The following is a 43,733-nucleotide window of genomic DNA, read 5'->3' as shown; positions in this document are numbered from 1 at the left end:
TCGTCCACAGCGCCGCCCGCACCAAGCCTATGCCCTATCGGGTCCTCGTCGCTGGATGAGGGTCACGGCTAATCAGGATTTCCATTGCCATCAATAATTAGGTGATCAGCCATTAGTGTAATATCAGCAGCATTTCCTAGGCCGAAACTGGAACTGCTGATATAGCTTCCGTTTCTTATTCTTACTGTTCTAGCTCGAAGTTCTACCCGACCCGCATTTCCTATGCCCAAAACGTCCGAGGTAACAGCAGAGTCATTATTCAGATCCAAAGTGTCAGCGGTAACAGTGATCCCGCCCCTGGCGTTCGTCCCACCAACGTTATCGGCCAAGATGGACGAGCGGTCCTCGACCACGAGCCGCCCGGCCCGGATTCGGATCGTGCCGCCACCATCGCCGCTCGCAGTCACCACAGCTTCGCCGCTCAGGTGCACCGCCCCGGAAACCGCACCGGTGGCCCGGCCCGTCGCGACGGCAACCGCGCCGGGACCGCCCAGCGCCGCCAGCGTGACCCGGCCGGCCTCTGCCTGCAGGATGCCGGCCAAGTTCCCGCTGGCTGCACCTTGGTTCCGGGCCGTGACGGTGACATTGCCGCCCGTGAGCGAGAGCGCCTTGCCTTCTGGCACGGCGAGCACGCTCCGGTCGACCGTGACCGGCGCCGGCCTCGCACCCAGAAACCCGAACGCCTGTGGCGCCGCCACCGAGAGCACGCTCCCGCCCGGCGCACGCGCGCTGAACACCGCCCCGTCGGCAAAGCGCAGCTCGTCGGCGGTGCTGGCATGGAACGAGCCCTGCACCGCCAGCCGGGCATCGGGGCCGAACAGGATGCCCGCGGGATTGAGCAGCCAGAGATCGGCGCCGGGGACCTTCGAGCGCAGGGTGCCGTCGATGGTGGATGGCGCGCCGCCGGTGACCCGGCCGATGATGTTCCTGAGCCCCGAAGGCCCGGTGAAGGTGACCCGCTGCCCCTCTTCGACCCCGAAGCGGGCGAAGCTGTGGAACAGGTTTTTGCCGCGGGTCTGGCCGAGCCGGGCGGGGATCGTCACCTCCGGACCGGCAAGGCGCAGCCTGGGCCCGAGCGTGCCGTCGGTCGCCACCTCGGCATGACCCAGGGCCGGCCCCAGCAAAGCTATGCCCAGCGCCAGCCCAAGAGGCCTGCTGCAGTCTCTGCGCCGTGCCACGGTGCCCGTCCCTGCCGTCCCGACCGGTTGGGCATCTTCTTATACGCAGGCATGCACCGCAAGCCAGGAGGCTGGATCCCGAAGCTCGATGACCGCAGCGAACGAGAACGGTCAGCGCAGCGCCGCGAGTTCGAGGGATTGAACATAGCTTCTGTATCTCGTCATGACGCCCTCTCCGGTCCGGGGTCGGGCATCTTCCTTACTTTGATACGCCGGGACAGTTCTGGCATGGCCTATGAAGCGGTTAACAGCGGACGGTCCCAACCCACGGCTATATCTGAGGGCGCATCGCGCCGTCTTGGCGCCATAGACGAGAAACAGAAGATGAAGACAAGTGCACGGCTCGATCAGCGCAACTCCTGTCGTGGAGAAAAGGCAACCTATGCTTCTTAAGAAATCACCTGTACTGCTATCTAGATTAATCTTTTTGTTTGCCAGTATGAATAGTTCATGCTGATGATGCGACTGAAAATATGCAAATCAAGTAAAAGAAACACCATACATCCAATCAACATTTGAACAAAATAGTACTCAATTCTAAAGAATTGGATACAATCACTGCTGGATCAATCTGGACTTAGGCTGCAGGCAGAAATCTACCGATATGTATTACTATGATGGTCCTGTTTCTGGCAGCGGCAGGCTAGTTGGCAGGACCAATCCCGCGTGTCGCTGTTCATACCTGGTGCGCTAGTCGCGGTAGGGGCGAGTCGTAAGGCCCGCCCCACACGCAGATACCGGCGCGCCCGATTCGGGCACCGGGCTTCATTGTAGGCTCCTTTGCTTCTCCTTCATGGCGTGTATTGCTCGAACATGGCTTCCTTTTACGGGAATCGGCGGCGATCCTTGATCGCGGCCAGGGTCGTGGCCTCGTCCGCCCCGATCAGGCGCGCATGGCCGACGATGTCGACGGCCAGAATCGCCGCCAGCCGGCGCTCCACATGGACGGTCGCCATGGCGTTCTCCGAGCCGAAGCCGGGAGAATACCACAATAGTAAATCGACGGAACGGGCCAAGTGCCCGGCAGCAACTGCTGCCGCCGGGCCGCGGGAGCCGCTCCGGCCTCAGTGCGCCACCATGACGTGGCGTGCCACCGTGTAGTCCTCGAGCGCGTAAAGCGACATGTCCTTGCCGTAGCCCGAGCGCTTGAAGCCGCCGTGGGGCATCTCGTTGCAGAGCATGAAGTGGGTGTTGATCCAGGTGCAGCCATATTGCAACGCAGCGGCCACCTGCATGGCCTTGCTGACGTCCTTCGTCCAGACACTGGAAGCGAGGCCGTACTCGCTGTCGTTGGCGAACCGGATCGCCTCCTCCGCGTCCTTGAAGCGGGTGACGGAGACGACGGGGCCGAACACCTCCTTCCTGACGATCTCGTCCTCCTGCCGCGCGCCCGCGACCAGGGTCGGCTCGTAGAAAAAGCCGCTGCCCTGCCCGGCCCGGCCGCCGGTCACGATCTCCATGTGGCCGGCCTGCTTCGCGCGCTCGACGAAGCCCGCGACCCGCTCGCGCTGGCGGCTGCTGATGAGGGGGCCGATGTCCATGCCCTCGCCCGAGGGCTCGCCCCATTGGATCGAGGACACGGCCGCGGCGAGGTCGGCCACGAGCCGGTCGTGGATCTTGCCACCGGCATAGACCCGGCAGGCGGCGGTGCAGTCCTGGCCGGCATTGTAGTAGCCGAACACCTTGATGCCGTTCACCACGGCCTCGAGGTCGGCATCGTCGAAGACGATGACGGGCGCCTTGCCGCCGAGCTCGAGGTGGGTGCGCTTGGTGGTGGCGGCCGCCGCCTGCAGTACCTTGGTGCCGGCCTCGGGGCTGCCGGTGAGCGAGACCATGCGCACGCGCGGATGGGAGACGAGCGGAGCACCCACGCTGTCGCCGCGGCCGGTGACGACGTTGACGACCCCGGCGGGGTAGATGGCGGCCAGGATCTCGGCGAGCTTCAGGGTGGTGAGCGGAGTCTGCTCGGAGGGCTTGAGGACGACCGTGTTGCCGGCGGCAAGGGCGGGAGCGAGCTTCCAGGCCGCCATCATCAGGGGGTAGTTCCAGGGTGCGACCGAGGCCACGACGCCCACCGGATCGCGGCGAATCATGCTGGTGAGGCCCGGCAGGTACTCGCCGGCGGCAAGACCCGGCGCGCAGCGGGCGGCACCGGCAAAGAAACGGAAGCAGTCGATGATGGCGGGCAGCTCGTCGCCGAGTGCCTTCGCGGGCGGCTTGCCGCAGTTTCTGGATTCGAGCGCCGCGAACGCCTCGGCCTCGCGCTCGATCGCGTCCGCCACCTTGAGCAGCATGAGCGAGCGCTCCTGCGGTGTCGTGCGGGCGAAGCGCGGGAAGGCGGCGTCGGCCGCGGCCACGGCCTCCTCGATCTGGGAGAGCGAAGCCTCGGGCACCGTGGCGATGGTCTCGCCCGTGGCGGGATCGAGGATCGCCTCCTCCGCCCCCTCGCCCTTCACGAAGCTGCCGTTGATGAGCAGATCGGTCTGCATGGGTTGTCCTCTCCCTGATGTCGCTGGCACCGGTTTTGGGGCGGCGGCACCGAGCTGGCAAGCGGCGGCGCTCGCGGTATGCCGGTATCGGGGCCGAAGGAAGGAGACGGGCGAATCGCCGATCCGGCGGTTCGCCAGCCCGAGCGGCCGAGGACGCTCGACGCGTTCCTCGTCCGGGATGCGCAGCCGCGTGCGGACGACACGCTCTACGAGCTGTTCGATAGCCATCCGGTGGCCATGGCCGAAGCCGCTCTCGTTTCGCCCGCAGCCGGTGCGACCCGGGCCTGCTGGAATATCATTGTACCTCGGGGCGGCAGGAGAGACGGCGGCAAGGGAAAACAGGCATCCAGATCGAGACGGACGGCGAGCGGATCGGCCGAGACGCATGCAGCCGGCCGGGCCATCCGCACCCGCTCGTGGCTGTCCGGAGCATCTGCCTACCTCCCGCCGCCCGCCACGCTCTCCGTCCCACGGGTGAGCCAGTAGGCGCCGAGGATCGGGAGGAAGGTCACGGCGATGACGAAGACGGCGACCACGTTAGTCACGGGGCGCTGGCGCGGGCGGACGAGTTCGCTGAGCATCCAGATCGGCAGCGTGGTCTGCTGGCCGGCGGTGAAGGTGGTGACGATGACCTCGTCGAAGGAGAGGGCGAAGGCGAGCATGCCGCCGGCGAGGAGTGCCGTGGCGATGTTGGGAAGGATGACGTAGCGGAAGGTCTGGAAACCGTCGGCTCCCAGATCCATCGAGGCCTCGATCAGGGAGGGCGCGGTGCGGCGCAGCCGCGCGATGACGTTGTTGTAGACCACGACGATGCAGAAGGTCGCGTGGCCGACGACGATGGTCCAGAAGCCGAACGGCACGTCCAGCACGCCGATGGTGGAGCGGAGCGCGATGCCGGTGACGATACCCGGCAGGGCGATAGGCAGAACCAGGAGCAGGTTGACGGCGTCGCGGCCGAAGAAGCGGGAGCGCCACAAGGCGGCGGCCGCGAGCGTGCCCAGGATCAGGGCGAGGAGGGTCGCCATCAGGCCGACGCGGACCGAGAGCAGGAGCGCGTTCCAGATGTCCTGCCGCTCCCAGGCGACGGCGAACCAGCGCAGCGTGAGGCCCGGCGGCGGGAACTGGTAGCTCTTGTCCTCGGTGGTGAAGGCGTAGAGCAGGATGAAGGCCATGGGCACGTGAAGGAACAGGAGCCCGGCCGCGGCGGCGAGCTTCAAACCCAGGCCGGCTTCAGAGCGCATCGAACGCTCCCAGGCGCTTCGCGGCCCATAAATAGACGGCCATGATCGCGATCGGCACGATCGAGAAGGCGGCGGCGAGCGGGATGTTCCCGGCCGTGCCCTGCTGGATGTAGACGGCCTGGCCGATGAACAGGCTCGACGTGCCGACGATGTAGGGGACGATGTAGTCGCCGAGTGTCAGCGAGAAGGTGAAGATCGAGCCGGCGGCGATGCCGGGCAGGGCCAGAGGCAGGATCACGGTGCGGAAGGTCTGGCGGGGCTTGGCACCCAGGTCGGCCGAGGCCTCGATCAGGGAAGGCGGCACGCGCTCGAGTGCTGCCTGCACCGGCAGGATCATGTAGGGCAGCCAGATATAGGTGAAGACCAGGAACATGCCGAGATAGGAGACCGAGAGCGACGGGCCGCCGATGACGGGCAGGGCCAGGACGGCGTCGAGGAGCCAGGCGAGGCCGGTCGTCTGCGCCGCCCAGTTGACGATGCCCTCCTTGGCCAGGATCAGCTTCCAGGCATAGACGCGCACGAGATAGCTCGACCAGAGCGGCAGCATCACGGCGAGGTAGAACAGGGCCTTGAGCTTTTGGCCCGCGAAGCGGGCGGCCATGTAGGCGATCGGGAAGGCGATCACGGCGCAGGCGAGCGTCACGGCAGCCGCCATGGCGACCGTGCGCAGGATGATGTCGAGATTGGCGCGCTGGGTCAGAAGCTCGATATAGGCCGTCACACCGAGTTCGTGGACGACCTGGCCCGAGAATTCGTCGAGGCGGAAGAAGCTGTGGGCGAGAAGGGCGATGAGCGAGCCCAGATAGACCACGCCGAGCCACAGGAGCGGCGGGAGCAGGAGGAGGAGCGTGAGCCAGGCGCCGTGCCGCCAGAGCCAGGTGGACAGGCGGCGGCGGGCGAGGCCCCGGCGCTGCGGCGCCGGCAGGGCAGCGGAGGCGATGGCGCTCACGCCACGGGCCCTTCCCGAAGCGGCTGCATGGCGGCGGCAGACCAACCCAGACGCACGCGGCTGCCGCGCTCCGGGCGGCTCAGGGCGCCGTCGTTGCGGCGCTCGACGACGAGGACCGGGCCGCCGTCGAGCACCACGTCGAGGCGGGTGCTCGCACCGTGGTACTGGGTCTCGACCACGGTGCCTTCCACCGTGATCTCGGCCGCATCGGTGAGGGCTATCCGCTCGGGGCGGAGCGAGAAGGCCTGGCGGCGGCCGAACAGGCGCTCGGCCGTCGCCGGATCGAGGATGTTGGCGCTGCCGACGAAGCCGGCGACGAAGGCCGTGGCTGGACGCTCGTAGACCTCCTCCGGTGTTCCAACCTGCTCGATCCGGCCCCGGTTGAACACGGCGACGCGGTCGGCCATGCCGAGCGCCTCGCCCTGGTCGTGGGTGACGAAGACGAAGGTGATGCCCACCTTGCGCTGCAAGGCCTTGAGCTCGGTCTGCATCTGCTGGCGGAGCTTGAGGTCGAGCGCACCCAAGGGCTCGTCGAGCAGCAGGACCTCGGGCTCGAGCACGAGGGCGCGCGCCAGCGCCACGCGCTGGCGCTGGCCGCCCGAGAGCTGCGAGGGGCGACGCCGGCCGTGCTCGCCGAGCGCCACGACCTCGAGCATGGCCTGGGCGCGGCGGTAGCGTTCGGCCTTGGGCACGCCCTTGACCATGAGGCCGTAGGCGACGTTGTCGAGCACGTTCAGGTGCGGGAACAGGGCGTAATCCTGGAAGACCGTGTTCACCGGCCGCTCGTAGGGTGGGACGCCCTGCATCGGCTTGCCGTGGAGCAGGATCTCGCCGGCATCGGGCTGCTCGAAGCCGGCGATCAGGCGCAGGCACGTCGTCTTGCCGGAGCCCGAAGGCCCGAGCATGGCGAAGAACGTGCCGTCCTCGATCTCGAGGCTGACGCCGTCCACCGCGCGCACCTCGCCGAAGGTACGGCTCACCTGCCGGAGCTGAACCGCGACGGTCATGAAGCCGTGCGCTCCGTCAGCGGCCGCCCAGGATGGCGATGTAGTCGGTGACCCAGCGATAATAGGGGACGCAGCCCTCGCTCTGGGTGGCGCACTTCGCGACCGGCGTGCGCCAGAAGTGGATCTTGTCGAAATCCTCGATGCCGTTGGTCCTGCAGCCCTCGGGGCCCAAGAGTTCGTTGCCCTCGCAGGCGGCGGGCACGGCCGGGACCGAGCCGAACCAGGCGGCGAGGTCGCCCTGGAGCTTCTTCGAGAGCGAGTGCTCGAGCCACATATAGGCGCAATTCGGGTGCTCGGCCTCGGCATGCATCATGGTGGTGTCGGCCCAGCCCGTGGCACCCTCCATAGGAATCGTGCTGGCGACGGGCTGCCCCTTGCTCTTCAGCAGGTTGACCTGGAACGGCCAGGAGCCCGAGGCGACGACACCCTCGTTGGTGAAGTCGTCCACCTGCACCATCGCGTCGTGCCAGTAGCGCTGGACGAGGCCGTGCTGCTGGCGCAGGAGGTCCAAGGCCGCCTTGTACTGCGCCTCGGTGAGCTCGTAAGGGTCCTTGATGCCGAGCTCGGGCTTGCGGTGCATGAGGTAGAGGGCGGCATCGGCGATGTGGATCGGCCCGTCGAACGCCTGCACCCGGCCCTTGTTGGACTTGCCGTCGGGCAGCGTCTGCTCCTCGAACACCACGCTCCAGGACCTGGGCGGCTCCTTGAACACCTGCGTGCTGTACATCAGCACGTTCGGACCCCACTGGTAGGGCACGCCGTAGTGCCTGCCGTTCACCGTGTGCCAGGGGGCGTTCTGCAGGCGCGGATCGATCGTCTTCCAGGACGGGATCAGGTCGATGTTGATCTCCTGCACCTTCTTGCCGGCGACGAGCCGCAAGGAGGCGTCGCCCGAGGCGGTGACGAGGTCGAAGCCGCCCTCGTTCATGAGCGCCACCATCTCGTCCGAGGTGCCGGCGGTCTTGACGCTGACCTTGCAGCCGGTCGCCTTCTCGAAGCCCGTGACCCAGTCATAGGCCTTGTCGGTATCGCCCCGCTCGATGTAGCCGGGCCAGGCCACGATGTTGACCTGCCCCTCGCCTTTGCCGATCTCCTTCACCATCGCGAAGCCGGGGGTCGTCGCCAGGGCCACGCTGCCGGCGAGGCTCACGGCCGCCACGAGACGCCGCGTCATGCTTGTCCGCTCCCTGCGTTTGCTGCCGCCGCGCTCGAACGGCGCCGGCGTGCCGTCGCCGACAATGGCGCGCCAAAGAGCTGAAAGCAAACGGGAAGTGGAGCAGTCCCGCGCGCCTCGGGCTACCAGAGCGTCGCCACCCCATAGGCCTGGAACATGCCATCGTCGCTGATGATGGTAGCGCCCGGGCGCAGCGGCTGGGCGATGAGCATCCGATCCATCGGATCCTTATGGATCGGCGGCAGGGCATTGGCCGTTTCGGCATCCTGCCGGATGAGCGGCACCGGAACGAAGCCCCGTGCCTGCAGATAGCCGCCGAGGCTCCCGCCCGCCACGGGCAAGGGCAGCAGCTTGCCGAATGCTACCTTGCGCGTGAGCTCCCAAACGGTGATGGCAGAGACGGCGATGCTCTCGTCCCGCATCGCGGCCATCCCGCGGGGGGCGGGCCGGTGCCGGTGAAGAGCGCGACGAGCGCGCAGGCGTTGTAGCCCAGAGGGCGGCGGTTGACCGCCACCCGGCGCCGGCGCAGGCTCCGGCGTATCCGGGGCAAGAACGAGCGGGGACGATCATGCCGGTCCGCCTCACCTTTCACGGCGCCGCCTCGACGGTGACCGGCAGCTGCTGCCTCGTCGAGCACGCGGCCGGGCGGTTCCTCGTCGATTGCGGGCTGTTCCAGGGCACGAAGACGGTGCGCGAGCTGAACTACGGCAAGTTCCCGTTCGCACCGCCCGGCGTCGACTACGTGCTCCTCACCCACGCCCACATCGACCATGCCGGGCTGCTGCCGAAGCTGCGCAAGCACGGGTTCAAGGGGCCGATCATCGCGACCGAGCCCACGATCGATCTCTTGCGCTTCATGCTGCCGGACAGCGGCCACATCCAGGAGAGCGAGGTGGAGCGGCTCAACCAGCGCAACCGGCAGCGCGGGCGGCCCCTGGTCGAGCCGATCTACACCGAGCGCGACGCCGAGCGCTGCCTCGAGCAGACCCGCGCTTGCGACTACGATCGCTGGCTCGAGCCGGGACCGGGCGTGCGGGCGCGCTACCGGGATGCCGGCCATATCCTGGGCTCGGCCTCGATCGAAGTCGAGGTCGGGGACGACGACGGGACGCCCGTGCGGCTCCTGTTCTCGGGCGATCTCGGACCCGACGAGACCACGTTCCACACCGCCCCGCGCGGGGTCGCCGGCATGGACTTCGTCATCGTCGAGAGCACCTACGGCGATCGCGACCGCGAGGACGTCACGGTCGAGCAGCGGCGCGCCCGGCTGGCGCGCGAGATCCGGGACGCGCTGGCCGCGGGCGGCAATCTTCTGATCCCGGCCTTCGCCGTCGAGCGCAGCCAGGAGCTGATCTACACGATCCTGGAGCTGATGCGCGCAGGCGAGATCCCTGAAGCCAGGGTATTCCTCGATTCGCCGCTGGCCGTGCGGGCGAGCGAGGTGTTCGCGCGGCATCGCGATTCGCTGGCCGAAGGCCAGGACCTGCATATGGTGTTCGCCGATCCGCGGCTGACCTTCACCGAGACCACCGAGGCCAGCAAGGCGCTCAACGCGATCACCTCGGGCGCGATCATCCTCGCCGCGAGCGGCATGTGCGAGGCCGGGCGCATCCGCCACCACCTGAAGCACCATCTCTGGCGCGCGGAATCGACCGTCCTGTTCGTGGGCTACCAGGCGCCGGGGACGCTGGGCCAGCTCATCCTCGCGGGCGAGCCTTCGGTCCGGGTCGAGGGCGAGGAGGTGGTGGTGCGGGCACGCATCCGCGCCATCGATGCCTTCTCCGCCCATGCCGACCAGAAGGAACTCCGGCGCTGGGTGGAAAGCTGCCTGCCGGTGAAGGGCGGGCTGTTCCTGATCCATGGCGAGCCCGGGGCCATGACCGCGTTCAGGACGCAGCTCGCCGGGATCGGGGTCGATCCCACGCTCGTGCACCTGCCGGCCCTCGATGCCGCATTCGCGCTCGCAGCCGGCGCACCGCCGCGGCTCCTGCCGGGCCCGTCGCGCCTGCCACCGGAGGCGGCGGCGCTCCCGGCCGACTGGCACAACGCCTATGCCCGGCTGCTCCTCGATCTCGGCCGCCGGCTCAAGGGGCTCGGGGACGATGCGGCGCGCATGGCGCTGCTCGAGCGGCTGCGGCGCGAGCTGGACGCTTCCTGATGCTCAGGCAGCGGTGCGCAGGCCGATGCGGGAGGCGAGGAGGCCCATGAGACGGGCCGGATCGACGGGCTTGGCGAGGCAGTCGTCCATCCCGGCCTCGCTGCAGGCCGCGACCTCCTCGGCGAGGACGGCCGCCGTGAGCGCCACGATCGGCGTTGCGGCATTGGGACCGTCGCTCGCACGGATGGCGCGGGTCGCGGCGAGCCCGTCCTGGCGCGGCATGTGCACGTCCATGAGGATCAGGTCGAAGGACTCGCGCGCGGCGAGCTCGACCGCCTCGACTCCGTCCGCGGCCAGCACCACCTCCTGGCCCTGGCCACGCAGGAGAGCGTCGAGCAGCAGCCGGTTGGTGGCGATGTCGTCGACCACGAGGATGCGGCCACGGCGCAGGGGTGCGCCGCCGGCGGCCGGACGGACCGGCTCGGCCTCGGCACGCGCCGGCGCGAGCACACGCGCGAACGGCAGCTCGACCCAGAACGTGCTGCCCACGCCGGGCGTGCTCCGCGCCCCGATCCGTCCGCCCATGAGATCGGCGAGACGCTTGCAGATCGCGAGGCCGAGACCGGTGCCGCCGAAGCGCCGGGTGATCGACTGATCGGCCTGCTCGAACATGACGAACAGCTTGGGCAGGCGCTCGGGCGCTATGCCGATGCCGGTATCCTCGATCTCGAACCGGAGCCGCAGCTTGTCTTCCTCCTCGCCGATCAGGGTGGCGCGCAGCGTGATCCCGCCCCTCTCGGTGAACTTGGCGGCATTGCCCAAAAGGTTCGTCAGGATCTGCTTGAGGCGGATCGCATCGCCCGCGACCCGGTCCGGCACCCCGTCGCCGATCTCGAGGCGAAAGGCGAGCCCGCGCTCGGCGCCCAGGAGCCGTGCCGTCTCGAACGTGCCCGAGATCAGCTCGCGCAGCGCGAACGGCGCGATCTCGAGGCTGGCCTTGCCGGCCTCGAGCTTGGAGAAATCGAGAATGTCGTTGATGATGGCGAGCAGCATCCGGCCGGTGTCGCGGATGATCGCGACCTGGTGGCGCTGCCCCTCCCCGAGATCGGTATCCGCGAGCAGGTCGGCGAAGCCCAGGATGGCGGTGAGCGGGGTCCTGATCTCGTGGCTCATCGTGGCGAGGAAGGCCGATTTCGCCCGCTCGGCCGCCTCCGCCCGCTTGCGCTGGGTGACATCCTCGACGACGGCGCCTACGGCGATCGTGGTCCCGCTCGGGTCCTTGATGGGGAAATAGCTCGCGACGAACGTCTGCTGGACGCCGGGAGCCGCCGGGGTCTCGAACGTGAGCTCGAGCGCCCGGCTGGCGTTGCCGGTATCGAGAACCCGGCGCAGCAACGGCTCCAGGGCCGGCCACCCGTCCGGCAGGATTTCCTCGACCGTCCGGCCGATATGGTCCCGCGGCGCGCGACCGTTGATGCGGGCGAGGTGCGGGTTGATCCGCAGGTAGCGGAATTGCGGGTCCAGCACGGCCAGGCCGATCGGTGCCTGGTCGTAGAGGGCCTGCAGCTCGCTCAGCTGCAGCGTTGCCCGCGCCTCGCTCTCGCGCAGGCGCTGCTCGATGGCCTTGTGCTCGTCGATATCGACCACGGTGCCGGCCAGCCGCAGGGCCCTGCCCTCGCTGTCCTGTTCCAGGACGAGCGCATGATCCTCGACCCAGCGATAGTTGCCGTCCTTCGCCAGCATCCGGTATTGCAGGATGATGCGATCGTCGCCCGAGGCGATGAACCCGGCCATCGCCGCCTCGACCCAGGTGCGGCCGTCGGCATGGACGAAGGCGAGCCAGTCGGAGCCGGTGCCCTCGTCGAGCTCGGCTGCGGTCCAGCCCAGCCACGTCCCCTCGAGCCCCTCGATCCGGGTGCGGCCCCGGGGGACGTCGTATTCCCAGGCGATCTGGCGCCCCGCCGCGAGCGCCTGCACGAGCAGCCCCTGGCGCCGCTGCAGAACCGCCACCAGCGCCTGCAACGCGTGGGCCAGCCGGCCGACCTCGGGCGGGCACCTCGCCACAGGCAGCGCGGGCACGGAGCGTCCGGCCGCATAGGCCTCGGCCGCATCGACCAGAACGTCGATCGGCCGCGTGATGGCGGTCGCCACCGGCAGGGTGAACAGCAGCGTGATCAGGACGGCCAGCCCGCCGATCACGATCAGGAACGTCTCCAGCCGCCGGAGCGGCCCCGCGACCGCTGCGAGATCGCTCTCGAGGACGACGGTCCAGCCCAGATCGATGCCCTGGATGGCAGGTACCGGCACGCGCAGCACCGCATGATCACGGCCTGTGGGATCGCTGTCCACGGCATCGTCGTCCCGGCTGCCGGCCATCGTGCTCTGCAGCCAGGACGGGAGCGGCTCGCCGAAGCGGGTGCGGCCGCTCCGATCGATCACCGACAGCCTGGCTCCGACCTCGGTCTCGACCCGGGTCGTGAGATCCCGGACCAGATCCTCGAGGTGAGCGTCATCGAGATAGGCCAGAAGCACGCCGCGAAGGCGGCCCTGCGGGTCGAGAACGGGAGCGGACAATCTCAAGAGCTGCAGCGGCTTGCCATCTTGCGCCTTCGGCAGCGCATCGAGGATGGCGGCTTCCGGCACGTCGTCGATCTCGGGCGCCCGTACCGCGCGCTCGAACCAACCGCCCCCTTCGAGTCTGCGCCCTTCCATCAGTCCCGTGGTGTCGAGCCGGACCGTACCGTCCGGCCCGGCGACGCCCAGCCAGACATAGCCGTTCCGGCCGGCCATGAAGCTCGCGAGCCAACGGCGCTGGATCGTCCGGTCGTCCGCGGTCTCCAGCACCGGCGCGGATCGGGCGATGCGGACGATGTCGGCCAGTTTGTCCTCGACGCCGCGGGCGAGATCGAGGGCAGCGTAATGCATGGCGTCCCGCAGCCGCTGGTCCGCCTGACGGCGGACCTCTGGCAGGAGCCCGAGATGCACGAGCATGAGCAGCGCCATGGTCAGGCCGCATACGATCCCGGTCACGAGCAGCGCGATCCGGTTGCGGATGCAGAGGGAAGGCAGGCGCATCGGGCTTTTCTCAAGGCGTAGGCCGGCGGGCCGACCGCCGGTATAACGCCAAGCAAGGCAACCGTCGCAAGGCGAAAATTGCCTCACCTCTCGGCATGGAAGTCCGGGGCGCTCCGGTGCGAAGCGGCGGCTCTACTCCTTCACAGCGCCCGTGAGGCTCGAGACGTAGTACTCGACGAAGAAGGAATAGAAGACGGCGACCGGGATCGAGCCCAGGAGCGCGCCGGCCATGAGCGAGCCCCAGTGATAGACGTCGCCCTCGACGAGCTGGGTCAGCACGGCCACAGGGACCGTCTTCTTCTCGGCCGACTGGATGAAGGCGAGCGCATAGATGAACTCGTTCCAGGAGAGCGTGAAGGCGAAGATCCCGGCCGAGATCAGCCCCGGCACGGCCAGGGGCAGCGTGATCCGCCACAGGATCTGGAGCCGCGAGGCGCCGTCGATAAGGGCGCACTCCTCGAGCTCGTAGGGGATCGACTTGAAGTAGCCGATCAGAAGCCAGGTGCAGAACGGGATCAGGAAGGTGGGATAGGTCAGGATCAGGGCGATCGGGCTGTCGTAGAGGCCGAGCTTGAAGACGATCGTGGCGAGCGGAATGAACAGGATCGAAGGCGGGACGAGATAGGCGAGATAGATCGCGAGCCCCAGATAGTTGCTGCCCCTGAAGCGCAGGCGCTGGATGGCGTAGGCTGCGAGCACCGAGGCCGCGATGGAGAGCAGCGTGGCCACCACCGCCACGGTCATGGTGATCGTGAGCCAGCGCGGATAATCGGTCTCGAACAGGAGGCGGTTGATGTTGGCGAGTGTCGGCGAGTGGACCCAGAACGGGTTGTAATCCTTGTAGTTGTAGAGCTCCTCGTTCGACTTCAGCGCCGTGACCGCCATCCAGTAGAATGGGAACAGGAGCACGATCACGAAGCAGGAGAGCGGCAGCCAGATCGTGACGATTCGGCGCGGGATCGACTCCCACTGGATCACGCCGGTGCGCTCGGGGACAACGACGGCGGGCGACGCGTCGTCGGCGGGCATGGTGCGGTCAGTCATCGCGGGCTCCCTGCTGCCACTTCCGGTGCGCCAGCGCGAAGTAGCTGAAGACGGTGGCGGCGATCAGGAACGGGATCATGGCAACGGCAATGGCAGCCCCTTCGGCGAGCTGGCCACCCGGGATCGCGCGCTGGTAGGCGAGGGTCGCCATGAGGTGGGTCGCGTTGACGGGGCCACCGCGGGTGATGGCGTAGACGAGCTGGAAGTCGGTGAAGGTGAAGATCACCGAGAAGGTGAGCACCACGGCCAGGATCGGCATCAGCATCGGGAAGGTGACGTGCCGGAAGCGCTGCCAGGGCGAGGCGCCGTCGATCATCGCCGCCTCGTAGAGCGAGGGCGAGATGGTCTGGAGGCCCGCCAAGAGGCAGATCGCGACGAAGGGGATGCCGCGCCAGATGTTGGCGGCGATCAGCGAGAAGCGCGCATTCCAGGGCTCGCCCAGGAAGTTGATGTAGCTGTCGCGCCAGTGCAGCACATCCACGAGGATGTAGGAGATGATCGAGAACTGAGGGTCGTAGATCCACCAGAAGGCAATGGCCGAGAGCACGGTCGGCACGATCCAGGGGATCAGGAGGATCGCACGCAGGAACGACTTGAACGGCAGGTTGTGGTTGAGGATGAGCGCCAGCCATAAGCCCAGCGCGAACTTGCCGATGGTGGCGACCACCGTGTAGAGCAGCGTGTTGCCGACCGCGAGCCAGAAGACCGGGTCTTCCGCGAGATAGCGATAATTGTCGAGCCCGACGAACTCGCCGTCCGTGCCGATGGTGGTGTCGGTGAAGGCGAGCCACAAGCCCAGGCCCAGGGGATAGGTGAGGAACAGGATCAGGATGCCCAGGGCCGGGGTCAGGCACAGGACGATGAGGAACGTCTTGTTGTCGAACAGCCGGGCGAGCCAGCCGGCCTGCCGTCGAGGAATCAGGGTATCGGCGGTTGCCGCCATGGCCGCCTCCGGAATGCGAGGGTGAAACGATGGCCGCCGGCCGTCGGACCGGCCGGCGGCCTCATGGGCGGACGTTCAGGACTTATAATAGCGCTTGGCGCGGCGCTCGGCTTCCCTCGCAGCGTCCTCGGGTGTCGCCTGCCCGGTCGCCACCGCGGCCACCATCTGGACGATGACGAAGTCGGCGAGCACGGCGGCCGAGGCCTCGCCGAGGGTGCCCTTGTAGGAGTCCCACAAGGCGTCGGCGAGCACGTGCTTGTAGGGCTCGTGCTTGGGATCGACGCTCCAGATCGCGGCCCCGTCATAAGCCTTGAGCGGGTGGTTCCAGTAGCCGATCGAGGCCGTGAGCCAGGGCTCGTACTGCTCCTTCTCCATCATGAAGCGGAGATATTCCTTGGCCGCGTTCGGGTACTTGGTGTGCTGGAACACCATCGAGTTGACGATGAGCGCCCGCTCGGTCGGCCGGCCCACGGGGCCGATCGGCATGGCGGCGTGGTAGATGTCCTCGGCCATGGCCTTGACGGCCGGATCCTGCGAATTCTTGGCGGCATAGTAGATCGAGATGCCGTTGCCGGTACCCGAGATCTCGCCGGCGAGGAACGCCTTGTTGTTCGAGGGATCGAGCCAGGAGGCGGCACCGGCCACGAAGGTCTCGGCGAGTGCCTTGCCGTATTTCAAGGCCTCGATCGTCTCCTTGCTGTTGATCGTGACCTTGTTGTCCTCGTCGGTGAGCGCCCCGCCGAAGGTCCAGATCAGCCAGTGGCACCAGGAATTGGCATCCCCCACGGCGTTGCCGAGCGCGAAGCCGATCGGATGTCCCTTCGCCTTCAGCTTCCGGCACATGTCGAGGAAGCCGTCGAGATCGCGCGGCGGCTGCTCGTAGCCCGCCTCGTTGACCCACGACTTCCGGTAGACGAAGCGGTTGCCGGAGCCGCCGATCGGCATCGCGATCCATTTGCCGGTCTTCGGGTCCTGGCCGTATTTCTCGACGATCGGCCACCAGCCGCCGTACTTCTCGCCGAGATAGGTCGCAAGGTCGGTGAGGTCGAGGCAGCGGCTCGCGAACTTGTGCGGATCGTCCGACCAGGCCAGCACGATGTCGGGACCGCTGCCGATGGCGGCCGCGGTCGCGGTCTTGGGGCGAAGATCCTCCCAGCTCTCGCTGTCGACCTTCACCTCCACGCCGTATTGCTGGCTGAACTTCTTGGTGTTCTCGAGGAACAGCGTCTCGTCGCCCTGCACGAACTTGGCGGGGCGCAGCACCCGCAAGGAAGCGCCCTTCTCGACCGCGTATTGCGGGGCGGGCACGTCCTTCACCGCCACCTCGGCGCGCAAGTTCCCCGATCCGAGGAGCGTAGCGCCGGCCAGAGCGCCGAGGCTCGTCTGCAACGCGTCGCGGCGCGTGAACAACGTCATGTCGTGCTCCCTGATGGCGCGGCCCGGCAACAGGGCCGCCTGCTCTTGGTCTGGCGGCATCCTGCAACAGCCACAATGGTCGCGCAACCGCATGCGCTCCTTAGACGGCGTCTCGGCGAGGCCGTCGGATGGCAGCTCCGGCGCCTCTCAGCGCGGAGCCGTGAGGACGAAGGCGCCGGAGCTACCGGTGAAGAGGCCGGGACCAGGCTTCATGTCGCTGTTCGTGGGCACTTCCATCGGCCGCCAGCCGCTGCAGGCGGCGAGGCTCACGAGGAGGCCGGCGAGGAACGCCAGGCGACGCATCAGAACTTCACCCTGGTGCCGGCGGTACCGACATAGATCGTCTGCGTGCCGGGTCCACCACCGGGATCGAGATCGTAGAGGCGAAAGCCCGCGAACAGCTCCGTGCCGTACCGCTCGATGTTCTGCAGCGCGACGAGGCCGATCGTGGTGCCGTCGTCGCCGTTGCCGGGCGTGTCCTCGTCGAGACCGTAATCGATGCTGAAAGCGGTGGTACCGAAGTCGAAGAACCGGTGCTGCCAGCCGCCCTTGACGTAGTAGAGCCGGCCGGTGCCGTCGTCCTGGTCGCGCGAGGCCGAGGCGGCGGTGAGGTTGAGGCCGGTCGCCGCGTGCAGGATCGAGGCCGAGCCGGCATAGACGAGGTCGATGTCCTCGGCGCTCGGGTCCTGCACGCCGATGCCGGCCGCGGCCTCGACGCCGTGGCCCGTGCCCGCCCAGCGCACGGCCGCTCCCCAGCGCTGGTCGGAACCGTAGGAGAAGGCACCGGTGAGGCCGGCCAGAATCGGCGTGTCATAGCGGATGCGGTCCTGACGGCCGGAATCGAAGTCGGTGAAGACGTTGTTGACCGTGGTCCCGGTGAGATCGTCGTCGTTGTCGCGGAACAGAAGGCCGCCCACGATGTCGCCGGTGGCGGGGTAGGCGAGCACGTCGGTGCCGGAGAGATCGATGCGGGTGATGTCCTTGGTGGCGGGATCGCCCTTGCCGAAGAAGATCGTGCCGTAGTCGGTGTGCTTGAAGATGCCTTCGGTCTTGCGGAACTCGCTCCGCTGGCCGCCCGCCTCGTCGATCTGGCTGACCTCGGCCGAGTTGTTGGGCGAGATCGCGAGCTCGAGGTTGGTGCCGATGCTGGCCTTGTCGCTGAGCTCGGCCGTACCGGTGACGCGCAGGCGCGAGACCGAGACGTTGTTGTCGACGAAATAAGCCTTGGTCTGCTTGCCGTCGTCGGCGAGGTTCAAGAGCCGGTCGATCTGGCCGGTGACCGCGACCCTGACCCTGGGGCTGCCGGACTGGACGAGCGGCTGGTCGACGACGTTGCGGCGCGCCTGCTCGGCCCCCTCCTCCACCTTCGCCCTGGTCCGGGTCTGCTCGCCCTGCAGCTCCTCGAGCCGGCGCTGCAGCTCGCCGATCGTCTGCTGCTGGCGCAGGATCTGCTGGCGCAGCTCCTCGATCTGCCGCTGCACGTCCCGGCTCTGCTGTGCCGTGGCCGACCCGCCCGGAACGGCCGCCAAGGCCGCACCGGCCAGAAGAACGGTCGCGAGCCCCTTTCCCGCCATCCACACCTCTCCATCGCGACGATCATGGGCCCCGCTCCACGGAGCCGCATCCTCGAACGTGCAATGGAACGGTGAGGGTGTCATGACACGACGCCAGGTCGGCTGGCGCTGCCGGCGCCGGCGTTGCCGTCGTGCCACAGAAGGAGAAGGGAGGTCAGCCGCGCCGGCGGCGGCGCTCGGCGCGCGGCTCGGCCTCGCCGGCGGCGGCACCGGGCACCACCACGGGGCCGAGCGCTGCGGCGATGGTGGAGATGTCGGGTACTGGGCCGGCCTCGCCCTCGTCGAGGGCCTTGCGCATCGCCGCGACGTGAGCGGCGGTGGTGCCGCAGCAGCCGCCGACGATCCGCGCGCCGCAAGCGCGCGCGAGCCTGGCATAGTCGGCCATGATCTCGGGCGTGCCGCTGTAGTGGATGTGGCCGTCCTTGTATTCGGGGATGCCGCAGTTGCCCTTGGCGACCACGACGTCGTTCGGGCCGGCGGCGGCCTTGAGGCCGAGCACGGTGGCGAGGAGCTGGCCCGGCCCGGTGCCACAATTGGCGCCGAACGCGACCGGCTGCTGCGGCAGGCGATGCGCCAGCGCCACCGCCGCCTCGGGGGTGACGCCCATCATGGTGCGGCCGTTGGTGTCGAAGCTCAATGTCGTGACGATGGGCAGGCCCGTGCGCGCTGCCCCCTTGACCGCGGCCTCGACCTCTTCGGCGGAGGACATGGTCTCGATCCAGAGCACGTCCACCCCACCTTCGGCCAGGGCCCGTGCCTGCTCGGCAAAGGCCTCTTCCGCCTCGTCGGCGCCGAGGGAGCCAAGAGGCGCGATCAGCTCGCCCGTGGGTCCCATCGAACCCGCGACCACGACCGGCCGCCCGGCCACATCCGCGACCGCGCGCGCGACGCGCGCGGCGGCGCGGTTGAGCTCGCCCACCCGGTCCTGCAGCTCATGCAGCTTGAGGCGGAGGCGATTGCCACCGAAGCTGTTGGTGAGGATGATGTCCGAGCCGGCATCCACGAAGCCCTTGTGGACCGCGGCCACCCGCTCGGGGTGCTCGACGTTCCAGAGCTCCGGGCTGTCGCCGGTGGTGAGGCCCAGCGCGAACAGGCCCGTTCCCATGCCACCGTCGGCCAGAAGGACGGGGCGGGTCTCGAGCAGGGTCTTGAGGCGATCCGACATGCTTCAGGCAACGCTCGCTCTGGCACGGCGCCGCGGGCGGCTGTCCGCCTCGCTGGTCCGGCCGGCGGCACGGCGCCGCTCGCGCAGGCGCTGCACGATCTCGAGCCGCTCGGTCGTGTCGGCGGACGGCCAGCGCGCGATCTCGTGCGTGGTCCGCAGGCACCCTTCGCACATGGCGCGACTGGCGTCGAGGCGGCAAACCCCCACACAAGGCGACGGCACGTAAACGGCTGTCACGGGCGCAAGATCCTCGGGCTCGGGCAGGTCGGCATCCCATCCCTAGCCGAGGCCGGGATCAGGCGGCTGCGTATTTGCGACAGGGCCTGTCCGATCCCCGTCGCAAACGCGACAGGCTACGGCCGCAGCGGCAGTCGTTGACAGCCCGCACGAGCACCCTCAGTCTCTCGGCCACGAGAACCGGCGGGAACGCCGGCCGGGCGCCCGGCAACGCGCGGGCACCGCATCGCTGCTCGGAGGCTGAGCCAGTGCTGAAGTCGATCGATCCGCTCCTGAACGCGGACGTGCTCTATGCGCTTCGTGCCATGGGCCACGGCGACGACGTGGTCTTGTGCGACACCAACTTTCCCGCCGATTCGGTGGCGCGTCAGACCGTCCTGGGCCGCCTTTTGCGGATCGACAACGTGACGGCGGCACGGGCCGCGCGCGCCGTGCTCTCGGTCATGCCGCTCGACGCCTTCGTCGAGACGCCGGTCCTGCGGATGGAGATCGTCGGCCGCCCGGACGAGATCCCGGACGTGCAGCGCGAGGTGCAGGCCGAGATCGATGCCGCCGAGGGCAGGAGCTGGCCCATGGGCTCCATCGAACGGTTCGCGTTCTACGAGCGGGCCAGGAAGGCCTATGCGGTGATCGCCACCGGCGAGCGGCGCTTCTACGGCTGCTTCATCTTCAAGAAGGGCGTCATCGCCCCGGACTGACGACGGACAAGATCCTCCCTCCAGCCCTGCAGCCGGAACCGCATCGCCATGAGCCGCCAGCAAGGTGTGACCATCCTCGGGATCTTCGTCGTCGACCTCGCCTTCCGCGCCGGCCGCCTGCCGGTCATGGGCGAGACGATCTTGGGCGACGGCTTCAAGATGGGGCCGGGCGGCAAGGGCTCGAACCAGGCCGTGGCGGCGGCGCGCGCCGGGGCCGGGGTGACCTTCCTCACGCGTGTCGGGGCCGACGAGTTCGGATCGCTCGGGCGGCGGACCTGGGAGGCGGAAGGCATCGACACGAGCCGGTTGATCACGAGCGAGCGGGAGCCTACGGGTGCCGCCTTCATCTTCGTGAGCAGCGAGAGCGGCGACAACGCGATCATCGTCGAGCCGGGCGCTGCCGCCGAGCTGTCGGCCGCGGACGTCGAGGCCGCGGCGGATGCGATCCGACATGCCGCCGTGTTCGTGACCCAGCTCGAGCAGCCGGTCGCGACGGCCTCCCGGGCGCTCGGGATCGCGAGAGCGGCCGGTGTCGTGACGGTGCTGAACCCGGCCCCGGCCGCCCATCTTCCGGACGCGATCTTCGCGCTCTGCGACTACGTCACGCCCAACGAGACCGAGGCCGCAGCGCTCACCGGCATCACGGTGGCGAGCGTGGACGATGCCAGACGAGCCGCGGACGTGCTGCTCGCCAAGGGTGCGGGTGCCACGGTCCTCACGCTCGGCGAGCGCGGGGCGCTTTTTCATGATCGCGAGCGATCGGTGCTGGTGCCGGCCTTCGCGGCCGGGCCTGTGGTGGAGACCACGGGTGCGGGCGATGCCTTCAACGGCGCCTTCGCCGCCGCGCTCGCCGAGGGTATGGACCCGGTCTCGGCGGTGCGCTTCGGCTGCGCCGCCGCCGGGATCTCGGTGACACGGCCGGGCACGGCACCTTCCATGCCCACGCGGGCCGAGATCGAGGCCCTGCTCGAGCGCGGACCCGGACGATGAGTGACAGCCATCTCGAGTCCGCCCGCGCGCGTGATCCGATCAGGCACGTCTTCATATGGCCGGCGGTGCTGGTGGTGCTGATCGTCTCGATCTTCCCACTCGTCTACTCGCTCACCACGAGCTTCATGAGCTTCCGGCTGATCCCGCCCACACCGCCGCGCTTCGTGGGCTTCGACAATTATCTGAACCTCCTGCAGCAGCCCCGTTTCTGGCGCGTGATCGGCACGACCTCGCTGATCGCGTTCACGGCCGTGGCCCTGCAGTACGTGATCGGCTTCGCCGTGGCGCTGGCGCTCCATGCCAAGGTGCCGGGCGAGCGGCTGTTCCGCGTGGGCTTCCTTCTGCCGATGCTGCTCGCGCCCGTGGCGGTGGCGCTGGTGGCGCGGATGATCTTCAATCCCACCATGGGGCCGCTCAACCAGCTCATGACGCATCTGGGCTTCCCGAACCTGCCGTTCCTCACCGAGACGCGCTGGGCGCTCGGGGCCATCATCGCGGTCGAGGTCTGGCAGTGGACCCCCTTCGTGATCCTCCTGATGCTGGCCGGCCTGCAGACGCTTCCCGACGAGGTCTACGAGGCGGCCGAGATCGAGGGGGCGACCCCCTGGCAGCAGTTCAAGGACATCACTTTTCCGATGATGCTGCCGATCTCGGCCGCGGTCGTGTTCATCCGCCTGATCGAGAGCTACAAGATCATCGACACCGTGTTCGTCATGACCGGCGGCGGCCCCGGCATCTCGACCGAGACGCTGACGCTGTTCGCCTATCAGGAGGGCTTCAAGAAGTTCAACCTCGGCTACACCTCGGCCCTGAGCTTTCTCTTCCTCATCGTCATCACGGTGATCGGCACGGTCTATCTCGCCCTCCTGCGGCCGCACCTGGAGAAGCGGCGATGAGCCCTTCCCGCCCCGCCACCGGCCTCGGACCGATCGGCCGGGCCATCGTCACGGCCTTGTGCTTCTTCTGGGCCTTCCTCACGCTGTTCCCGCTCTACTGGGTCGTGGTGACGGCCTTCAAGACGCCTCCTGCGGTCGTGGGCGGACCGACCTACATCCCCTTCGTCGACTTCGAGCCGTCGCTGCAGGCTTGGTACGACATCGTGGCCGGCATTCGCGGCGAGTTCGTCGAGACCTTCTGGCACTCGACCGCGGTCGGCCTGACCTCGGCCTCGATCGCCACCCTGCTGGGTGCCATGGCGGCCTACGCGCTCGTGCGCTTCCCGTTCCGGGTGCGACTGCTCTCGGGCATCGTCTTCTTCGCCGCCGCCCTCGGCGGTTATCTCCTACTCACGGGCTGGCTCGGGCTGTCCCGTGCGCAGGCGCTGCTTGCGGCCTTTCCGGTGGCGCTCCTCGCCTCGCTCGTCGTGAACCGGCTGCCCGTGCCAGGGCCGGTGCTCGGCAACGAGGACATCATCTTCTGGTTCGTGAGCCAGCGCATGTTCCCGCCGATCGTGACGGCGTTCGCGCTCTACCTCATGTACACCGAGATCGGCCGCATGGGCTTCAAGCTCATCGACACGTTCTGGGGGCTGACACTCTGCTATACGGCGTTCTCGCTGCCGATCGTGGTCTGGCTCATGCGCGACTTCTTCCAGGCGCTGCCGGTCGAGGTCGAGGAGGCGGCCATGGTCGACAACGTGCCGAGCTGGCGGATCTTCGCCGAGATCGTGCTGCCGATGTCGCTGCCGGGACTGGTGGCCACCTTCCTGATCACGCTGAGCTTCGTCTGGAACGAGTTCCTGTTCGCGCTCTTCCTCACCACCTCGGACTGGCAGACCCTGCCGATCCTGGTCGCGGGCCAGAACAGCCAGCGCGGCGACGAGTGGTGGGCGATCTCGGCCGCGGCTCTCATCGCCATCGTGCCGATGATGGTGATGGCGGCGCTCCTCAGCCGGCTGATGCGGTCCGGCCTGCTGCTCGGAGCCATCAAGTAGCGACCGCGTGCATGAACGAACGACTTCAGGGAGACGATAGGATGAGAAAGCTTCTGCTCGCTGCCGCGAGCGCGCTGGCGCTGGCCGCGACGGTCACGGTTGCCGAGGCCGCGTGCAACCCCGACTACTCCAAGGTCAAGATCACGATCGGAACCCAGACCGGCCCCTACATCGCCTCGGCCTTGACCCAGGCGGCGGCGGTGTGGAAGGAGAAGACCTGCGGCACGGTGAATGTGGTCGAGTTCCCGTGGTCGGAGCTCTACCCCAAGATCGCGACGGCGCTCTCGGGCGGGGAGGCCACCTTCGACGCCATCACCTTCGCTCCGGCCTGGACGCCGGACTTCACGCCGTTCCTGACCGAGATGCCGGCCGCGATGCGGCAGGGCAAGGACTGGGAGGACATCCACCCGGTCTACCGCGAGCGGCTGATGGTGTGGGACGGCAAGGTGCTCTCCCAGACCATGGACGGTGACCTGCACGCCACCACCTACCGGATCGACCTGTTCGAGGATCCGAAAGAGAAGGCGAACTTCAAGGCCAAGTACGGCTACGATCTGGCGCCGCCCAAGACCTGGAAGCAGTATCTCGACATCGCCGAGTTCTTCACCCGGCCCGAGCAGAATCTGTGGGGCACGGCCGAGGCGTTCCGGCGTGGCGGGCAGCAGTTCTGGTTCTTCTTCAGCCACGCCGCGGCCTACACCAACCATCCCGACCATCCGGGCTCGATGTTCTTCGATCCCGAGACGATGGACGCGCAAATCAACAATCCGGGCTGGGTACGCGGCCTCGAGGAGTACATCCGCGCCTCGAAGCTCGCCCCACCCAACGCGCTCAACTTCTCGTTCGGCGAGGTGAACGCCGCCATGGCGGGTGGTCAGGTCGCGGAATCGATCGGCTGGGGCGATACGGGCGTGATCGCGGCCGATCCCAAGCAGTCGAAGATTCCGGGCAAGGTCGGCTCGTCGGTGCTGCCGAGCTCGGACGAGGTGTGGAACTACAAGGCCAAGAAGTGGGACAAGTTCCCGGAGCCCGTCCAGACTTCCTTCATGGCGTTCGGCGGCTGGCAGATCGCCGTGCCACAGGCCTCCAAGAACCAGGAGGCGGCCTGGAACTTCATCCAGACGCTGACGAGTCCCGAGGTCTCGGGCAAGGCGGCGGTCACGGGCGGTACCGGCGTCAATCCCTACCGCTACAGCCACGTGCAGAACCTGGACCGGTGGAAGGGGCTGTTCACCGAACGCGAGGCCAAGGAATATCTGGGCGCTCAGCTGGACTCCATGAATGCCAAGAACGTGGCGCTCGATATGCGCTTGCCCGGCTACTTCAGCTACACCGAGGTGCTCGAGATCGAGCTCTCGAAGGCTCTCGCCGGTGAGGTGACGCCGCAGCAGGCGCTCGACAACGTGGCCAAGGAGTGGAACCGGCTGACCGACGAGTTCGGCCGCAAGACCCAGCTCGCCGCCTATCGCGCGTCGATGGGCCTGCCGCCGCTCTGACGATGTCCTGCCGCCGGATGGTTCCCGCCCGGCGGTGCTCTTCTCACGATGAAAAGAACACCATGGCGCAGGTAAGCCTCTCGCGGGTCACGAAGCGGTTCGGCGAGATCACGGTCATTCCCGAGCTCGATCTCGAGATCGCGGACAAGGAGTTCGTGGTGCTGGTCGGGCCTTCGGGCTGCGGCAAGACTACGACCTTGCGGATGATCGCCGGGCTCGAGCTCGCGAGCTCGGGAACGATCCGGATCGGCGAGCGCGACGTCACGACCTTGCGGGCAGGCCTGCGCAACTGCGCCATGGTGTTCCAGAACTACGCGCTCTACCCGCACATGACCGTGCGCCAGAACATCGCCTACGGCATGAAGGTGCGCGGCGTGCCGAAGGAGGAGCGGGAGCGGGCGGTCGAGGAGGCGGCACGCATCCTGGGACTGCAGCCGCTGCTCGACCGCCGGCCGAAGCAGCTCTCGGGCGGGCAGCGCCAGCGGGTCGCGATCGGCCGCGCCATCGTGCGCCGGCCCGACGTGTTCCTGTTCGACGAGCCGCTCTCGAACCTCGATGCCAAGCTCCGGATCGAGATGCGCACCGAGATCAAGCAGCTTCACCGCCGGCTCGGCAACACCGTGGTCTACGTCACCCACGACCAGGTCGAGGCCATGACGCTGGCCGATCGGGTCGTGGTCATGCACCAGGGCCGGATCGAGCAGGCCGCCCGCCCGCTCGAGCTCTACGAGCGCCCGGCCAACACGTTCGTGGCGGGCTTCATCGGGGCCCCGTCGATGAACTTCCTGCCGGCCGAGATCGCGGACGGCGACCTCGTGCTCGGCGACGGCAGCCGCATGCCTCTGCCCGAGCCGTTCCTGCAGCGCCTGGGGCCGCCGAACGGTCGGCGGCAGGTGACGCTGGGGCTCCGGCCCGAGCACGTGACGGGCGGCGACGAGACGGCACCCCTGCGTCTCGTGGTGCGCGAGATCGAGCCTTTGGGCCCGACCCAGCTCGCCATCGGCGAGCTCGCCGGCCACCGCTTCATCGCCCAGCTCCCGCCGCACTGGCCGCTCGCGATCGACCGGCCGTGCGGGATCGTGCCCGATCCGGCCCGGCTCCATCTGTTCGATCCCCTGACCGGCCGGGCGCTCTGAAGCTCACCGCGCGCCGCGCGGCACGACGGTCTGGAGCACCTCGAAGCCCTCGAACATCGGGTGGCCGAGATAGAGCGGCTTGTTGTCGCCGGCATGGCGGTGCGCCAGGCGGAACGCCTCCGAGCGCGTCCAGGCCTCGAAGTCCTCGCGCGAGCGCCAGACCGTGTGCGAGGCGTAGAGCACGTGGTCCTCGCGTTCCGGCCCTTTCAGGAGATGGAACTCGACGAAGCCCGGCACGCCCTCGAGGTGGGTGTCGCGGCCGAGCCAGACCGCCTCGAAATCGGCCTCGCTGCCCTTTTTCACGGCAAAGCGGTTCATGGCGATGAACATGCGCGAAGATCTCCCGCAACGGTTCGGCCTTTCGAACATGCCCGCCGGAACGCCGCCGGCAAGGGAGCGAGAGGCTTTTTCGCGAGCACGGGCGGCCCGGCCCCACGAACGTCAGAGATGGAAGTCGCCGGATGTCGCGCTGTCCGGGGCCGGCCCCGTGTCGCCCGGACCGAACACGAACAGGTCGGCGCCCGCCTCGCCGTGGAGGCGGTCCCAGCCGGCATCGCCCCGGATCAGGTCGGCGCCGAAGCCGCCCCGAAGCACGCCATCGCCGCCGAGGCCGCGCAGCGTGTCGGTGCCGTCGGTGACACCCGGCGCGTACCGGGTGACGGCGAGGTCGTAGTCCTCGTCGGGCAGATCGTCCGGCATCGGCACGCGAGCCTGTCCGGTCGACGAATTTTCCTGCAACGGGCGATATCGGCGCGTCGCGTCAGGCAGCCGCGAGCGGCGCCTCGATCCGGCACACCAGTCCTTCCGGCCGCCATTCCATCCGCACCTCGCCCCCCGGCCGATGCCCGAACAGCTCGGCGAGCAGACGGGTGCCGAAGCCCTGGCGTCCGGGCGGCTCGACCGACGGCCCGCCCTCCTCGCGCCAGACCAGCCGCAGCGTGGAACGATCGTGCCCGACGATGCCGGCCCCGATCAGGACACGGCCCCGGGGAGCCGCGAGCGCTCCATGCTTGACGGCGTTCGTGGCGAGCTCGTGGAGGGCCAGCGCCAGGTCCTGGGCCAGCCTGGCGCTCACGACCACCTTCGGCGCCACATGCAGCACGAAGCGCTGCCCGCCATCGAGGCCGTGCGGCAGGAGAGCCCGCCGCACCAGCGCCTCGAGGCTCGCGGTCTCCCAATCGGCGCCGGTCAGGAGCTCGTTGGCGCTCGCGAGCGCCCGCAGCCGATGCTGGAAGGCCTCGCGGAACGCCTCGTAGCTTTCCGCCTGCCGGCCGGTGAGAAGGGCCATGTTCTGCACCACGGCGAGGATGTTCTTGACCCGGTGGCGGAGCTCGCGCACGAGCAGCGCCTGCCGGTCGTCGGCCCGCCACCTGCCCGTCGTGGCGCAGCTCGCGACATCGTCACCGTGCTCCTGGCGGTGATAGGCCGGCATCGGCGCGGGGACGTCGCGGGTCGCGAGCTCGTGTGGCGCATGGCCGAGCCCCCGCTCCACGGTCGGCTTCGCCGATGCGACGGTACCGGCCCTGCCGATGACGGGAGCGCCGTCGACCGCCGTATCGACGGTCCCGCGCCGCCGGGCCTCGCTCGCGGCGCGGTGGAGCTCCACCCGGCGGCGTGCGGCGCAGACGGCGTCGAGGCCGAGCCCGACCAGCCCGAAAAGGACGAGGCCGAGCAGACAGGCGGCGCCAAGAACGAGATCGAGCCGGTACCGGGCAGCGCGGGCACGCGCGGTCAGCTCGTCGATTCGTGCCCAGCTCTCCGTCTCGACGATGGTCGCGAGGGTGCGCAGCCGCGCTACGGGGTCCCCGCCTTTCGCGGGCGGAATGTCGCGGGGCTGCTCCGACAGTGCTTCTCGCCCGGACGCGCCCGGCTCCTCGAGTTCGGCCAGGCCGGCCCGCACGAGCTGCCGGAGCTCGACGGCCCTTCCCTGCAGCAGGCCGCTCGCCTCGGCAGCATCGAGGTAGGCGAGATCGGCCTCGACGCGCGCGGCGGCTGCCCGATAGCGTTCCAGAGCCGACGGCATGCGCGTGTGCAGGAACTCGTGCCGGGCGCTCTCGGCATCATCGAGATTGCCGAGGCTCGACTTGACGAGCCGCAGGAGCTCGAACGTGTGCCGCTGCCCGTCGACAACGGCGCTCAGATGCCCGATGTCGCGCTGGACGAGCGGCACGACGAGCAGAAAGAACACGAGGCCCGCGAGCAGAACCGCGGTGGGCCTCCGCTCCCGCGTCCACCACCGGATCGGGCCGGCGCACGCCGGCTCCCTGCCAGGAGCGCAGGCGCCGTCGACCCACATACCTGCCGACATGTCGATGGCCCCAAGCCGCCGGACACACCTCAAATCTGGTCCGGTCTGGTTTTATTCAACTATCGATAAGATACCGTGGCTGAGTGGCGCGATTATCAGCTCGGGATGCTCTAACGCAAGAGGCTAACAAAGGCTCTTTTGCCGCAGTGCAGCATGATCTGCGAAAGATCCCGCCTATCTACTCATGGTTGTTCAGCGCCTTTTATTGATATACATCGAAATATTATACCAGCGCCTTGTTGGCTTCTTGCCGGCGATGGCAATCACGACCTCGTCGAGGTGCCACGTGTCGCCGGGTCGAGATAGCCGGCGCGCGAGGGTCCGGGGGACGGGATCATGCCGAGCAGGCAGCTGCCTTCCCACTCGCCGGCAACCGGCCTCGTCCCGAGCTGACGGTGCCGTCCGAACGGAGTTCTCTGTGCTGCAGCGCCCGCTGCAGGCCAGAATGTCCGAGCAGGAGCTCGACCGCGTTGCCGAGCCGCTCGCTCTCCACCACGAGGAGCTGCACGAAGCAGCGCCGCTCGGCCTCGTCCAGATCGGGGTAGTCGCGCAGGATCTCGGCTGCCGAGCGGATCGAGGCCAGCGGTGTCCGCAGCTCGTGCTCGATCTGCTCGTAATGGAGCCCGCCAGCGGCAGTCCTGCCCAGCCCGATCATCGCCGCCCTCCGTCATCGGCCGCCCCCACCCGGGACGGCACCGGGCCGATCGCCTTCGGCATGGCGTCACTCGCCAGGAAACCGCGCCGCGACGTCCAGCGAGGAGCGCACGCCGATGGCATCTTTGTGGCGAGCGAGGAAGCCCTCGGCCTGCCCGCGACCAAGGGTGAACAGCTCGGCCAGGAACGCCGCATCGCCTACGGCAAGCTTGCTCGTCGCGTCCAGCCGCGCCAGCGCCGCCTCGGCCTCGATCAGGTGCAGGCGCACCGGCCGACGACCGATCCCGAGCCTGCCGGCAAGCCGGCGCAGCCGCGCCAGCGCCCCCTGCCCGCCACGATCGAGCGCTCGGCCGAGCGCGGCGATGGCGTGCATCTCGCGCAAGAAGCCGGCGTTGAACGCCAGCACCTGCAGACGCTCGCGGATCGCCCGCGCGCTGGTCGGCAGTGCCTCGATCCGGATCGGGTCGATCTGCACGATCAGTGTGTCGCCGCAATCCGTGCCGGTCACCAGCGGCAGCACCGGCGGGTTCGCGATGTAGCCGCCGTCCCAGTAGTGCTCACCGTCGATCTCGATGGCATGAAACAGCTGCGGCAAACATGCCGAGGCAAGCACCGCATCGAGGCTGATCGCCTCGGGCCCGAACACCTTGAGCTGGCCGGTGCGGGCGTTGGTGGCGCAGACGAACAGCTTCACCGGCGCCTGCCGCCGCAGCCGGGCGAAGTCGATCGTGTCCTCGAGCACGACCCGGAGCGGATTGTAGCCGGCAGGATTGAGGTCGTAGGGCGAGGCCACCTGCGAGATGCCGGCCAGCCAGAGCCGGCCCAGCGCCCGGCCGGTGACGCGCTCGAGCGGGCCGAACGCCAGCGGGCTGCTGCGCGCCATCACGGCGAGCCGGTCCCAGAACGCGGCGAGCGCGGCACGAGCCCCCTCGTGTCCGCCGACCGCGAGCCCGTGCGCCATGACGGTGGCGTTCATGGCACCGGCGCTCGCCCCGGAAACGCCGACGATCTCGAGATCGGGCTCCTCCAGGAGCCGGTCGAGCACGCCCCAGGTGAAGGCGCCATGCGCCCCGCCGCCCTGCAGCGCCAGGTTGATCCGTCGCCTGCCGCGAGGCGGCCCGGTGCGTACGGGCCGGCGTGCTGCCGCCATCCGATCCCGGAGGACCGGAGCCGATGGCACGGCAGCGGCGTCCCGCAGGGCCGCGATCGCGCCCATCGGGCGCGTCCGGTTCAGGACGTCAGCCATGCGGCCGGACGGGAAGCTTCGCCGCCGTCGTCTGCCGGCGCGCGAGCGCCACCGCGCGCCGTGCCGCCTCCTCGTAGGCGAGCTGCGGGAGGTCGGCGCGCGTGAGGCGCAGATCGCGCATCAGCTCGCGGTCCGAATGGCTCTCGAGCTGGGCGAGCATGGCCCGAAAGGCGCGTTGCCGGTACCAAAGGCGCTGGATGGTCTCGAGCAGGTCCATGGATCCGATCCCTATGAGACCGGCCCTGGCGGGATCGTGCCCGCGAAGGCCGGGAGATTGCGACCGACCGGGCTGGGCGGCCACGCTCCCTGACCTGCCGGGCCTCTCGACGGGCCCACAAGTCAAGAAATGCTATCGGACCGACGGCGGCACCAGCCGCAATGCTGCACTGCAGCATTGCAGGAGAGGGTGGATCAGGCGGCGATGCCATGGCCCGATGCACGGGCCCGGCGACCGGGAGCCCGGGCATCGTCGGCTCAGCCGGTGTTGCGCAGGCCGGCAGCGATCCCGTTGATCGTCAGCTGGATCCCGCGCAGCACCCGCTCGTCGCCGTCCGACGCGCGGTGCCGGCGCAGCAGCTCCACCTGCAAGTGGTTCAGCGGGTCGAGATAGGGCAGGCGATGCCGCAGCGAGCGCGCCAGCAGCGGATTGCCTTCGAGCAGCGAGCGATGGCCCATGATCGCCAGCAGAGCCTCGGTCGAGGCCTGCCATTCGGTCCGGATCCGCTGGAACACCGCCTCACGCAGCTCGGCGTCCGCCACCAGCGCAGCGTAGCGCGAGGCGATGGCGAGGCTGCTCTTGGCCAGCACCATGTCCATGTTCGACAACAGCATCTGGAAGAACGGCCACTCGGCATACATCGCCTGCAGCACCGACATTCCGTCCTCGGGGTGTGCCTCGAGCCACGCCCCGACCGCGGTCCCGAAGCCGTACCAGCCCGGCAGCATCAGCCGGCACTGCGCCCAGCTGAACACCCAGGGGATCGCCCGCAGGTCCTCGATGCTCCGTGTCCGCTTGCGCGAGGCCGGCCGGCTGCCGATGTTGAGCGTCGCGATCTCGCCGATGACCGTGGATTCCCAAAAATAGCGTTCGAAGCCCGCAGTCTCGTATACGAGGCCGCGATAGGCCCGGTAAGCATGGGCCGACAGCTCCTCCATCGCCGCCAGATACGCCTCGCGCGGTGCCGCCCGGTCCGGCTGCAGCAGACTCGCTTCCAGCGTCGCCGCGGCGAGGACCTCGAGGTTGCGCCGCCCGAGCTCGGGGTTGGCATACTTGCCGGCGATCGTCTCGCCCTGCTCGGTGATGCGGATCTGCCCCTGCACGGCGCCGCCGGGCTGGGCCAGGATCGCCTGGTAGCTCGGGCCGCCGCCCCGGCCCACCGAACCGCCCCGGCCGTGGAACAGCCGCAGCCGGATGCCGTGCCGGCGGAACACCTCGACCAGGCCGATCTCCGCCTTGTACAGCTCCCAGCCGGAGGTGACGAACCCGCCATCCTTGTTGCTGTCGGAATAGCCGAGCATGACCTCCTGCACCCGGCCGCGGCGCTCCAGCAGGCGCCGGTATCCGGGCAGGCTCAGGAGCTCGTCCATGACGCGCGGGCAGCGCTGCAGGTCCGGGATCGTCTCGAACAGCGGGACGATGTTCACGTCCAGAGCACCCTCGCCCGGCCGCAGCAGCCCGGCTTCCTTGAGCAGCAGCGCCACCTCGAGCACGTCCGAGATCCCCTCGGCCTTGGAGATGATGCAGCTCGTCACCGCGGCCGGGCCATAGAGCCGGCGCATCTCCGCGGCGGTCCTGAAGATCGCGAGCTCCGCGTTCGTCTCCTCGGAATAGGCCACGAAGGGGGAGGCCAGCAGCCGTGGCGTCGCGAGCTCCTCCAGCAGAAGGGCGATGCGCGCCGTCTCGGCGAGCCCGGCATAGAAGGTGCCGGGGCGGGCGACCTCGAGCAGCTCGCCGACCGTGCGCTCGTGGACCTCGGCATTCTGGCGCAGGTCCAGGCTGGCGAGGTGGAACCCGAACAGATCGACCGCCCGCCTGAGGTGACGCAGCCGCCCGCGCGCCAGGATGGCCGAGCCGTTCTCCTTGAGCGAGCGGTCGAGGATGTCGAGCTCGGCCCGCAGTTCGTCGGCGGATCCGTAGGGCGGGGCGTCGCCCACCGGATGGCGCTGCACCTCGGGCAGGCCGAGGGCGTGCGCCGTCGCAGCCAGGCGGGCATAGACGCCGGAGATGGCGCGCCGGTAAGGCTCGTCCCGACGGCGCTCGGAGCGGTCCGGCGAGCGGTCGGCCAGCGCTTGCAGCGGCTCGGAGACACAGACGTTCCGGCTGTTGAGCGAGAGCTCGCCGCCGAGCTCGTGCAGCTCCTCGAGGTAGAAGCCGAGCGCGCGGGTGCTCTGCAGCCGTATGGCCCGACGCAGCACGTCGGCGGTGACGAACGGGTTGCCGTCGCGGTCGCCCCCGATCCAGCTGCCCATGCGCAAGAAGGAGGGGACCTCCCTCTCGGCCCAGGTCGGATCGAGCACGGCGAGCCTGTCCTCGAGCGCGGTGTAGAGCCGTGGCAGCTCGTGCAGGAAGGTGGTGCCGTAATAGGAGAGGCCGTTCTCGACCTCGTCGAGGACGGTGAGCCTGGTCCAGCGCAGGATGCTGGTCTGCCACAGGATGAGCACGGCCCGCCGTAGGGCCTCGTCGCTCGTCGCCCGCTCCTCCGGCGTGAGCCGGACCCGCTCGCGCTCGGTCAGCAGCCGCGCGATCTCCATCTCGCGGTTCTGCGCGCTCTTGCGCCGGACCTCGGTGGGGTGAGCGGTGAGCACGGGGCTGACCACGGCATCGGCGAAGAAGGCCCGGAGCTGGTCGGGCGTGATGCCGGCCTGCTGCGCGCGGTCGAGGGCATGCGCCAAGGTGCCTTCGCGTGGCGGCGAGCCGGCCAGGTCGTGCGCGCGGGTGCGGCGGATGTGGTGCAGGTCCTCGGCGATGTTGGCGAGGTGGGAGAAGTAGCTGAAGGCGCGGATGATCCGGGTGGTCTGCTTGGGCGACAGGCCGTTCAGCAGGGTCTCGAGCTCGGCGCGCGCAACTTGATCCTCGTCGCGGTGGAAGCGGACGGAGGTCTGTCGGATGCCCTCGACCAGGCCGAACACGGTCTCGCCCTCCTGGGCACGCACCGTATCGCCGAGGATGGTGCCGAGCAGGCGGATGTCCTCGCGCAGCGGCAGGTCCTTGGCAACCGTCTCGCCTTGGTGCAGCTCGGCCAAGCTCATCGCGATCTGCTCCCGATGACCGTTGCCATGGAAAGACGGCCCGGCTCGGCGCCGCGGCCATATGCCATACGAAGGTACGCCGGGCCGAACAGGCAGAAGGGACGTGAAGGCTCGGGGCATCTCCCGGCATGAAGCCCGGTCGGCGAAGGCTACTCGGGGAATCGTCTGTCCTCAAGGTCCGGAGCGGAGCAGCAGGCATGCTCCGTTGCCCCGAGCGGGCATTGGCACATGGCTTGCTTGTGCCGCAGCGAGAACTCCCGTGGAGGTTCCGCCTTGAAGGTCCTGCTCGCCGACACCGACCCGGATCGGGCGCGCCTCGTCGAGGCCCGGCTCGTCGCGGCCGGTGCCACGGCGAGCGTACGGCCACGGGCGGGCGAAGCCTTGCGGGACGCGGTGGCGCGGGAACGGCCGGACCTCATCATCGTCGACATGGCCCGCCCCGACCGCGACGCCCTCGACGATATCCGCCACATCGCGAGGGACGATCCGCGACCGGTGGTGATGTTCGTCGACCACGACGATCCCGCGTTCATGGAGGCCGCGATCGAGGCCGGGGTCAGCTCCTACAACGTGGTGGGCGCTTCGCTGCCGGACGTGAAGCCGATCGTGGCCGCGGCGGTGGCGATGTTCCGGCGCTACCGCAGGATCGAGGACGAGCTGCGCCGGGCCGAAGCCGCGCTCGAGGAGCGGCGGCTCGTCGAGCGGGCGAAGGCGCTGCTCATGCGACGGCAGAGGCTGAGCGAGCCCGCAGCCTATCGCTGGCTGCGCCGACGGGCGATGGATCGGGGCCTGCGGATCGTAGACATCGCGGCCGAGCTCGTGGCGCGCGAGGAAACGGGAGAGGAGGATCGGGGCGATGCCGGATGATGCGTGGCCGGTCAGGCTGGGCCTTTTGCGCCTGACCGACGCCGCACCGGTGTTTCTGGCCGAAGCGCTCGGTCTCTTCGCGGCCGAGGGTGCCGCGGTTCAGCTCTCGGTCGAGCCGTCCTGGGCCAACATCGCCGACAAGCTCGCCTTCGGCCTGCTCGATGCGGCGATGATGCTGCCGCCCTTGGCGCTCGCCATGGAGTTCGGGCTGCGCGGACCAAAAGCGCCGCTCGTCGTGCCGATGGGCTTGAGCCTCAACGGCAACTCGATCGTTCTGACGCGGAAGCTGGCCGATGCCGTGCTCGAGGGCGACGAGCGCCTCTCCCCGCCCGAGGCCGGGCAGCGGCTCCGGCACCTCCTCCGCTCGCGCCCCCGGCGGCCGCGGCTCGCCGTGGTCCACACCTTCTCGACCCACGATCTGCTCTTGCGCTGCTGGCTCGCCGCGAGCGGCATCGACCCGGAGCAGGACGTCGAGCTGGTCGTGGTGCCGCCGGTGGAAACGGCCGCAGCGCTCGCATCGGGTCGGATCGACGGCTTCTGCGCCGGTGCGCCGTGGGGTGCGGTGGCGGCACGGTCCGGCATCGGACGGACCGTCTTGCTGTCGTCCGCCATCTGGCCGAACCATCCCGAGAAGTGCCTAGCGGCGCGGGCCGATTGGGCGGCGCGGCATCCGGCGGAGTTGCAGGGGCTGCTGCGGGCGCTGTTGCGGGCAAGCGCGATCTGCGGCGATCCGGTCGAGGCGGGAGCGCTGGCGGTGCTCCTAGCGGCGCGGGCGCGTGTCGGGGTGCCCGCCGAGTTGATCGCGCCTTCGCTCGGCAGTGGCGAAAGCGCCGACGTCGACCGTTCGCTGTTCGCGGCGCACGCGGCCACCTTTCCCTCTCGCGCGCACGCGCGATGGCTCACGCGCCAGATGGGGCGCTGGCGCGCGCTACCGGCGGATGCGGCAGCGAAGGCCGAGCGGCTCTACCGGCCCGACCTCTACGCCGAGGCGGCGCGGGCGATAGGCCTCCGCGAGCTGCCCGATCCGTCCTGACGCGGAACAAACACCGCGAGGGCCGGAAGGAGGAGACGAGCGAACGACACTGCCGGGCCACGAGTCCCTGTCATTCTCGTTCGCTCGTCCCGCGAGGACTTCGCTCGCTGCACCGGCCGGCTCGAACCTCGATCCGCCGCGCCACCTTCTCCGGCTGCCTTCTCCGGCTACCTCCTTCCGCATTCTCACCCCTTCGAACGCGAAGCTCGGACCGTGCTGGAAACGACGGCAGAACGGTGGAAGTGCCCAGGAATTGGGCACGATTGCGCTCAACCCTTGTGCACTGCAGCAGCAGCGATCACCGCGCGAGCCCTCGATCTGCGGGTCCGAATACCTGGCATCGGATTTGCTCTCGAGGTGATATGACCGCTCCTTCGCCGGCATCGTGCCGGCCGCGGTCCGGGCATCCGTCAACGGCGGCGGCGGCCCGCGAACCGGGGCGCTACAGGCGGCCTCCGACCCGTGACCGGCGAACCAACGGCGGTTCGCCCTCAGGGCTTCTCTCATGAACAAGGGCTTCCTCGAGGCAGGACATCTGCCCACCCTCGTCGCTGCGTTCCTCTACTTCGATCTCAGCTTCATGGCCTGGGTGATCCTGGGCCCGCTCGCGGTCCAGATCGCCCAGGATCTTGCGTTGAGTCCGGCCCAGAAGGGCCTGATGGTGGCGACACCGGTCCTGGCCGGTGCTTTCTTCCGCGTGGTGAACGGCATTCTCGTCGATCACCTGAAGCCGAAGCGCGCCGGCGCGATCGGCCAGCTCGTGGTCATCGCCGGACTCGTGGCCGCCTGGTGGCTCGGCGTACACAGCTTCGTCCAGTTGCTGCTCGTCGGGCTCGTCCTCGGTGTTGCCGGCGCTTCCTTCGCCGTGGCGCTGCCGCTGGTATCGCGCTGGTACCCGCCCGAGCATCAGGGCACGGCGCTCGGCATCGCAGGCGCCGGCAACTCGGGCACGGTGCTGGCAGCGCTGCTCGCACCGGGCCTGGCCGCGGCGTTCGGCTGGAACGACGTGCTGGGTCTCGTCTCGATCCCGCTGGCGGCGACGTTCCTGGTCTATCTCGTCCTTGCCAAGGACAGCCCCGACTGCCCGCCGCCCAAGAGCCTCGCCGAGCATCTCGAGGTGCTCCAGACCGGCGACGCCTGGTGGTTCATGTTCTTCTACAGCGTGACCTTCGGCGGCTTCGTCGGCCTCGCCTCCTCGCTCACGATCTACTTCAACGACCAGTACGGACTGAGCCCGGTCATCGCGGGCTACTTCACGGCCGCCTGCGTCTTCGCGGGCTCGCTCGTGCGGCCTCTGGGCGGTGCGGTCGCCGATCGGGTCGGCGGCGTGCGCTCGCTCAGCGTTCTCTACGCCGTGGCAGCGCTGGCGCTCGGCATCGTCAGTATCGGGCTGCCGCAAGCGTGGATGGCGCTTCTGGTCTTCGTCATCGCCATGCTGGCGCTCGGCATGGGCAACGGGGCCGTGTTCCAGCTCGTGCCGCAGCGCTTTCGCCGCGAGATCGGCGTGATGACCGGCCTCGTCGGCATGACGGGCGGTGTCGGCGGCTTCTATCTCGCCTCCAGCCTCGGCTACGCCAAAGAGCTCACCGGCGACTACCAGGCGGGCTTTCTTCTGTTCGCGCTCCTCGCCGCCATAGCGCTCGCGGGGCTCTCCAGGGTCAAGCGCCGCTGGCGCACGACCTGGGGCGCTGCCGCCCTGAGCGCGGCGCGGATCTGAGCCGACCCTCACGCGGAGCACGTCGCCATGAACATGCAGGCTTACGAGAGGAAGCGGCTCGTCGTCGTCGGCAACGGCATGGCCGGGATGCGCACGGTCGAGGAGGTGCTGGCGCGGGCACCCGACCGGTTCCGGATCACCGTCTTCGGTGCCGAGCCGCACCCGAACTACGACCGCATCATGCTCTCGCCACTGCTCGCGGGCGAGAAGCGGTTCGAGGACATCGTCATCAACAGGCTCGACTGGTACGAGGCCAACGGTATCGAGCTCGTGGCCGGCGAGCGGGTCGTCCACGTCGACCGCGAAGCCAGGCTCGTCGCCGGCGAGCACGGGACCGTCCGACCCTACGACGTCCTGCTGCTCGCTACCGGCTCCGACCCGTTCGTCATTCCTGTGCCGGGGACGGATCTTGCGGGCGTCGTCACCTTCCGCGACGTCGCCGACGTCGAGACGATGCTGGAGGCGGCCCACCGCGGTGGCCGGGCCATCGTCATCGGCGGCGGCCTCCTGGGCCTCGAGGCCGCGAATGGGCTCGCCCGGAACGGGATGGAGGTGACCGTCGTCCACCTCGTGCCCACGCTCATGGAGCGCCAGCTCGACCCCACCGCGGGTGCCATGCTCGCGGCCGATCTCGAGCGGCGCGGAATCCACGTGCTCACCGCGGCCGATACCGAAGCACTGCTCGGTGAGGATCGTGTGCGGGCCGTCCGGCTGAAGGACGGCCGCGAGCTTCCGGCCGATCTCGTCGTCATGGCCGTCGGCATCCGACCGAACGCGGCGCTCGCCCGCAGCATCGGCCTCGAGTGCCGCCGCGGCGTGGTGGTCGACGACGGCATGCGGACCTCCGATCCGCGGATCTTCGCCGTTGGCGAGTGCGTCGAGCACCGGGGCGTCACCTACGGGCTCGTGGCGCCGATCTGGGACATGACCAAGGTCTGCGCCGACCGGCTGACGGGCGCGGCCGAGAGCGTCTTCGCAGCCGCGGTAAGCGGCACGCGGCTCAAGGTGACCGGCATCGACATGTACTCGGCCGGCGACTTCGTGGGCGGCGCGGGCAGCGAGGAGGTCGTGTTCCGCGATCCCGCACGCGGCGTCTACAAGCGCCTCGTGCTCCGCGAGGAGCGCCTCGTAGGCGTCGTCCTCTACGGTGATGCGCGTGACGGCGGCTGGTACCTCGATCTCCTGCGCCGCGGCGAGCCTCTGGGCGAGCTGCGCGACCTCGCCATCTTCGGTGAGGCGGTCGCGACCGCAGCGCAAGGCAGCGGTGCCCCGGCCGATCCGGCGGCGGCGCTCGCGGCGCTCCCGGCCGAGGCCGAGATCTGCGGCTGCAACGGCGTGTGCAAGGGCAAGGTCCTGAACGCCATCGAGGCCCAGGGCCTCAAGACGCTCGATGCCGTGCGCGCGCACACCAAGGCCTCGGCTTCCTGCGGGAGCTGCACGCCCAAAGTCGAAGGGCTGCTGAAGCTGGCCCTCGGCACGGGCTACACGGCCCCCGAAGGCGAGAAGCCCATGTGCCGGTGCACAGGCCTCGGGCACGACCGGGTGCGGCGCGAGATCGTCGAGCGGGGTCTGAAATCGATCCCGGCGGTCATGGCCGAGCTCGGCTGGACCACGCCCGACGGCTGCCACATCTGCCGTCCGGCGCTCAACTTCTACCTGCTCTGCGCCTGGCCCGGCGAGTATCGGGACGACGCCCAGTCCCGCTTCGTCAACGAGCGGATGCACGCGAACATCCAGAAGGACGGCACCTACTCGGTGGTCCCGCGCATGTGGGGCGGGCTCACCAACGCGCACGAGCTGCGCGCCATCGCCGACGTGGTCGAGAAGCACCGGATCCCGACCGTCAAGGTCACGGGCGGGCAGCGGATCGACCTTCTCGGCGTGCGTCGCGAGCAGCTCCCGGAGGTCTGGCGCGATCTCAACGCGGCGGGCCTCGTCTCCGGCCACGCTTACGGCAAGGCGCTGCGCACCGTGAAGACCTGCGTGGGCTCGGAATGGTGCCGTTTCGGCACGCAGGATTCGACCGCCATGGGCATCGCCCTCGAGCGGATGGCCTGGGGCTCCTGGCACCCGCACAAGGTGAAACTCGCGGTCTCGGGCTGCCCGCGCAACTGCGCGGAAGCCACGATCAAGGACTTCGGCGTGGTCGCGGTCGAGAGCGGCTGGGAGCTGCACGTGGCCGGCAACGGCGGCATCAAGGTCCGGGTGACCGATCTCTTGTGCAAGGTGGCGACAAAGGAGGAGGTGCTCGAACATTGCGGCGCCTTCCTTCAGCTCTACCGCGAGGAGGCGCGCTACCTCGAGCGGACGGCGCACTGGGTCGAGCGGGTCGGGATCGATCATGTCCGCCGGCGCATCGTCGCGGACGAGGCGGGGCGGAAGGCGCTCCACGAGCGCTTCCTCCACGCCCAGCGCTTCGCCCAGACCGATCCCTGGGCCGAGCGGGCCAGCGCCGTCACGCGAAGAGCCGAAACTCCCGCGGCCGAGCCGTTCCGCACCCTGGTACCGGCGGAGTGAGGCCGATGACGACCGAAACCCTGACGAACTACTGGGTCGCCGTCGGCCAGGTCGAGGATATCCCGCGCCAGGGGGCCAGGGTGGTGGCGACACCCATGGGTGACGTCGCCCTGTTCCGCACCCTGCGCGACGAGGTGTTCGCCCTCGACGACCGCTGCCCGCACAAGGGCGGTCCGCTCTCAGCGGGCATCGTCCACGGCCGGTCCGTGACCTGCCCCCTGCACAACTGGGTCATCGACCTCGCGAGCGGCGAAGCTCTGGCGCCGGACCGCGGCTGTGTACGCCGCATCCCGGTACGCATCGAGCACGGCGGCGTGCTGCTCGACCTCAGTGGCCGGAGGCGGTCATGACCGAGGCCGGTGTGCGGACCACCTGTCCCTATTGCGGCGTGGGTTGCGGGGTGATCGCCCGCCCCGACGGCAGCATCGTGGGCGATCCGGAGCATCCTGCGAACCGCGGCCGGCTGTGCTCCAAGGGGTCGGCCCTGGCCGAGACGCTCGCGGACGAGGACCGGCTCACCCATCCGCTCCTTCACGGTCGGCGGGTGAGCTGGAACGAGGCGCTCGATCTCGTCGCCGAGCGCTTCGCGGCCGTGATCGCCGAGCACGGGCCGGACGCGGTCGCCTTCTATGTCTCGGGGCAGTGCCTGACCGAGGACTACTACGTCGCCAACAAGCTGATGAAGGGCTTCATCGGCAGCGCCAACATCGACACCAACTCGCGTCTGTGCATGGCCTCCACCGTCGCCGGCCATGGGCGCGCCTTCGGCGCCGACGTGGTGCCCGGCATCTACGACGACCTCGAGGAGGCCGATCTCGTCGTCCTCGTCGGCAGCAACGCCGCCTGGTGCCATCCGGTGCTGCATCGGCGCCTGCTCGCGGCGAAGGCCCGCCGCGGCACGCGGATCGTCACGATCGACCCGCGCCGCACCGCTGCCTGCGAGGAGGCCGACCTGCATCTGGCGCTGGCACCCGGCAGCGACGTGGCCTTGCTCGCGGGCCTCATCGTCCACCTCGCCGACCACGATGCCCTCGATCGGGCTTGGCTCGACGCGCACGCGAGCGGGCTCGAGGAGACGCTGGCGACGGCCCGGACCACGGCCGGCGACCTCGACCGGGTCGCCGCGATCACCGGGCTCGCGCGCAGCGACATCGCCCTTTTCTATGACTGGTTCGCCACGACGCCGCGGACCGTCACCGCCTTCTCGCAGGGCGTGAACCAGTCCTCGGCCGGGACCGACAAGGTCAATGCCATCATCAACTGCCATCTCGCCACCGGCCGGATCGGCAAGCCCGGTGCCGGCCCGTTCTCGCTCACGGGCCAGCCCAACGCCATGGGCGGGCGCGAGGTCGGCGGCCTCGCCAACCAGCTCGCCGCGCACGGCCGGTTCGATGATCCCATCGACGTCGAGCGCGTGCGGGCGTTCTGGCGCGCTCCCAATCTCGCCACCCGGCCGGGCCTGAAGGCGGTCGAGATGTTCGAGGCCGTCCGCGACGGTCGCATCAAGGCCCTTTGGATCGTCGCGACCAACCCGGCCGCGAGCCTGCCACGGGCGCAGCGGGTGCGCGAGGCGCTGGAAGCCTGCCCGTTCGTCGTCGTCTCGGACTGCTGGCCCACCGACACGACCGCTCTCGCCGACCTCGTTCTGCCTGCGGCGGGCTGGGGTGAGAAGGACGGCACCGTCACCAATTCCGAGCGGCGGCTCTCGCGCCAGCGTCCGTTCCGGAAACCGCCCGGCGAGGCGAAGGCCGACTGGTGGATTCTGGCCCAGGTCGCACGGCGCATGGGCTGGGACGAGGCCTTCGCCTGGAACGGGCCGGCCGCGATCTTCCGCGAGCATGCGACGCTTTCGGCCATGCTGAATGCTGGCCGTCGGCCGTTCGATCTGGGTGCCCTCGCGACGCTCGATTCCGCCGCCTACGATGCTCTCGAGCCCTGCCGCTGGCCGTTGCCGGCGGGCGCTGCGAGCGAGGGTGGGCGGCTGTTCGCGGCGGGCGGCTTTCCTACGCCCGACGGCCGCGCCCGGCTCGTGCCGACACCGTTCCGTCCGCCCGCGCAGCAGCCGGACGCCGAGCGGCCGCTCCTCCTCAACACCGGCCGGGTGCGCGACCAGTGGCACACCATGACCCGCACCGGTCGCGTGCCGAAGCTCCTCGCCCATATCGGTGCACCGACCGCGACGCTCGCCCCTGGCGATGCGGCCCGGCTCGGCATCGCCGACGGCGGCCTCGTCCGCCTGACGAGCGCCGACGGCAGCCTGGTCTTGCACGCCGCCGTGAGCGCGACCCAGCGCGAGGGCGAGGTCTTCGTGCCGATGCATTGGACCCATGCCTTCGCTTCGGCCGGACCGGTGGCGCGGCTGGTCGGCGCAGCGTGCGACCCGGTCTCGGGCCAGCCCGAGCTGAAGGCGACGCCGGTCGCGGCCGAGCCGGTCGCGATCCGCTGGCGCGGCCTCCTGCTGCATCGCCGGCCGGTCGCTCCGGCCGAGCCCGACATTCACTGGTCCCGCATTCCGCTCGCCCGGGGCCACGCGCTCGAGCTCGCCGGCTCGGGCGAGCTGCCGCAGGGGCAGGCGCTCACGGCGATGGCGTGGCGCCTTCTCGACGTGCCGGCCGCCGCCGACCATCTCGAGGTGGTCGATCCCGGCCGGCGGGTCTGGCGCTTTGCGACGCTGACGAGCGGCCGTCTCGAGGCCTGCCTGTTCCTCGCCGCTGCCGGCAGCGCCGCCCCGCTGCCCACCCGCGAGACGCTGGCCGGGCTTCTGGGCGGACCGGTCGCCGAGGGGGCACGAGCCGCCCTCCTCGCTGGCCGGAGCGCCGGCTGCACCGACGAAGGCGGCCGGACGGTCTGCGCCTGCTTCTCCGTCGGCCTCGCCACGCTGCGCGCGGCCATCGTCGCACGCCGGCTCACCAGCATCGCCGAGCTGGGCTCGGCGCTCCGCGCCGGCACCGGCTGCGGCTCCTGCATCCCCGAGCTCAGGGAGATCATCCGTGACGTCCATGCCGCAGCCGCCGCGTGAGCCGATGACATCCGCGGCCAAGCCCCGCCCGCTCGGCCGGGCGACCCTGATCGGCGCCGGGCCCGGCGATCCCGAGCTTCTGACCCTGAAGGCACTCAAGGCGCTGCAGCAGGCCGACGTGATCCTCTACGACAAGCTCGTCAATCCCGCGATCCTCGAGCTCGCCCGAGGCGGCGCGCGCCGGATCGACGTCGGCAAGCGCTGCGGCCGGCATCCTTTGAGTCAGACCGCGATCAACCGGCTGCTGCTCGAGCATGCGCGGGCCGGAGCGCACGTCGTCCGCCTCAAGGGCGGCGACCCGTCCCTTTTCGCCCGCGGCGGCGAGGAGATCGCGGCCCTGCGCGCTGCCGGGGTGGCGGTCGAGATCGTCCCCGGCATCAGCGCCGCCTTCGCCGCCGCCGCGAGCCTCGGCGTGCCGCTCACCCACCGCGGCATTGCCCGCAGCCTGCACCTCGTCGCCGGCCATGGTCAGGACGACGAGGGCCTGCCCGCGCATGACTGGCAAGCCCTCGCCCGCTCCGGCGGCACGCTCGCGGTCTACATGGGAACCCGGACCCTGCCAGAGCTGGCGGCGTGCCTGCTCGAGGCGGGCATGGCGCCGGGCACGCCCGTGGTCGCGACCGAGAACGCGAGCCTGCCGGACGAGCGGCGGATCGAAGCTAACCTCGCCGGCATCGTCGCGGCCGTGACCGCAGCCGGGCTTAAGGGGCCGACCCTGATCCTGATCGGCGACGTGCTCTCGCTCGTGGCCGTCGAGACGATCCTGGAACGCGACGCGGCCTGAAACGGCCGCGCCGACCACTGGCGGCGACGAAGCACCGGGGTGCGGTCGGGTCGGCGAGCGGCAGCCGCGATACGGGTCAGGCGCTGTCCGTTCGTGCTGCGATCCGCCCCGCCGCTTCGGCCCCGCCGCCGGTGATCGGCATCACGAGCCCGATCCGCCGCACGCTCGGCATGCTGACCGCCATCGACCTCGATGACCAGACGCGCGCCGACGCAGGCGAAGTCGACGATGCGATCGAGCGGCTCGCCGCCGCCCGTGAGGCGTGCTCGGCTTCCTGCTCGCGCACGAGGCGGACGGCGCGCGCACGCAGCTCCGCCGGGTATGGCTTCTTCGTTCCCATGGCTCCATCCTTGCAAATGGTGAAGCCTCCGGGAATCCCGGCGCGGTTCAGAAGAGCGTGGCCTCGATCATTTCGAGGGCCGCTCCTGGCGTGGCCTGCACCACCACGCGCCGTCGTGCCGGCCCGCCTTCCTGCAGCATCTGCGGCTCGGGGGGA

Annotated in this window: 37 protein-coding genes and 1 pseudogene; 14 read left to right on the top strand and 24 right to left on the bottom strand. The window is 69.3% G+C overall.

Annotated elements, in window-relative coordinates:
* Nucleotides 1–68: 68 nt before the first annotated feature.
* The 8 genes from U1T56_RS22500 to U1T56_RS22465 all read right to left on the bottom strand — a co-directional run bounded on the left by U1T56_RS22500 (nt 69) and on the right by U1T56_RS22465 (nt 8,460).
* Nucleotides 69–1,094, bottom strand: a complete 1,026-nt coding sequence (locus U1T56_RS22500; RefSeq protein ID WP_418161753.1) for a two-partner secretion domain-containing protein — start codon at nt 1,092–1,094, stop codon at nt 69–71.
* A 908-nt stretch (nt 1,095–2,002) separates the two neighbouring features.
* Nucleotides 2,003–2,134, bottom strand: a complete 132-nt coding sequence (locus U1T56_RS22495; RefSeq protein ID WP_418161757.1) for a hypothetical protein — start codon at nt 2,132–2,134, stop codon at nt 2,003–2,005.
* Nucleotides 2,135–2,242: 108 nt separating this feature from the next.
* A complete protein-coding gene (locus U1T56_RS22490; RefSeq protein WP_418161752.1) occupies nt 2,243–3,667 on the bottom strand; it encodes a gamma-aminobutyraldehyde dehydrogenase in 1,425 nt (474 codons plus the stop codon).
* A gap of 437 nt (nt 3,668–4,104) precedes the next feature.
* Nucleotides 4,105–4,908, bottom strand: a complete 804-nt coding sequence (locus U1T56_RS22485; RefSeq protein WP_418161751.1) for an ABC transporter permease — start codon at nt 4,906–4,908, stop codon at nt 4,105–4,107.
* Nucleotides 4,898–5,848 carry an ABC transporter permease gene (locus U1T56_RS22480; RefSeq protein ID WP_418161756.1) on the bottom strand — a complete coding sequence of 317 codons (951 nt, stop codon included), beginning with the start codon at nt 5,846–5,848 and terminating at the stop codon, nt 4,898–4,900. The genes U1T56_RS22485 and U1T56_RS22480 overlap by 11 nt, the downstream gene beginning before the upstream one ends.
* 5 nt (nt 5,849–5,853) lie before the next feature.
* On the bottom strand, nt 5,854–6,864 hold the full coding sequence (locus U1T56_RS22475) for an ABC transporter ATP-binding protein (protein ID WP_418161750.1): 1,011 nt from the start codon (nt 6,862–6,864) through the stop codon (nt 5,854–5,856).
* Nucleotides 6,865–6,880: 16 nt separating this feature from the next.
* Entirely contained in the window at nt 6,881–8,038 is a 1,158-nt protein-coding gene (locus tag U1T56_RS22470; protein WP_418161749.1) for an ABC transporter substrate-binding protein, read from the bottom strand.
* A 122-nt stretch (nt 8,039–8,160) separates the two neighbouring features.
* A complete protein-coding gene (locus U1T56_RS22465; RefSeq protein WP_418161748.1) occupies nt 8,161–8,460 on the bottom strand; it encodes a type II toxin-antitoxin system VapC family toxin in 300 nt (99 codons plus the stop codon).
* 146 nt (nt 8,461–8,606) lie between these two features.
* Here U1T56_RS22465 and U1T56_RS22460 point away from each other — a divergent pair, with 146 nt between their 5' ends.
* Nucleotides 8,607–10,196: an MBL fold metallo-hydrolase RNA specificity domain-containing protein gene (locus U1T56_RS22460; protein WP_418161747.1), complete on the top strand. Its 1,590-nt coding sequence runs from the start codon at nt 8,607–8,609 to the stop codon at nt 10,194–10,196.
* Nucleotides 10,197–10,199: 3 nt separating this feature from the next.
* Here U1T56_RS22460 and U1T56_RS22455 read toward each other — a convergent pair whose 3' ends face one another.
* From U1T56_RS22455 to U1T56_RS22420, 8 genes are all read right to left on the bottom strand, one after another.
* Nucleotides 10,200–13,211 carry an ATP-binding protein gene (locus tag U1T56_RS22455; protein WP_418161746.1) on the bottom strand — a complete coding sequence of 1,004 codons (3,012 nt, stop codon included), beginning with the start codon at nt 13,209–13,211 and terminating at the stop codon, nt 10,200–10,202.
* A gap of 132 nt (nt 13,212–13,343) precedes the next feature.
* Nucleotides 13,344–14,255 (bottom strand): carbohydrate ABC transporter permease, encoded by a 912-nt coding sequence (locus tag U1T56_RS22450; protein WP_418161745.1) that lies wholly within the window; start codon nt 14,253–14,255, stop codon nt 13,344–13,346.
* A complete protein-coding gene (locus U1T56_RS22445) occupies nt 14,248–15,198 on the bottom strand; it encodes a carbohydrate ABC transporter permease (protein ID WP_418161744.1) in 951 nt (316 codons plus the stop codon). The genes U1T56_RS22450 and U1T56_RS22445 overlap by 8 nt, the downstream gene beginning before the upstream one ends.
* 75 nt (nt 15,199–15,273) lie before the next feature.
* Complete coding sequence (locus U1T56_RS22440) at nt 15,274–16,614, bottom strand: ABC transporter substrate-binding protein (protein WP_418161743.1); 1,341 nt, start codon at nt 16,612–16,614, stop codon at nt 15,274–15,276.
* A 147-nt stretch (nt 16,615–16,761) separates the two neighbouring features.
* Nucleotides 16,762–16,917 (bottom strand): hypothetical protein, encoded by a 156-nt coding sequence (locus tag U1T56_RS22435; RefSeq protein ID WP_418161742.1) that lies wholly within the window; start codon nt 16,915–16,917, stop codon nt 16,762–16,764.
* Nucleotides 16,917–18,188: a hypothetical protein gene (locus tag U1T56_RS22430; protein WP_418161741.1), complete on the bottom strand. Its 1,272-nt coding sequence runs from the start codon at nt 18,186–18,188 to the stop codon at nt 16,917–16,919. The genes U1T56_RS22435 and U1T56_RS22430 overlap by 1 nt, the downstream gene beginning before the upstream one ends.
* Nucleotides 18,189–18,342: 154 nt before the next feature.
* Nucleotides 18,343–19,353: a betaine--homocysteine S-methyltransferase gene (gene bmt / locus U1T56_RS22425; RefSeq protein WP_418161740.1), complete on the bottom strand. Its 1,011-nt coding sequence runs from the start codon at nt 19,351–19,353 to the stop codon at nt 18,343–18,345.
* Between the two features lie 3 nt (nt 19,354–19,356).
* Nucleotides 19,357–19,527 carry a DUF1289 domain-containing protein gene (locus tag U1T56_RS22420; protein WP_418161739.1) on the bottom strand — a complete coding sequence of 57 codons (171 nt, stop codon included), beginning with the start codon at nt 19,525–19,527 and terminating at the stop codon, nt 19,357–19,359.
* 311 nt (nt 19,528–19,838) lie between these two features.
* Between U1T56_RS22420 and U1T56_RS22415 the strand changes: the two genes are divergently transcribed.
* The 6 genes from U1T56_RS22415 (at nt 19,839) to U1T56_RS22390 (ending at nt 25,843) form a co-directional block, all read left to right on the top strand.
* Nucleotides 19,839–20,288 (top strand): RbsD/FucU family protein, encoded by a 450-nt coding sequence (locus tag U1T56_RS22415; protein ID WP_418161738.1) that lies wholly within the window; start codon nt 19,839–19,841, stop codon nt 20,286–20,288.
* Between the two features lie 48 nt (nt 20,289–20,336).
* Nucleotides 20,337–21,278: a ribokinase gene (gene rbsK, locus U1T56_RS22410; protein ID WP_418161737.1), complete on the top strand. Its 942-nt coding sequence runs from the start codon at nt 20,337–20,339 to the stop codon at nt 21,276–21,278.
* Nucleotides 21,275–22,174, top strand: a complete 900-nt coding sequence (locus tag U1T56_RS22405) for a carbohydrate ABC transporter permease (protein WP_418161736.1) — start codon at nt 21,275–21,277, stop codon at nt 22,172–22,174. Before rbsK ends, U1T56_RS22405 begins: the two co-directional genes overlap by 4 nt.
* Entirely contained in the window at nt 22,171–23,211 is a 1,041-nt protein-coding gene (locus U1T56_RS22400; RefSeq protein ID WP_418161735.1) for a carbohydrate ABC transporter permease, read from the top strand. The genes U1T56_RS22405 and U1T56_RS22400 overlap by 4 nt, the downstream gene beginning before the upstream one ends.
* Before the next feature lie 41 nt (nt 23,212–23,252).
* Nucleotides 23,253–24,707 carry an extracellular solute-binding protein gene (locus tag U1T56_RS22395; protein WP_418161734.1) on the top strand — a complete coding sequence of 485 codons (1,455 nt, stop codon included), beginning with the start codon at nt 23,253–23,255 and terminating at the stop codon, nt 24,705–24,707.
* 62 nt (nt 24,708–24,769) lie between these two features.
* The gene (locus U1T56_RS22390) at nt 24,770–25,843 is read left to right on the top strand and encodes an ABC transporter ATP-binding protein (RefSeq protein WP_418161733.1); all 1,074 of its coding nucleotides are present in this window, start codon (nt 24,770–24,772) and stop codon (nt 25,841–25,843) included.
* Between the two features lie 3 nt (nt 25,844–25,846).
* Here U1T56_RS22390 and hmuQ read toward each other — a convergent pair whose 3' ends face one another.
* The 7 genes from hmuQ to ppc all read right to left on the bottom strand — a co-directional run bounded on the left by hmuQ (nt 25,847) and on the right by ppc (nt 33,300).
* Entirely contained in the window at nt 25,847–26,173 is a 327-nt protein-coding gene (gene hmuQ, locus U1T56_RS22385) for a heme-degrading protein HmuQ (RefSeq protein ID WP_418161732.1), read from the bottom strand.
* A 111-nt stretch (nt 26,174–26,284) separates the two neighbouring features.
* Nucleotides 26,285–26,542, bottom strand: coding sequence for a calcium-binding protein (locus U1T56_RS22380; RefSeq protein WP_418161755.1), 258 nt, complete (start codon nt 26,540–26,542; stop codon nt 26,285–26,287).
* A gap of 61 nt (nt 26,543–26,603) precedes the next feature.
* A complete protein-coding gene (locus U1T56_RS22375; RefSeq protein ID WP_418161731.1) occupies nt 26,604–28,151 on the bottom strand; it encodes an HWE histidine kinase domain-containing protein in 1,548 nt (515 codons plus the stop codon).
* Nucleotides 28,152–28,485: 334 nt separating this feature from the next.
* Nucleotides 28,486–28,806 (bottom strand): histidine kinase dimerization/phospho-acceptor domain-containing protein, encoded by a 321-nt coding sequence (locus tag U1T56_RS22370; protein ID WP_418161730.1) that lies wholly within the window; start codon nt 28,804–28,806, stop codon nt 28,486–28,488.
* A gap of 66 nt (nt 28,807–28,872) precedes the next feature.
* Nucleotides 28,873–29,955: a patatin-like phospholipase family protein gene (locus U1T56_RS22365; RefSeq protein ID WP_418161729.1), complete on the bottom strand. Its 1,083-nt coding sequence runs from the start codon at nt 29,953–29,955 to the stop codon at nt 28,873–28,875.
* Nucleotides 29,956–30,043: 88 nt separating this feature from the next.
* A complete protein-coding gene (locus tag U1T56_RS22360; RefSeq protein ID WP_418161728.1) occupies nt 30,044–30,268 on the bottom strand; it encodes a hypothetical protein in 225 nt (74 codons plus the stop codon).
* Nucleotides 30,269–30,525: 257 nt separating this feature from the next.
* Nucleotides 30,526–33,300 (bottom strand): phosphoenolpyruvate carboxylase, encoded by a 2,775-nt coding sequence (gene ppc, locus U1T56_RS22355; RefSeq protein WP_418161727.1) that lies wholly within the window; start codon nt 33,298–33,300, stop codon nt 30,526–30,528.
* 273 nt (nt 33,301–33,573) lie between these two features.
* On the opposite strand from ppc, the gene U1T56_RS22350 reads away from it, so the two are divergent.
* From U1T56_RS22350 to cobA, 7 genes are all read left to right on the top strand, one after another.
* Entirely contained in the window at nt 33,574–34,167 is a 594-nt protein-coding gene (locus U1T56_RS22350) for an ANTAR domain-containing response regulator (RefSeq protein ID WP_418161726.1), read from the top strand.
* On the top strand, nt 34,157–35,200 hold the full coding sequence (locus U1T56_RS22345; RefSeq protein WP_418161725.1) for an ABC transporter substrate-binding protein: 1,044 nt from the start codon (nt 34,157–34,159) through the stop codon (nt 35,198–35,200). Before U1T56_RS22350 ends, U1T56_RS22345 begins: the two co-directional genes overlap by 11 nt.
* A 505-nt stretch (nt 35,201–35,705) precedes the next feature.
* The gene (locus U1T56_RS22340; protein ID WP_418161724.1) at nt 35,706–36,917 is read left to right on the top strand and encodes a nitrate/nitrite transporter; all 1,212 of its coding nucleotides are present in this window, start codon (nt 35,706–35,708) and stop codon (nt 36,915–36,917) included.
* 27 nt (nt 36,918–36,944) lie between these two features.
* Nucleotides 36,945–39,434 carry a nitrite reductase large subunit NirB gene (gene nirB / locus U1T56_RS22335; protein ID WP_418161723.1) on the top strand — a complete coding sequence of 830 codons (2,490 nt, stop codon included), beginning with the start codon at nt 36,945–36,947 and terminating at the stop codon, nt 39,432–39,434.
* Nucleotides 39,435–39,439: 5 nt separating this feature from the next.
* Nucleotides 39,440–39,784 (top strand): nitrite reductase small subunit NirD, encoded by a 345-nt coding sequence (gene nirD, locus U1T56_RS22330; RefSeq protein ID WP_418161722.1) that lies wholly within the window; start codon nt 39,440–39,442, stop codon nt 39,782–39,784.
* A complete protein-coding gene (locus tag U1T56_RS22325; RefSeq protein ID WP_418161721.1) occupies nt 39,781–42,453 on the top strand; it encodes a molybdopterin-dependent oxidoreductase in 2,673 nt (890 codons plus the stop codon). The genes nirD and U1T56_RS22325 overlap by 4 nt, the downstream gene beginning before the upstream one ends.
* A complete protein-coding gene (gene cobA / locus U1T56_RS22320; protein ID WP_418161754.1) occupies nt 42,434–43,237 on the top strand; it encodes a uroporphyrinogen-III C-methyltransferase in 804 nt (267 codons plus the stop codon). Before U1T56_RS22325 ends, cobA begins: the two co-directional genes overlap by 20 nt.
* Before the next feature lie 179 nt (nt 43,238–43,416).
* Here the strand turns inward: cobA and U1T56_RS22315 are convergent.
* Nucleotides 43,417–43,593, bottom strand: a pseudogene (locus U1T56_RS22315) (hypothetical protein); the annotation flags it as partial.
* Between the last annotated feature and the right edge of the window lie 140 nt (nt 43,594–43,733).

This window comes from Benzoatithermus flavus, from assembly GCF_037908215.1.
GTDB classification, from domain to species: domain Bacteria; phylum Pseudomonadota; class Alphaproteobacteria; order Geminicoccales; family Geminicoccaceae; genus Benzoatithermus; species Benzoatithermus flavus.
Note: the sequence above shows the minus strand (reverse complement) of the source record. Positions and strands in the feature narration are given on the sequence as shown.

What these genes read in the sequence shown, in the direction of transcription:
- U1T56_RS22495 (WP_418161757.1), bottom strand. Translation starts at nt 2,134, where the DNA reads ATGGCGACCGTCCATGTGGAGCGCCGGCTGGCGGCGATTCTGGCCGTC.
- U1T56_RS22490 (WP_418161752.1), bottom strand. Translation starts at nt 3,667, where the DNA reads ATGCAGACCGATCTGCTCATCAACGGCAGCTTCGTGAAGGGCGAGGGG.
- U1T56_RS22485 (WP_418161751.1), bottom strand. Translation starts at nt 4,908, where the DNA reads ATGCGCTCTGAAGCCGGCCTGGGTTTGAAGCTCGCCGCCGCGGCCGGG.
- U1T56_RS22475 (WP_418161750.1), bottom strand. Translation starts at nt 6,864, where the DNA reads ATGACCGTCGCGGTTCAGCTCCGGCAGGTGAGCCGTACCTTCGGCGAG.
- U1T56_RS22470 (WP_418161749.1), bottom strand. Translation starts at nt 8,038, where the DNA reads ATGACGCGGCGTCTCGTGGCGGCCGTGAGCCTCGCCGGCAGCGTGGCC.
- U1T56_RS22465 (WP_418161748.1), bottom strand. Translation starts at nt 8,460, where the DNA reads ATGCGGGACGAGAGCATCGCCGTCTCTGCCATCACCGTTTGGGAGCTC.
- U1T56_RS22460 (WP_418161747.1), top strand. Translation starts at nt 8,607, where the DNA reads ATGCCGGTCCGCCTCACCTTTCACGGCGCCGCCTCGACGGTGACCGGC.
- U1T56_RS22455 (WP_418161746.1), bottom strand. Translation starts at nt 13,211, where the DNA reads ATGCGCCTGCCTTCCCTCTGCATCCGCAACCGGATCGCGCTGCTCGTG.
- U1T56_RS22450 (WP_418161745.1), bottom strand. Translation starts at nt 14,255, where the DNA reads ATGACTGACCGCACCATGCCCGCCGACGACGCGTCGCCCGCCGTCGTT.
- U1T56_RS22445 (WP_418161744.1), bottom strand. Translation starts at nt 15,198, where the DNA reads ATGGCGGCAACCGCCGATACCCTGATTCCTCGACGGCAGGCCGGCTGG.
- U1T56_RS22440 (WP_418161743.1), bottom strand. Translation starts at nt 16,614, where the DNA reads ATGACGTTGTTCACGCGCCGCGACGCGTTGCAGACGAGCCTCGGCGCT.
- U1T56_RS22435 (WP_418161742.1), bottom strand. Translation starts at nt 16,917, where the DNA reads ATGCGTCGCCTGGCGTTCCTCGCCGGCCTCCTCGTGAGCCTCGCCGCC.
- U1T56_RS22430 (WP_418161741.1), bottom strand. Translation starts at nt 18,188, where the DNA reads ATGGCGGGAAAGGGGCTCGCGACCGTTCTTCTGGCCGGTGCGGCCTTG.
- bmt (WP_418161740.1), bottom strand. Translation starts at nt 19,353, where the DNA reads ATGTCGGATCGCCTCAAGACCCTGCTCGAGACCCGCCCCGTCCTTCTG.
- U1T56_RS22420 (WP_418161739.1), bottom strand. Translation starts at nt 19,527, where the DNA reads ATGTGCGAAGGGTGCCTGCGGACCACGCACGAGATCGCGCGCTGGCCG.
- rbsK (WP_418161737.1), top strand. Translation starts at nt 20,337, where the DNA reads ATGAGCCGCCAGCAAGGTGTGACCATCCTCGGGATCTTCGTCGTCGAC.
- U1T56_RS22405 (WP_418161736.1), top strand. Translation starts at nt 21,275, where the DNA reads ATGAGTGACAGCCATCTCGAGTCCGCCCGCGCGCGTGATCCGATCAGG.
- U1T56_RS22400 (WP_418161735.1), top strand. Translation starts at nt 22,171, where the DNA reads ATGAGCCCTTCCCGCCCCGCCACCGGCCTCGGACCGATCGGCCGGGCC.
- U1T56_RS22395 (WP_418161734.1), top strand. Translation starts at nt 23,253, where the DNA reads ATGAGAAAGCTTCTGCTCGCTGCCGCGAGCGCGCTGGCGCTGGCCGCG.
- U1T56_RS22390 (WP_418161733.1), top strand. Translation starts at nt 24,770, where the DNA reads ATGGCGCAGGTAAGCCTCTCGCGGGTCACGAAGCGGTTCGGCGAGATC.
- hmuQ (WP_418161732.1), bottom strand. Translation starts at nt 26,173, where the DNA reads ATGTTCATCGCCATGAACCGCTTTGCCGTGAAAAAGGGCAGCGAGGCC.
- U1T56_RS22380 (WP_418161755.1), bottom strand. Translation starts at nt 26,542, where the DNA reads ATGCCGGACGATCTGCCCGACGAGGACTACGACCTCGCCGTCACCCGG.
- U1T56_RS22375 (WP_418161731.1), bottom strand. Translation starts at nt 28,151, where the DNA reads ATGTCGGCAGGTATGTGGGTCGACGGCGCCTGCGCTCCTGGCAGGGAG.
- U1T56_RS22370 (WP_418161730.1), bottom strand. Translation starts at nt 28,806, where the DNA reads ATGATCGGGCTGGGCAGGACTGCCGCTGGCGGGCTCCATTACGAGCAG.
- U1T56_RS22365 (WP_418161729.1), bottom strand. Translation starts at nt 29,955, where the DNA reads ATGGCGGCAGCACGCCGGCCCGTACGCACCGGGCCGCCTCGCGGCAGG.
- U1T56_RS22360 (WP_418161728.1), bottom strand. Translation starts at nt 30,268, where the DNA reads ATGGACCTGCTCGAGACCATCCAGCGCCTTTGGTACCGGCAACGCGCC.
- ppc (WP_418161727.1), bottom strand. Translation starts at nt 33,300, where the DNA reads ATGAGCTTGGCCGAGCTGCACCAAGGCGAGACGGTTGCCAAGGACCTG.
- U1T56_RS22345 (WP_418161725.1), top strand. Translation starts at nt 34,157, where the DNA reads ATGCCGGATGATGCGTGGCCGGTCAGGCTGGGCCTTTTGCGCCTGACC.
- U1T56_RS22340 (WP_418161724.1), top strand. Translation starts at nt 35,706, where the DNA reads ATGAACAAGGGCTTCCTCGAGGCAGGACATCTGCCCACCCTCGTCGCT.
- nirB (WP_418161723.1), top strand. Translation starts at nt 36,945, where the DNA reads ATGAACATGCAGGCTTACGAGAGGAAGCGGCTCGTCGTCGTCGGCAAC.
- nirD (WP_418161722.1), top strand. Translation starts at nt 39,440, where the DNA reads ATGACGACCGAAACCCTGACGAACTACTGGGTCGCCGTCGGCCAGGTC.
- U1T56_RS22325 (WP_418161721.1), top strand. Translation starts at nt 39,781, where the DNA reads ATGACCGAGGCCGGTGTGCGGACCACCTGTCCCTATTGCGGCGTGGGT.
- cobA (WP_418161754.1), top strand. Translation starts at nt 42,434, where the DNA reads ATGCCGCAGCCGCCGCGTGAGCCGATGACATCCGCGGCCAAGCCCCGC.